Origin of the sequence: Ralstonia sp. RL (assembly GCF_001683835.1) — a bacterium.
In the GTDB taxonomy this organism is placed as follows: Bacteria; Pseudomonadota; Gammaproteobacteria; order Burkholderiales; family Burkholderiaceae; genus Ralstonia; species Ralstonia mannitolilytica.
The window spans coordinates 55,737-112,288 of the sequence record NZ_LWRX01000056.1 but is presented as its reverse complement, the minus strand read 5'-3'; the positions used below and the strand labels follow the sequence as shown (position 1 = coordinate 112,288).

Genomic DNA, 56,552 nt, shown 5'->3' with positions numbered 1-56,552 from the left:
TACCAGAGCGTGCGGCCGAAGAACGTCAGCGCGCGGTCCCAGGCGTGTTGCGCCCACACCGGGTCGTATTGCGTGATGGCGATGCGGTTTTCGCCCACGGCCGTTTCATTGGCGAATGCGTGATGCGCGAGATAACGATGGAAATCGACATCGACGCCGGCATCGACGAGCTTCTTTTCCAACGCATCGACGCCTTCGATCTTGAAGGCCGTGTCCTGCGTGCCCCAGTGGCCCTGCACCGGCACCTTGATCTTCGAGGCGTCGATGTATTCGAGCGGAGGATAGCCGTACCACACCACGCCGGCGTCGGCCTCGGGCACGTTGCTCAGCGTCAGGAGCGTCAGCGCGCCGCCCATGCAGTAGCCCGTCACGCCGACGCGTGCGCAGGTCTGCTTGAGGTATTGCACGGCGCCGCGCACATCCTGCGTGGCCGCGTCGCCAAAGTTGAGGTTGGTCATCAGGTGGTGGGCTTCTTCTTCCTCCACCGTCATCTTGCCGCGGTAGAGATCGGGCACCAGCGCCACGTAACCGGCACGCGCAAGGCGGTCGGCCACGCCGCGAATCTGGTCGTTCAGTCCCCACCACTCCTGGATGACGACGATGCCCGGGGCGCCCTCCGCCTTGGCCGGCTTGGCCAGGTAGCCCTGGACATCCTGCCCGTCCGGGCGCTTGAACGAAATCATGGATCCTTGCGATGCTGTCATGCGATGGCTCCTCTGCCTGGAACGAAAGCGCACAGGATAGTCCTCGCCGATGAAATTTGCAGCCGACGCCTCGCGGGCAAAGGGGATTGCGCGCCGCTGCCGCGCTGATACCCCACCATCCGGGTGCAGGCACGCGGCACAAAATCTCTATCATGGCGGCACGTTCACTTTTGATGACCGCCATGATCAAAACCCTCGCCCTGCTCGTCTATCTGCTCGTGCTGCTGATCCACGTCTACATCGTCGTACTGGAGATGGTGCTGTGGAAGACGCGCGGCCCCAAGGTCTTCCGCATCACGCCCGAGAAAGCCGCTGAGACTGCGGCCATGGCGTCCAACCAAGGTTTGTACAACGGTTTTCTGGTGGCGGCGCTGGTCATTGGGCTGGTCGCGCCGGACCCGACCATCAACGCTGCGTTTGCGCTGTTCGGGTTGATCTGCGTGGCGGTGGCCGGCATCTGGGGGGCCATCACGGTCAACAAACGGATTCTCTTCGTGCAGACGGTGCCCGCGGTGGCGGCATTGGCGCTGGGGTGGTTCGCCTAAAGAACTGGGCGATCCGCCTACGGTTTAAGCGGTGATGCGGGCGTTTTTGCGCTGCCCGGCACCACTGCGCCGCGGCGAAACAACGCATACGGCACACCGCGCTCCGGATGTGCCGTTGTCTCGTCGATGAAGCGTTCCACATCGGGCACCTCGCGCAGCGCGGTCATGAACGGCCCCAACGTGTAACTCGGCGCCACGCAGCCCTGCACGAGCATCCAGCGCTGCCATATCGTCACCCACAGCGTGGTGTTCTGCTTCCATCCCGGCACGTGGATGGACATCCATTGCAGGCGCCGCTTGGCCGTCTCGGCAATCTCGTCGTCGTAAGAAAACGCGTTGGGCAAGCGGCAGCGGCCCTCGACCCAGCAATGGTTGCCGTGCTCGATGCGATGGTGCGAATCGCGCTTCCATTCGGCTTCGCTGATGCGCGGACCGGCAGGCTCAGGGCAGTTGGCTACACCGGAGGAAATCTGGAAGAACGGGTCGTGACCGCGGTTCAGGAGGTCGCCGTCTGCGTGGGCGGCGGGCGCCGCCAGCAGCAGGGCCACAACAAGACAGCGCTGAGCAATCATTACGGCAGCCTCCTCGCCCGCACACGGCGTCGGCTTGAGCAATGCTGCCAAGCATAGGCGGTGGGCGGCTCAGCGGCTAGCGATCAGCTCAGCGGAATCTCGAAAATCCACTTCAGCGTCCAGCGGTCTGAGGCGCGTGTCAGGCCGCGGCCGATGCCAAAGTTGAAGACGAAAGGCTTGCGATCCACATCGAACGCCAGAAACAGCGTGTGCTGCTGCTCATGCAATGGCGCGATGTGGTTGATGGGGCCCAGCCCGGCGTAATACTCCGTGCCGGCGCGCACGCCTGCCGCAACCGTACGCGCAATCTTGAAACTGGGCGCGGCCTCCGGCACACCGCTGCGGCCATCCCCCGAAAGGTTCCAATCCAGCGCCGGGTTGACCGCCCAAAGCCAGCGGTCGTTCTGATACCCATAGATCGGTCGCAGTTCTGCCGCGTTTTGTGATGCCTCAAAGCGGCCGGCCACGTGGGCGAGTTCGACGTTGATGCCTGCAAAGTTGCCCACGCCGTCAACGGGCCGCACGGGCATCCATTTCATCCGCACCTTCGGGCCTGTCACGTAGAACGTGTTTTCGCGCGTGAGCGTGGTCGGCACGTAAAGCCCAAGCTCCAGCGAAGGCGTCAGGCCATAGGAGAATTCCGCCGTGGCGCGCCAGCCGTGCGGTGTCGTGACTTCACCCGGATAGCCGGGCGCGCCGATGCCGCTGGGCGTGGTATTGACATGCAGCTCCAGCCCCAACTCGCCCGGCGCGTTGATGTCCCCGGTGTAGACCTGAATCTCGTCGGGCAACACCGCGTGCGCCGGCAGCGCACACGCCGACAACACAACCGCTGCTCCAATCGCGCGCGCGACGTGTGCACCCACCATGATGACCTCCCCCGAGCAATCCCGAGATCATAGTGAGGCGGACGCGTACTGTGCGGAATAACCGGGGGCCGCAGATAAAAATCCGCATAAGAGGCATTCGCATTTGCAGGCGTGGGCTCCCGCCCCGCTACCGCGATTTCACATGCGCGGCGAGCATCGAGGCACACGCGTCGGGCAACTCGGTCTTGCCGAAGCGCTGCTCTGAAACACCTTTCTCGACATCGATCTGTCCGACATTCACCGCGTCGTACAACTCGGTGATGAGCTGCACATGGTTCGGGCTCAGCCCCGCGCGTTGCAGCATCGGTGCCCACGCGGTGCGAGGCACGGCTTCGGCAACAATCTCGCGGCCGACAACGGCGCTGAACGCGCGTGCCTCATCGATCAGGCTGACGCGGCGCGGGCCTTCCACGCTGACGATACGGGGCGTCTTTGTCGATGGCGCCTCCAGCAACAACTCGGCCGCCAGCGCACCGACGTCCTGCGTGGCGACGGTCGCGAAGGCGCGATCAAGCGGTTGATGCAGGCTTGGCAGCCGCCCGGTTGCCAGCATGACGGGCAGCATCGCCGCCCAGTTCTGCATGTGCTCGGCTGAACGCAGTAGCGTCAGGTGCGTCGCCAGCGGCTTGAGCCGCGCTTCCAGCAGATGAAACAGCCGCGTCAGACCCGTGCCCTCGTCCAGCTCCGCGCCGTAATCCGACAAGGCCAGCACCGCGGGCGGCGGGTCGGCACGCAGCGCATGGGCGGCCACGTCGATCATGCGTTCCATGGTCGAGGCCGGATCGACATCGCCCACCGGCACAGGACACAGCATCTGCACGGCCACGGCACCCTTGATGGCCGAAGCAACCGAGGCCAAATCCGTCAGATCGGCAGTCGCAATTTCGCAGCCGATCTTGGCCAGCGCCTCGCCTTGCCGCGCGCGGCGCACGACCGCCCGCACAGGCCGCCCTGCATTGCGCAGCGCAACGGCGGTCGCGTGCCCAACCTTGCCCGATGCCCCAAAGATGACAAACATGTTCGTGCTCCTCTCAAGTGGGAGGCACGAGCTTAGGGCGCCACCGCAAACCCGACTTGCAGGAACGGAGGAATTTGGCACATTCGGTGGATGGACTACGCGGCGGGCGTGTCGGCAGCGGCGGCCGACGCCTTGCCGGCTCGGATGACCTCACGTGGCGTCACGCCAAGCAGCCGCTGCATCCACTGCGTCAGATGGCTCTGGTGCGCAAAGCCGACTTCAAGCGCGATCTGCGACGCACTGCGGTGGCCTTCCAGCAGCAGTGCTTTCGCGCGCTCCACCCGGCGCTGCACGACGTAGCGATGCGCCGGCACGCCCAGCGTTGCACGAAACAGCGCGTTGAAATGCGGCACGCTCAAGCCGGCTTGCGCGGCCAGCTCGGTCAGCGTCAGACGTGTGTGCAGATGGGCTTCGATGTAGTCGATCACGCGCGTGGCCACGCGGGGCGCCAACGTGCCGGCGCTGTTCGCCATCCCGCTGGCCACGTCCCGGCTGCTGCTGAGCAGACGAACGACCAATGCCGTGCACAAGCTCTCTGCATACAACGCGTCGGAGGTGTCTTCCGCCTCCAGCTCGGCCCCGAGCGCAGCCGCAAGATGATGCACGCGCGCATCGCGCCAGTGCAGACGTGGCGTGATGTCGGCTCGCACGCCAACCTGTTCGCCGATGCTGCGTACAAACGTGTCGCTGAGGGCGATGCGCAGAAACCGACAGTCGGCGTCGTCTGTCCACATGCCGGGCACGCCGGCGGGAATGACGTCCGCATCGCCATGCGCCTGGATGCGCGAAGTGCGGCGGCCATCGCATACGCAATTCGCCCGCACGGGTGGGCCGACGTGCACGCTGATCCGGTGATGCGCCATGGCGGGCACCCGGTACGTCCCGGGACGGATGCTGAGCAGCGTGGCGGCAAAGCCGTCCCAGCCGAGCCCCTCGCTGGAGCGCAGGCTGACGGGGGCGGGTTCAAGCAAGGCGGCAGGCGTGATGGCGTTCATGGCAGGCGTGGGCAGTCTTCGCTTCGACATTCTGCGCCAACGCCGTCGCATCGGCTGGCGACGGCTCGCCAGCCGCGGCACACCTCAGGCCGGTTGGGCAATCAAGCGCGCGCGGGATACTGCGCGAGCACCTTGTCGCGGATCGACGGCTTGATGTTCGCCAGCGACATGTTGCCGTTGTAGTGCGCCACCACGCGCGGGTTCATCACCCGGAACCACAGCGGCGGCACATAGGCGATCAGGATCATCGCGGCATAGCCGGCTGGCAGCTGCGGCGAATGCTCGAAGTGCCGCAGCGCCTGGAATGAGCGCGTCGGGTTGGCGTGGTGATCGGCATGCCGCTGCAGTTGATACAGGAACAGGTTCGTCACGACATGGTTGCTGTTCCAGGAATGCTGCGGCGTGCACCGCTCGTAGCGGCCGCTGGGCAACTGCTGGCGGCACAGGCCGTAGTGCTCCAGGTAGTTCACCACCTCCAGCAACGACGCCCCGTAAATCGCCTGGATGATCAGGAACGGCACCACCTTGACGCCCACGAACGCGATGCACACGCCCCACAGCAGCGCCGTCATCGCCCAGGCGTTGAGCACATCGTTACGCCACGACCACACCGAGTGGCCATGCTGCTCCAGCCGACGTTTCTCCAGTGCCCATGCCGATTTGACGCTGCCCACCACCGTACGCGGCAGAAATTCCCAGAACGATTCGCCATAGCGCGCGCTTGCCGGATCGGCCGGCGTCGCCACGCGCACGTGGTGCCCGCGGTTGTGCTCGACATAGAAGTGCCCGTAGGCCACGGGCGCGAGCGTGATCTTCGCCAGCCAGCGCTCGAAGCGGTCGGTCTTGTGACCCAGCTCGTGCGCGGTATTGATCGAGATGCCCGTCACCACACCCACCGAAAACGCGAACGCGATGTAGTCGTACCAGGTGAGCTCGTACGTGCGCAGCACCCACATCGCCACGGCAAAGCTCACGTAGAGCACGGTCGTGGCCAGGTAGACGATGCGGCGGTAGTAGCGCTGCTGCTCCAGCGCGGGGACGACGTCTTCCGGCGGGTTGTCCGGGTCGTCACCGATCAGGAAATCGAGCAGCGGGATGATCGTGAAGACGATGAACGGGCCGGCCCACCACAGCGGATGCCATCCCGTTGCCAGCGCCGAGACGGCCGCAACGATGGGCAGCGTGATGGTCAGTGCGCCGAGCATCCACAGATAGCGCTTGCCGTCGGTCCATTCGAGGGACGCGGCCATGCCGGGTGTTGCCATTGTCTTCCTCCTGGTTGCCCCGCTTGATGGCTTGGCTTGTGTGCACACATGCGTGCGCCGCCGGGGTCGTGCCCGACGCCTGTTTTATAGGCGCGCAAGAAGAACGTTCCAACGTCCGGATCTAGGCACAGCCTTCCAAACGAAAAGGCCGCCGGCCGGCCGCATGCCGGCTGGGGAAGCGGTGGTGCTTGAAACTGCGGGTTTTCTGACGGTCGTTCGTTTTTGGTGCGCCGCAGGAGAGCAACCGCGCAGGAAATGGCGTGCGTTACACGCGCTCGGCGAGAAAGCTGCTGACGGCTTCCAGCACCGCTGCTTCCTGCTCGCGATGCGGCACATGACCGCAACGCGGCAGCAGTTTCAGTGTGGCGGGCGCGCCGGCCAGCGTGACGATGCGCTCGGGCTGAGCGGTGGAGCCGTACTCGTCTTCCGTGCCATGCAGCGCCAGCACGGGGCAGCGCACCCCGAGCAGCGCATCGTCCAGGCACCACGACGCAAACGCCGGCGACAGCCACGTGCTGACCCACGCGTGCAGCACCCATTCGGCCTTGTCGCCGTGATACTTCTCCAGGCGCGCCATCTGGCCCGGGGCCGCAAATTGCGCCTGTGCCACGCGGATGCCTTCGCGCGTGCGTTCTTCGACAAAGGCCTGCGCCGATTCGGTGACCAGCCCCACGCAACGATCGGGATAGGCCGCAGCGACCGACACCGCCATGCCGCCGCCCACGCTGTGGCCAAAGACGATGAAACGCTGCACGCCAAGCTGGTCGATGAGCGCGGCAAAACCGCCGCGCGCTTCGTCGGCGATGAAGCCGGCGCCAAGCCGGCCGGCAAACGCATCGGAACGGCCGAAGCCGAGCCGGTCATACGCAATCACCGCATGTCCGGTGGCCAGCGCCAGGCGCTGCGGAAAATCGCGCCACAGTTCGACACAGCCGAGCGAATCGTGCAGCAGCACGATGGGCGGCGGGGCTGCGTCGTCAGTGACGTCGCCCCACTGCTTGGCATACAGGCGGCCGTCGGGTGTGTCGACCCACACCTCAGCGGCATCGAGAGACAGCGACTCCGTCATCGTTGCGCAGCGCCATCCCGTTCAGAACAGACGATCCATCCAGCCATGCGGGTCCGGCGCGCGGCCATTCTGCAGGTCGACCAGCGCGGCCTTCAGCTTGCTCGTCAACTCGCCGGCCCCGCCGTTGCCGATCGTGAAGTTGTGCTTGCGGCCCTTGACCTTGCCGATGGGCGTGACCACCGCCGCGGTGCCGCAGGCGAAGGCTTCGCGCAGGCGGCCGCTCTGGGCGTCGGCCTGCCATTGGTCGATGGAGTACGGCGCTTCGCGCACGGTCAGGCCCATGCCGCGCGCCAGCGTGATCAGCGAATCGCGCGTGATGCCCGGCAGGATCGTGCCGGTGAGCGGCGGCGTCTGCAGCGAACCATCGTCAAACACGAAGAACACGTTCATGCCGCCGAGTTCCTCGATCCACTTGCGTTCCACGGCATCGAGGAAGACCACCTGGTCGCAGCCTTCGCGCGCGGCTTCGGCCTGCGCGACGAGGCTCGCTGCATAGTTGCCGCCGCACTTCGCATCGCCCGTGCCGCCGGGCGCGGCACGCGTGTAGTTGTCCGACACCCAGATCGTGACCGCACCCGATGCGCCGCCCTTGAAGTACGCGCCGACCGGGCATGCGATCACGCAGAACAGGTATTCCGCCGACGGCTTCACGCCCAGCACGACTTCGGTCGCGATCATGAACGGCCGCAGGTACAGCGCCGAGCCCTCGCCCGACGGAATCCAGTCGCGATCGAGCTTCACCAGTTCGCGCACGGCTTGCAGGAACAGGTCTTCGGGCAGCGAAGGCATCGCCAGGCGCTTGGCCGAGTTCTGGAAACGCCGAGCGTTGGCTTCCGGGCGGAACAGCGCGCCGCCGCCATCCGGCAGCCGGTAGGCCTTCATGCCTTCGAAGATTTCCTGCGCGTAGTGCAGGACCAGCGTGGACGGATCGCACGGGATCGGGCCGCGCGCGCCGATCTTGGCATCGTGCCAGCCCTTGCCCTCGGTGTAGCGGATGGTGGCCATGTGGTCTGTGAACACGCGGCCAAAGGCCGGATTCTCCAGCAGGCTCGCGCGCGCATCCGGCGAAACACAGTTCGGGTTTTTCTCGATCGAAAGGGCCGATTCGGCAACGTTGTTCATACCGTCTCCAAGGTGTGCAAGGGGGCGCAGCCGCGCCCAAACCGCTATTTTGCGCCAACGGCGGCGCAATTGGGTTGCGTATTCGGCACCGGGGTCGCACCTCGGGTGCCTGACGCGGCTGCGTGACGCCCGCATGACATGACGGCGGAGGGCAGCGCAACGCGAAGTCCTATGGTAGGTTTGGCGGGATGATGCCCAGAGATCGATCCCCACTGATGCACTGTCGAGGCACGCGACGGACATGAGTGATACCAAGCACAACCCGTGGCGCACGGTGCGCATCGACAAGGCCGCGGCCAGCCGCGCCCTGCGCCTGAGCGTGCCGGCAGAAGCGCGCCCTGCGCCCGTGAGCCGGCAGGAATGGCTGCGGCAGAAGAAGGCGCAACTGCAGGCAGCCCGCGCGGCTGCCAAGCAACGGCGCGATGAACTGAGGGCCGAGATCCTGTCTGCCGCGCAAGACGTGGCCCGCGAAGAACGCGTGGCTGCGAGGCTGGAGGCCGATCGCCTGAAGGCCGAAACCAAGGCGGCCAGCATCCACGCGCAGGAAGACGCACGCGCCGCAGCGCAATTCGAACGCAAGAAGCCGGTCCGGCCCAAGCGCAAGGCACTGAGCCCCGGCAAGCGCAAGCTGATCTCGTACGCCGATCTGCTGCGCATGCGCGGGTAGTGGCGAGGCCACGGGGCAGCCTGCCCGGATGTGGACAGCAAGGCAGCGACCACCCGGTTGGCCGATTCACACGCTGAATCGGGTACGGGCGGTGCAGGCGCTCACACCACCACCTCCGTCCGGCTCACCACCTCCCGCAACCCCATAAACGACCGCACCTGGCGCACACCCGGCAAATACAGCAGCTGCTCCGCGTGCAGCCGCGTAAAACTCTCGGAATCGCGCGTGCGGATCAGCAGGAAGTAGTCGAACTCCCCCGTCACCAGGTGGCACTCCATGCAGCCGGAGATGGTCTGCGCGGCCTTTTCAAAAGCAGCGAAGGACTCCGGCGTGGAGCGGTCAAGCACCACGCCGATCAGTACCACCGTGCCTGCCCCCAGCGCCTTCGGATCGAGCAGCGCCACCATCCCACGGATGACGCCCGCGGCCTTGAGCCGCTCCACGCGGCGCAGGCACGCAGCGGGGCTCAGGTTCACGCGCCTGGCCAGCATGACGTTGCTGATGGACGCGTCTTTCTGCAAGGCGCGCAGGATGGCCTTGTCCGTGCGATCCAGCTCGGGCGCTACTGCGGCGGCGGACTTGGCGGAACCCGATGCCGCTTTCGGTCCTGCACGCAATTTTGTTGCCATAAAGATCGCCTGAACACAATTTCAGATACCAGCGTACCCAATTCTGCGTGCCATGATGCGCCATGGCGTGAATCTTCACAACCCTGTTTCTCGCGTTCTTCCCTAGCATGGGGGCATCCATTCCACCGGAGTCCGCGCATGAATCTGCAACGCTTTCCCCGCCATCCACTCACGTTCGGCCCGACGCCCATCCAGGCGTTGCCGCGCCTGTCAGCCCAGCTGGGCGGCAAGGTGGAGATCTACGCCAAGCGGGAAGACTGCAACAGCGGCCTCGCCTTCGGCGGCAACAAGACGCGCAAGCTGGAATACCTGATCCCCGAGGCGCTGGCACAGGGTTGCGACACGCTGGTCACCATCGGCGGCATCCAGTCGAACCACACGCGGCAGGTGGCGGCGGTGGCCGCGCACCTCGGCCTGCGCTGCGTGACGGTGCAAGAGAACTGGGTGAACTGGTTCGACAGCGTGTATGACCGCGTGGGCAACATCCAGATGTCGCGCATCATGGGGGCGGATGTGCGCCTCGTCGATGCGGGCTTCGGCATCGAGTTCAAACAGAGCTGGGAGCAGGCGCTCGAAGACGTGCGCCGCGCGGGCGGCAAGCCGTATGCGATCCCGGCCGGCGCATCAGATCATCCGCTCGGCGGGCTCGGCTTTGTTGGCTTTGCGGAGGAAGTGCGCGAGCAGGAGAAGGCGCTTGGCTTCCGGTTCGACTACATCATCGTGTGCTCGGTCACGGGCAGCACGCAGGCCGGCATGGTGGTGGGCTTCGCGGCGGATGGGCGCGCCGACCGCGTGATCGGCATCGATGCCTCGGCCAAGCCGGAGCAGACGCGCGAGCAGATCCTGCGCATTGCGCGCAACACTGCCGACAAGGTCGACCTCGGCCGCGACATGACAGACGCCGACGTGGTGCTCGACACACGCTACGCGTATCCGGAATACGGCGTGCCGTCGCAGGAGACGCTCGACGCCATCCGCCTGTGCGCCCGCGCGGAAGGCATGCTGACGGACCCGGTGTACGAGGGCAAATCGATGCAGGGCATGATCGACCTGATCCGCCGTGGCGAGATCCCGGCGGGCTCGCGCGTCTTGTATGCGCACCTGGGGGGCGTGCCGGCGCTTAACGGTTACAGCTTCCTGTTCCGCAACGGCTAGGCGGCAGCTCAGGCCCATTCCGGAATGCCGGGCACGCGCATGTGCTCGACTTCCGGAAGATCGATGCCGAAATACTCCACCAGCAGGCCACGCAGCGCGCGGCGGTCTTCCAGCTCGAACCGGTGCGGCGTGTCTGCGCGCCAGATGGTGGCGTCGCGGTTCATCACCGTCACGCGGCCTTCATCGGTCAGCGAGCGCATCAGGATGCGGTTCTTGAACGGCGAGGCCGGATACGTGGACGTGTAATGGTTCGCCATCTCGAAGTCGATGGGGTAGTCCTCTTCGAGCGTGATCACCCAGGCATCGACCGGCGTATCGCTGCGCACCTGCGCGCGAAGTATCCAGCGGCCTTCGTCGCGCACCATCCAGTGCCGCTCGCCGTCGATGCTGGCTTCCTGGCCGTCGACGAGCGGTACCGGCACGCGCGGCGCCAGCGCCCCAAAGCCGGGGTCGACGACAAAGGTGCCTTCGGGCAGCGGAACCGTCAGGAACATGTGCGTGCGCGGCGCCTCCGCGCGCGGCGACAACAGGATCACGCGCGACGAATGGCGCACCGGTTGGAAACCGAGGCGCTCGAGCACGGCCGCAAACAGCGTCGCATGTTCGAAGCAGTAGCCGCCGCGACGCGCGCGCACGAGCTTGTCCTGCACGCTTTCGAGGTCGATCCGGATGCCCCGCCCCAGCAGCACGTCGAGATTCTCGAACGGGATGTACCGCATGTGCGCGCGCACCAGTTGCGCGAGCGTCTCGTAGGTCGGGCGCGTGTGGCCGCCCCAGCGGATGCGGTGGAAGTAGGCGTCCAGATCGAGGTGAACGGTCACGTGGTGTCTCCTTGTGCGGACGTCGGGATGGCCGGCTGCATCCGGGCGCCTGAAGATAGCAGGATCGGTTGCGTCCAGACGCCTATGGAGCGGCCGGATGGCTTCGGACCCCAGATTGGGGCCAAAACCCATGCCGCGCAATGCCTCATCCATGATGGACCCACGCAGATGTGCAAGCGGCACGTGACCGGAGCCGTCAATGCCAGCGGCGCAGGGCACCATCTAGGTCTGCGGCGGCGATTGCGCGGCGTCCGCCGCGCTAGTTGAACGGGGGGATGGCGTGCGACTGCATCAGGACAGCAGGTGCGGGCGCGTCCTTGCGGGCCTCATCGGAGCGATGCGCCGGCCTGTGCGGGCCGGCGGGCGGCAGCGCGGTGCCCCGCTGCGCACGGCCCAGGAAGCGCTGCATCAGGCAGAACATGCACAGCAGCACGCCGATGGCAATGCGCGCCCACCACGAACTGAGCGTGCCGTCAAACGTAATCAGCGATTGGATGACCCCCAACAGCAGCACGCCGACGACGCTGCCGCTGATCAGCCCCACGCCGCCGGTCAGCAGCGTGCCACCCACCACCGTGGCCGCAATGGCATCCAGCTCCATGCCCTGCGCATGCAGCCCGTAGCCCGAGAGCATGTAGAACGTCACCAGCACCCCACCCAGTGCCGAACAGAACCCGCTGAGCCCATAGACGAGGATGCGCGTGCGCGCGACCGGCAGGCCCATCAGCAAGGCCGAGCGCTCGTTGCCGCCCAGCGCATACACCGTGCGGCCAAAGCGGCTGCAGTGCGCAAGCCACACGGCAGCCGCAAACACCGCCAGCGCAGTCACCACGCTGGGCGACACGTAGTTGCCGCCGCCCACGAGAATCTTGTGCTGCGAGAGCGCGGTGTAGGTGGGGTTCGTAATGCTGATCGAATCAATGCTGATGAGGTAGCACAGCCCGCGCGCCAGGAACATGCCGCCCAGCGTGACGATGAACGGCTGGATGCGGAACACCTGGATCAGCACGCCCATCATCAGGCCGAACAGCGTCCCTGCGACCAGCACCAGCGGCACCACGGCACCGATCGACCAGCCATGGTGCTCGACCAGCGCGGCGGAGATCATCGTGGTGAGCGCCACCACCGCCCCCACCGACAAGTCGATGCCGCCCGACAGGATGACGAACGTCATGCCGATGGCCACGACGATCAGGAAGGCGTTGTCGATGAACAGGTTCAGGAACACCTGCACGCTGAAGAACCCGGTGTACGTGACAGACCCGAAACCGAACAGCAGCGCGAACAGGAACAACGTCACATAGAACGGCAAGCGCCGTGGATTGATTCTCATGACTGCGCCCCCACGCGGCGTTGAAATACCATCGCCCGGAATGCCGCCGATTGCGCCAGGCACACGGCAAACACCACCACGGCCTTCACCACCAGGTTGACCTCCGGCGGCACGCCCATCGAGTAGATCGCATACGTGAGCGTTTGAATGATGAGCGCCCCGACCACGCTGCCCCACAGGCTGAACTTGCCGCCCGCGAGCGACGTGCCACCCAGCGTGACGGCCAGGATGGCGTCCAGCTCGAGCAGCAGGCCCGCGTTGTTGCCATCGGCGCTCTTCACGTTGGAACAGATGATGAGCCCTGCCACGCCGGCCATGGCACCGCAGAACCCGTAGATGCCGAACAGCAGCGCCTTGGTGTTCAGCCCCGCAAGCCGCGCCGCCACGGGGTTGATGCCAACCGCTTCGATGAACAGGCCCAACGCCGTGCGATGCATCAGCAGCAAAAGCAGGCACAGCACGGCGCCGGCGATGTACAGGCCGAACGGCAGCCCGAACAGGTAGCCATTGCCCACGAAGAAGAACGGCTCGTAGTAGACGGTGATGATCTGCCCGCCGGTGATGAGCTGCGCCACGCCCCGCCCGGCCACCATCAGGATCAGCGTGGCGATGATGGGCTGCATGCCGGCGCCGGCCACGAGCATGCCGTTCCACAGCCCGCACACCAGCGCGGCGCCCACCGCGGCCAGCAGCGCGAGCATCAGCGGCACCTTGGTCACATACACCGGCATGCCGTTCTGGACGACGAGCGTACCGCCGATGAGCGATGCCGCAATCGCGCCCGAGATGGCGACCACCGCACCGACCGAAATGTCGATGCCACCCACGGCAATCACCAGCGTCATGCCCAGCGACACGAGCATCAGCGGTGCCGCGCGGTTGAGGATGTCGATCACGCTGCCGTACAGGTGCCCGCCGCGGATCTCAAGGTGAAAGAAATGCGGGTTGAACCACGTGTTCAGCACGCACAGCAGGATCAGCGTCACGCAGGGCCAGAACAGCCGGTGGCCGGCGAGCGCGTGCATGCGGGAGCGTTGCGTCATGCTGCGCCTCCGGTGGTGGCAGACGCGCTGGGCGGTGCCTTGGCGGGCAGCTCACCGCCGGCAATCACGTGGCACAGGTTGTCTTCGGTCATGTCTTCGCCTGCCAGCTCGCCCACTTTCTTGCGGTCCCGCAGGATCGCCAGGCGGTGGCTCACGCGCAGCACCTCGGGCAGTTCGCTGGAGATGAACAGGATCGCCATGCCCTTGCGGCACTGCGCGGTCACGAGGTCCATGATGTCGAGCTTGGCGGCAATGTCGATGCCACGGGTCGGCTCGTCCAGGATCAGCATGGCCGGGTCGGTCGCCAGCCAGCGTGCGAGCACGGCTTTCTGCTGGTTGCCGCCCGAGAGCTGGCCGATGGGCTTCTCCGCATCCGGCGTCCTGATGCCGAGCTGGGCGATGTACTGGTCCGCAATCTCGCGCTGGCGCTTCCTGGGCAGATAGCGGAACAGGCCGCGCTTGGCCTGCAGCGCGAGGATGATGTTCTCGCGGATCGACAGCTCGGCAATGATGCCTTCGGTCTTGCGGTCTTCCGGGCAGAAGCCGATGCCCTGGCGGATCGCGTCACGCGGCGAGCTGAACTGGTGGGACTGCCCTTGCACGTTGATCGAGCCTGCATCGTTGCGGTCTACGCCGAACAGCAGGCGCGCGGTCTCGGTGCGGCCCGAGCCGAGCAGCCCGCCCAGACCCAGCACCTGGCCCGGGCGCACATCCAGGTCGAGCGGCTGCACGACGCCGCGGCGGCCCATGCCGCGCGCGCTCAGGAATGCGGGCGCCGTGTCGTCCACGGGCGGCACCTCGGTACGCGCGAAGCGGCTGGCGTCGATGTCGCGCCCGACCATCTTGTTGATCAGTTGCAGTTGCGGCAGGTCACGCGCGGCGTACTCGCCTTCCAGCCGGCCATTTCGCAGCACGGTAATGCGGTCCGAAATGGCGTACGTCTGCTCCAGGAAATGCGTGACGAACAGCACGGCCATGCCGCGTGCCTTGAGCGTGCGAATGGCGGCAAACAGGCGCGCGACTTCGTCGTCGTCCAGGCTGGAGGTCGGTTCGTCGAGGATGAGGATGCGCGCTTCGGTGGAGAGCGCCCGCGCAATCGCCACCATCTGCTGGATGGCCACCGGGTACAGCGACAGCGGCAGGGCGACGTCGATGTGGATGTTCAGGTCGGCCAGCAGCGCCTGGGCAGCGCGGTTCGTGGCGCGCCAGTCGATGCTGCCCAGGCGCATGGGAAAGCGGCCGATGTGGATGTTCTCCGCCACCGTGAGGTTCGGGCAGAGGTTTACCTCCTGGTACACCGTGCTGATGCCCAGCTTCTGCGCTTCCAGCGGCGAGCCCGGCGCGATGGGCTGACCGCCGAGCAGGATCTCGCCCGCATCCGGCGCCTCCACGCCGGTCAGCACCTTGATGAGCGTCGATTTGCCGGCGCCGTTCTGCCCCATCAGGGCATGCACCTCGCCGGGAAACAGGCGGAAATCGACCCCGGCCAGCGCCTGCACGCCGGGAAAGTTCTTGGAGATGCCGCGCATGTGCAGCAGCGCGCCGCGTGCATCGTGCGCGGCGGTTTGGTCAACGTGGTCCGGCATGGGTGTCACCTGTTAACGTGGCGCAACCGGCATGGCGGAAGGCCTCCACCGTGCCGGTTGCGCCTGTTCAGCAAAGGGCTTGCGAACCCGCGCAGCCTCAGTACTTGCGGTTCGGAAACTCCTTGGCCGCCACTTCCATCGGGAAGATGCCTTCCTTGGTGACGATGCGCTTGGGCACCGGCTTGCCCGCCAGCACGGCGCGCGCGGTTTCCATCAACTGCGGCCCGAGCAGCGGGCTGCATTCCACCGTCACGTTCAGCTTGCCGGCCATCATGGCTTCGAACGCGCCCTTCACGCCGTCGATGGAAATGATGGTGATGTCCTTGCCCGGCTTCAGGCCTGCCTCTTCAATCGCCTGGATGGCGCCGATCGCCATGTCGTCGTTGTGTGCAAACAGCACGTTGATCTTCTTGCCCTCGGCCTTGAGGAAGGCTTCCATCACCTCCTTGCCCTTCGCGCGGGTGAAATCACCGGTTTGCGAGCGGATGATCTTGTAGCGCGGGTCGGTCTTGATGATCTCTTCGAAGCCGCGCTTGCGGTCGATGGCCGGCGCCGAGCCGACGGTGCCCTGCAACTCGACGATGTTCACGTCGCCCTTGCCCTTGTAGTTCTCCAGCAGCCAGCGGCCGGCCTTACGGCCTTCCTCCACGAAATCCGAGCCGATGAACGTGGTGTAGAGCGACGGGTCTTTGCTGTCGATGCCGCGGTCGGTCAGGATGACCGGGATCTTGGCGGCCTTGGCTTCCTGCAGCACGGTGTCCCAGCCAGATTCCACGACCGGCGAGAACGCGATCACGTCCACCTTCTGCGCGATGTACGAGCGGATCGCCTTGATCTGGTTTTCCTGCTTCTGCTGCGCGTCAGAGAACTTCAGGGTCACGCCGTTCGCCTTGGCGGCGGATTTGATCGACTCCGAATTGGCGGTGCGCCATTCGCTCTCGGCACCCACCTGGGCAAAGCCCATGGTGAAGGCCTTGTCCGCCGCGTGGGCTGCAGACCCGGCGCCGGTTGCCAACAGCACGCCGGCCGTGGCGAGAAAGGTCAACACGGTACGTCGGGCGCGATCAGCGCGCGTTGTTGCCATTGCGTCTCTCCTCTTATGGTGGAAGCAGCCCGTCACTGCCTGCGGCTGCGCACGTTTGTTTTTTCAGCGGCAACCCTGCCTGCGTTGCTGCCGTTCGTGCTGAGCCATGTTATGGACAGCGAGACATAACCGTCTAATGCTTTTTTCTGGCACGACGGATATCGGTTTTGATATCGATTGCCCGACTGCAGCATCGTGCAACGCACAAAACCCGGCAGGGTTTCGCTCGCAAAAACCGCAGAACCATATCGAAAAAGCTTCGTTCCCCTGCCAACGCCGGCTTTTTAGACTGGGCGCACCCACTTGTCATAACGAGTTCGCCCCCGATGACGACATCCCCATCCTCCCCTCGCCCGCCGGCCCCGCCGCTCTATGAGCGGATCAAGGGCGCGCTGCGCGAGGGCATTGTCAGCGGCCTGTACGCGCCGGCATCCCTGCTGCCCTCAGAGGCGGCGCTGGGTGCGCAGTTTGGCGCCAGCCGCATCACCGTGCGGCAGGCCCTGGCCGACCTGCAGAACGAAGGACTGATCTACCGCCGCCATGGCAAGGGCACGTTCGTGAGCCAGCCCAAGGCGTTCCAGAACGTGACGGCGCTGCAGGGCTTTGCCGAGGCGATGTCCGCGCAGGGCCATGCGATCCGCAACCGCGTGCTGAAGCTGCAGACGGTGCCGGCCCCCGCCGACGTCGCGCAGGCGCTGCGCCTCGCACCCGGCGCGCCCGTCACCGAATTGCACCGCGTGCGGCTGCTGGATCAAGCGCCGGTGTCGCTCGAGGTGACGTGGCTGCCTGAAGCGCTCGGCCGCATCGTCGCCAGGGCCGACCTGGTGACGCGCGACGTGTTTCTCGTGCTGGAGCAGGACGCGGGCGTGGCGCTCGGGCATGCCACGCTGGCCATCGATGCGGCGCTCGCCGACCACGCGACCGCCTGCGCGCTCGACACGGGCGCCGGTGCGCCGCTGCTGCGCGTGGAGCGCCTGACGCACGACGCGCACGGCACGCCCATCGACTATGAACGCCTCAGCTTCCGTGGCGACGCCTTCCAGTACCGGCTTCGGCTGGACCGGCAGGTGGCCGCATCGGCGCAATCGGTCTTTTCTCTGCAAGGCACCGTATGAACACGTTGGAACTGGAGTACGACCTCGTCGTCGTGGGCGGCGGCACGGCCGGCCCGATGGCGGCCATCAAGGCAAAAGAACGCAACCCCGCGCTGCGTGTGCTGCTGATCGACAAGGCGCACGTGAAACGCAGCGGCGCGATCTCCATGGGCATGGACGGGCTGAACAACGCCGTCATTCCCGGGCATGCCACGCCGGAGCAATACACGCGCGAGATCACGCTGGCCAATGACGGCATCGTCGATCAGTCGGCCGTGTATGCCTATGCGCAGCACAGCTTCGCCACCATCGAGCAGCTTGACCGCTGGGGCGTGAAGTTCGAGAAGGACGAGACCGGCGACTACGCCGTCAAGAAGGTCCACCATATGGGCAGCTACGTGCTGCCGATGCCCGAGGGGCACGACATCAAGAAGGTGCTGTATCGGCAGCTCAAGCGTGCCCGGGTGGAGATCACGAACCGCATCGTCGTCACGCGCGTGCTGACGGATGCCGATGGGGCCGCCTGCGGCGTGCTCGGCTTCGATTGCCGCACGGCGGATTTTCTCGTGGTGCGCGCAAAGGCCGTGGTGCTGAGCTGCGGCGCCGCCGGGCGGCTTGGCCTGCCGGCTTCCGGCTACCTGATGGGCACATACGAAAACCCCACCAACGCGGGCGATGGCTACGCGATGGCGTATCACGCGGGCGCGGAGCTTTCCAACCTGGAATGCTTCCAGATCAACCCGCTCATCAAGGACTACAACGGCCCCGCGTGCGCCTACGTGACCGGCCCGCTGGGCGGCTACACCGCCAACGCGCGCGGCGAGCGCTTCATCCAGTGCGACTACTGGAGCGGCCAGATGATGTGGGAGTTCTACCAGGAGCTGCAAGGCGGCAAGGGGCCAGTATTCCTCAAGCTCGACCACCTGGCCGAAGAAACCATCCAGACCATCGAGACCATCCTGCACACCAACGAGCGCCCCAGCCGAGGACGCTTCCACGCCGGGCGCGGCACCGATTACCGCACGCAGATGGTGGAGATGCACATCTCGGAAATCGGCTTCTGCAGCGGGCACAGCGCGTCTGGCGTGTATGTGAATGCGCGCGCGGAAACCACCGTGCCGGGCCTTTACGCAGCGGGCGACATGGCCGCCGTGCCGCACAACTACATGCTCGGCGCATTCACGTACGGCTGGTTTGCGGGGCAGAACGCGGCGGACTACATCGCCGGCCGGCAAGGCGACGCCCGCGTCGACGACGCGCAGATCGAACGCGAGCGCACGCGCATCTTCGCGCCGCTGCAACGCGATCACGGCCTCGCCCCCGCGCAGGTGGAATACAAGCTGCGCCGCATGGTGAACGATTACCTGCAGCCGCCCAAGGTCACGCGCAAGATGGAAATCGGCCTGCGGCGCTTCGCCGAGATTGCCGAAGACATCACGCACCTGCACGCACGCAATCCGCACGAGCTGATGCGCGCGATGGAAGTCAGCTTCATCCGGGACTGCGCCGAGATGGCCGCGCGCGCGTCGCTCTTTCGTACCGAAAGCCGCTGGGGCCTGTACCACCATCGCGTGGACCACCCCGAGCGCGACGACGCCAACTGGTTCTGCCACACGCGCCTCTACAAGGATGCGCGCGGCCACATGGCCAGCCGCAAGCAGGCCATCGAGCCCTACGTCATCCCGGTCGACGTGCACGGCACCGATTCGTACGCGCACCTGCGCATTCCGCAAGCCGCCTGAGCCATCGCCATGCCCCACACCCCACACGACATCGCCTCGCGCAGCAGCGCGCCGGTCACCATTGACGAAGCCCGGTGCATTGCCGACAAGGGCTGCACCGTCTGCGTCGACGTCTGCCCGCTCGACCTGCTCGCCATCGACCTGACCAAGGGCAAGGCCTTCATGCAGTTCGACGAGTGCTGGTACTGCATGCCCTGCGAGCAGGACTGCCCGACCGGCGCGGTCAAGGTCGACATCCCCTACTTGCTGCGTTGAGGCGCCGATGACGACAACGATCCTGGCGCGCCTGCACGATGCGGATGCCGCCACACGCCGCATCGCCCTGCTGCAACTGGCCGACGAGGAAGACGCCGACGCGCTGCCCGAGGTGACGGCGCTGCTTGCACACGACCCCGCGCCCGAAGTCCGGCTGGAAGCCGCGCGCATCATCGCCACGTGGGAACGGCCGGACACCGTCGCCGCGCTCGCCCGCGCGCTGGAAGACGCCGATGCCGCCGTGCGCGAGGCCGCGGCGCTCGGCCTCGGTGAACTGAAATCGGCGGACTCGGCCCCCGCGCTGCTGCCTTACGTGGACCACGCAAGCGCGTTCGTGCGCGCCGCCGCCCTGCGCGGGCTTCGTGAACTGCGCGTGCCCGAGAGCGACGCGCCGGCACTGCAAGCCTTGCAGGACGCGGATGCCGCCGTGCGCCGCGAAGCGGTGGCCGTGCTCGGCTGGCGCAAGCATGTGGCGGCGCTGCCGGCCTTGGCCGAGCGCGCCCGCCAGGACGACGACGCCGAGGTACGGCGTGCCGCAGTCGGCGCCCTCGGCCTTGCGGCGGACGCATCGGTCCTCCCCGCGCTGCTCGACGCATTGCGCGACACCGCGTGGCGCGTGCGCGAGGAAAGCGCCGGCACGCTCGGCAAGCTGCGTGCGCTGGCACCGAACGCACACGTCACGCAGACGCTGGTGGAGGCCTTGACCGATGACTACTGGCAAGTCCGCCTGCAAGCTGCACGCGCGCTCGGCCGCTGGCGCGCCGCGCATGCCGTGGAGGCGCTCGCTGCGCTGCTCGTCCACCCGATCAGCAATCTGCGCAAGGAGGCCGCGCTTGCGCTCGGGGAAACGGGCTCAGCCGCGGCCGTGCCCGCCCTGCGCCGTGCGGAAGGCGACGGCGATCCGGAAGTGGTGAAAGCCGTGCGCATCGCGCTGGCACAGCTCGAGGGCACCCGTGCAAGCCCCTGAACGCATCGACAACGACGTTGCCACACACACGCTGCGCGTGCACTGGCCCGGGGCGTCCGTCGCGCTCGACCACACTGCGCTGCGCCGGGCCTGCCGATGCGCCGAGTGCCAGTTCAAGCGCCACCAGGGCATGCCGATCCGCGCGCCGGCCGACGTGCGCATCACCCGCATTGAGCCCGTGGGCTACGGCGTGCAACTGGTGTTCAGCGATGGACATGCGCGCGGCGTCTATCCATGGGCCTATCTGGCGGAGCTTGCCGCTACCGCCGTGAAACGCTGACCCTGCCGGCGTCTATGCACATGCAATCTTGTTCGTTCCTTCGCACGCGCGCGGTCCGTAGCATCGGCCGCACGCCACCCAACTCGCTGGAGGAACCATGCAAACCCAATCGCACCACACCGCTGCATCGCCTGCGCGACGACGCTGGCTCGCCGCACTGCTGGGCGCCGGCCTCGCGCTGAACGCCGGCTTCGCACATGCCGCAGACCCGGCTGGAACGGTCCGCATCGGCTTTCAGAAGGCAGGCCTGCTCGCCGTGCTCAAGGCGCAGGGCTCGCTCGACAAACCGTTGGCCGAACTCGGCTACAAGGTCGAGTGGAAAGAATTTCCCGCCGGGCCGCAACTGTTGGAGGCACTCAACACGGGAAGCATCGACTTCGGCTATACCGGCGCTCCACCGGCCGTGTTTGCGCAGGCGGCAGGTGCGCGCCTCGTCTACGTGGGGGCCGAGCCCGGCGGCAAGACGAACGAGGCGCTGTTCGTGCTCGACGGCTCACCCGCGCGCAGCGTGGCGGACCTGAAGGGCAAGCGCATTGCGCTGCAGAAGGGCTCAAGCTCGCACTACCTGCTCGTGCAGTTGCTCAAGCGCGCGAACCTGACGGTACAGGACGTGCAGCCGATCTATCTGCCGCCGGCCGAGGCACGTGCCGCCTTCGAAAGCGGCGCCGTCGACGCGTGGGTGGTGTGGGATCCGTATTACGCGCTGGCGCAAAAGGCATTGAAGACGCGCACGCTGGGCGATTTCAGCGAGTTGCCGGTGTTCAACTTCTACGAGGCCACCCCGGACTTCGTGAAGACGCATCCGCGCGCCGTGAATGCCATCCTGGCGCAGTTGCGCACCTCGGGCCTGTGGGTGAACCAGCACACCCAGGAAGCGGCAGCGCTGCTCTCGCCGAAGCTGGGCATCGAGCAACCCGTGGTGGAAACGTGGCTGCGGCGCGTGCCCTATGGCGTAACGCCGGTCACCCCGCAGATCGTGGCGTCACAGCAGCAGATCGCCGACCTGTTCCTGCAGCAGAAGCTGATCCCGAAAGCGGTGAACGTACAGGGCGCGGTCTGGCAGGCGAGCTTCCCGGTGGCGGGCTTGTAAGCGCGGCCGCCACGCAGCAGCGACGTCGGTCAGGAAGTCGTCAAGGCGCAGCCGAGCGGGCCGGCACAGGTCGAGCATCCGTGCCGGACGCCATCAAGGCTCGCCGGCGCAGGCCCGCTCTGCAGGCGGCACCGGACAGGGCTGTCTCAGAAGGGCCGGCCGCCGCGCCGGCATTCGCGTCCGGAGGATGGGCAGCAAGGCGATCATGACGCGGGTGTCGGCACGGGCGTTCCGCAAAGATCCCGTGCGACAATACCGCGCCCCCGGGGCGCCACCTTTGCCTCACGCTTTGGCCCACCTGACCATAGGAGATCCGGACGCATGTTCGGCGATATCACGCGTTTTCTGCTCGACACGATCTTCACGCTCTTTGGCGCGGCGCTGCTGCTGCGCGCCTGGACGCAGGCGGTGCGGCTGTCGCCGCGCAATCCGCTGTCGCAAGCCATCTTCCAGTTGACGGGGTGGCTCGTGCATCCGCTGCGCCGGGTGATTCCCGCCACTGGCTACATCGACTGGTCGTGCCTGGTGGCCGCCTATGCCACGGCGCTGGTGTATCTGCTTCTGCTGCTGGCCTCGGTGGGCCTGAGCCCGATGGCGTTTCTGCCGATGGGCTTTGTGGCGGCGCTCTTCACGGTGCTCAAGTGGGCCTTCAACGTGCTGGTGTGGGTGACGATCGCTTCGGCCGTGCTGTCCTGGGTTGGGCCGCACTCTCCCATGGGCGCCGTCCTCAACACGCTGGTCGATCCGCTGCTGCGCCCGATCCGCCGCGTGGTGCCGCCGCTGGGCGGGCTCGATCTCTCGCCGCTGATCCTGCTGGTGATTGCGCAGGTGATCGTGATCGCCCTGTCGCACCTGTCGCTGTCGCCGCTGTTCATGTGAGGGCGGCACGCGCTTTGCTCGCCTGCGGATATGCCGGCTGCTGCATCTGGCCGGCTTCTCCGGAGGGCATCATGAAGACATGGAAAACAGCACTGGTGTGCGCCCTGGCCGTGCTCGCGCCCACGCTGACCGGCTGTACGGCGGGCGGTGCGGTGGCAGGCGGCGTGGCCGGCCATGAGCTGACGCACAGCCCGGCGGGCACGATCGGCGGTGCGGCCGCGGGTGCCGTCATCGGGCACGAACTCAGCAAGTAAGCCTCGGCCAACCAGCGCACACGCGGGCTGCTGAGGAACGACGTGGCGCAGCAGGCAGCGTAACGGGTGCAGCGGGCACCGAAAGCACTGCGGCGCCACCGTCTGCGGTAATGGGGTCCCGCCGCTGATTGCCTGCGTCGTGATCCCGGTCTACCATTCGTTGTTACCGGTACCAATCAAGCGGCGGACGCTGGTGTATCGCCACGCCAACACCCCCGCAGAGGGAAGCCCGGCCACACAACGACGGAGACACCATGCCCACCCAAGCTCCACGCAGACTGCGCAGCCAGCTGTGGTTCGACGACCCGAGCCACGCCGACATGACCGCCCTCTACGTCGAACGCTTCATGAACTACGGCCTGACGCGCGAAGAGTTGCAGTCAGGCCGGCCGATCATCGGGATCGCGCAGACGGGCAGCGATCTGGCGCCGTGCAACCGGCACCACATCGAGCTGGCGCAGCGTGTGAAGGCCGGCATACGCGACGCGGGCGGCATTCCGATGGAGTTTCCGGTTCACCCGCTGGCCGAGCAGAGTCGCCGCCCGACTGCTGCGCTCGATCGCAATCTCGCGTATCTCGGTCTGGTCGAGATCCTCCACGGCTTCCCGCTCGACGGTGTCGTGCTGACCACCGGGTGCGACAAGACCACGCCCGCCTGCCTGATGGCCGCCGCCACGGTGGACCTGCCGGCCATCGTCCTGTCTGGTGGGCCGATGCTGGACGGCTGGCACGAAGGCAAGCGGGTCGGCTCCGGCACCGTCATCTGGCATGCGCGCAACCGGCTGGCTGCCGGCGACATCGACTACGAAGGCTTCATGGAGCTGACCACCGCGTCGTCGCCGTCGATCGGCCACTGCAACACGATGGGCACCGCGCTGTCGATGAACAGCCTGGCCGAAGCGCTGGGCATGTCGCTGCCCGGGTGCGCCAGCATTCCGGCGGCGTACCGCGAGCGCGGGCAGATGGCCTATGCCACCGGCAAGCGCATCGTCGACCTCGTGCGTGAAGACATCCGCCCCTCGACGATCATGACGCGCGCGGCGTTCGAGAACGCCATCATGGTGGCTTCGGCGCTTGGCGCGTCGACCAACTGCCCGCCGCACCTCATCGCAATCGCGCGCCACATGGGCGTGGAACTCAGCCTCGAAGACTGGCAGCGCCACGGAGAGTCGGTGCCGCTGCTGGTGAACTGCATGCCGGCCGGCGAATATCTGGGGGAGAGCTTCCACCGCTCGGGCGGCGTGCCCGCCGTGCTGCGCCAGCTCGACGCGGGCGGGTTGCTGCGGCGCGATTGCCGCACCGTCTCTGGCCGCACGATCGGCGCGATTGCCGATGCCGCGCCCGACGCCGACCGCGATGTCATCTTCCCTGTGGACGCGCCGCTCAAGCATCGGGCGGGCTTCATCGTGCTGTCGGGCAATTTCTTTGACAGCGCGATCATGAAGATGTCGGTGGTGGGCGAGGCATTCCGGCAGACCTACCTGAGCGAACCCGGCGCCGAAAACGTGTTCGAGGCACGCGCCATCGTCTTCGATGGGCCGGAGGACTATCACGCTCGCATCAACGATCCGGCACTCGAGATTGACGAGCGCTGCATCCTCGTCATCCGCGGCTGCGGAACGGTCGGTTATCCGGGCAGCGCGGAGGTCGTCAACATGGCGCCGCCGGCGGCGCTGGTCAAGCAGGGGATCGAATCGCTGCCGTGCATGGGCGATGGCCGGCAGAGCGGCACATCGGCGAGTCCGTCCATTTTGAACATGTCGCCCGAGGCGGCGGCGGGTGGCGGCCTGGCGCTCCTGCGCACGGGCGATCGCATCCGCGTGGACCTCAACGCCCGCAAGGTCGATGTGCTCGTCGACGCGGAAGAACTTGAGCGCCGGCGTGAAACCGCAACGTTCAGCGTGCCGCTGTCGCAAACGCCTTGGCAGGAAATCTATCGGCAGTTTGTCGGGCAGCTTTCGACTGGCGGATGCCTGGAGCCGGCAACCCTGTATCTGAACGTGATCGAGACGCGCGGCAATCCGCGGCACTCGCATTGACGCCGCGCATGAGGCCGCGCGCTATGCGCTCTCGCGTTCGACCACGCTGAAGTCGATGCGCGAGAGCTTGGGTGCGCCCGTGGCCTCGCCAACGCCGAGCGCATCGAGCAAGACCTCGCCCGTGCGCAGGCCGATGCCATAGGCATCGACGGAAATCGTCGTGATGGTCGGATGGCAGCACCACGCGACTTCAAAGTTGCCGAAGCCCGCAAGGGCGATGTCGCCGGGCACGGACATGCCGCGCCGGTGGCATTCCATGATGGCGCCGAATGCGGACATGTCGCTCACGCACATCACGGCATCGGTATCGGGCCACGCTTGCAGCAAAGCGGCCATCGCGGGGCCGCCGTGGCTCATGGTGATGGGCGATTCGCCCAGGCGGATCACACGCGGCTCGCCCAGGCCAAGCGCCTTGATTCCGCTTAGGTATCCACGCATGCGGTCGGTGCCGCGCCGGTCCAGTTCGCTGGCGCCGCACAGGAAGCCGATGCGCCGGTAGCCCCGTTTGTGCAGGTGATGCACCATCGCGAGCGACGCCTTGGCGTTCGAGAACCCGACCGCCCTGTCGATCGGGCGCTGAGGCAGATCCCACATCTCGACGATCGGGATGCCGGCGCGCTCCAGCAACGCCCGCGTGCCGGCACTGTGGTGGCGACCGGTCAAGGCAATGCCACGCGGCTGATGGCGCAGCAGCGACTTCACCAGCGCCTCCTCCTGATCGAGGTGGTAGTCGGTATCACCCAGCAGCAGTTGCAGGCCATGCGGCGCAAGCGCATCGCTCAGCCCGCGCACGGTATCGGCAAAGTTGGAACTGGCCAGCGAAGGCACCAGGGCGGCGACGAATTCCGATCGGCCGCTGGACAGCATCCCGGCTGCGGCCGTGGCAACGTAGCCGAGCGCGTCGATGGCCTCCTGCACGCGCGCGCGGGTTTCGGGCGACACGCTGCCGCCTGCCAGCACCCTTGACACGGTCATCTTCGACACGCCGGCAACGCGCGCAACATCGGCCATGCGAGGGGGTGTGGTGCCGGTGGTCATGAGAAACGCCTACGCGCCAAAGGAAAAGAGGAAAGAAAAAAAGAGGAGTGGCGATCATAGCGGAACCGGCCACGCAGCAGCCCGCCGCTATGCCTGCGCGAGCGCGCGGCCGATGCGGTCCGCCATGCCTGCAACACCGACGACGAGGCGCTTCTCCCGGCGGGCGTCCAATCGGCTGACCGGCACGCTGGAACTCACCGCAACGCGCTTGCCGAGCGGCGTCACACCCACAAACGCCGCAAAGCAGGCCAGCCCCGCCACAACCTCCTCGCGCTCCGTCGCCAGGCCCCGCACGCGAACGCGCTCAAGCTCATCGAGCAAATCGGCGCGGCGCGTGGTGGTGTGCTCCGTCATGGCGGCAAGACGCGCCGGCAGCAGCGCACACACCGCTTCGTCATCGAGGCTCGCCAGCAGCGCCTTGCCGAGCGCGCAGCAATGGGCCGGCAGGCGCAGGCCGACATCCGATACCAGGCGAACCGGCCGCGGCGCGTCCTCCCGCGCGATGTAGACGACTTCCGTGCCGTCGAGCACGGCAAGCTGCACGACTTCGTTGTGCGTGGCAACGAAGGCGGCGGATTCGCGCCGGAACGCGGCCAGCAAGCTGTCGTGGCGGAAATAGGCGTTGCCCAGCTCAAACAGCGTCAAGCCGATCAGGTAGCCGTCGGCCCGCTTTTCAATCCAGCGGCGCTTTTCAAGCGACTCCAGCAGCAGGTACAACGTGCTTCTGGACATGCCCGTCGCCTGCGCCAACGCAGCCGGCCGCACAGGAGACGTCGCCGCGCAGAGTATCTCCAGCACGTCATGAATGCGCTTGAGCGCAGGCACCTCATAGTCTGTCTTCACTGGAAACCTGCCTTGTTCATGCGTGTCTAGATTGTCCAACAGGTTGGAAATTTCGTCACGGTGTTGGACACCCTGCATCGCCGTCTCTACGATCACGCGGGTTCCCTGCAACAGGGGTGTCCTACTCACGGAGCGCACATGACCGACATCGCCAACTACTTGCCGCACGATCTTGAGCATGCAACGCTCGTCGGTCGGGTGTGGCGCACAACGGCCAACGGCGATGGGCCATCCGTCGTGGTGGTACGCAACGGTGTCGTTTTCGACATCACGGAAGCGGTGCCGACCGTGTCGGATCTGTTCGAGCATCCTGACGCACTGGCCATCGCCCGGCAGGCACCCGGGGAAGACCTGGGCCGTGTCGAAGCGCTCGTCGAACGTTCCTTGGCCGCCGACCGTGCAAGCAACGCTCCCGCCCTGCTCGCCCCGAATGATCTGCAAGCGATCAAGGCCTGCGGCGTGACGTTCGCCGTCAGCCTGATCGAACGTGTGATCGAAGAACAGGCCGGCGGCGACCCGGCCAAGGCGCGCGACGTGCGCGAATCCATTGTCGGCGTGGTGGGCTCCGATCTCTCGAAGATCAAGCCCGGCTCCGATGCGGCCATGCGGCTCAAGGACGAACTGCAGCGCCGTGGCGCGTGGTCGCAATACATGGAAGTCGGTATCGGCCCCGATGCGGAAGTGTTTTCCAAATCGCAGCCGATGTCGGCAGTCGGGTTCGGCGCCGACGTCGGGCTGCATCCAGCCTCGCGGTGGAACAACCCGGAGCCGGAGATCGTGCTGGCGGTCAGCAGCGCCGGGCATGTCGTGGGAGCGGCGCTGGGTAACGACGTGAACCTGCGCGACATCGAGGGGCGCTCGGCGCTGCTGCTGGGCAAATGCAAGGACAACAACGGCTCCTGCGCCATCGGCCCGTTCGTGCGCCTGTTTGACGAGCACTTCACGATCGACACGATTCGCACGACGCAGGTATCGCTGCGCGTTGAGGGCGCCGACGACGGCTTCGTGCTCGACGGCGTGAGCCATATGAGCGAGATCAGCCGTGACCCGCTCGACCTCGTCGCGCAAACCTGTGGGCCGCACCATCAATACCCGGACGGCTTCATGCTGTTCCTCGGCACGATGTTCTCGCCGATCAAGGACCGCGACGCGCCGGGCGCCGGCTTTACGCACCACCTCGGCGACCGCGTGACGATCAGCGCCCCGCCCCTCGGCGCACTGGTCAACACGGTGCGTCTGTCCACGGAGATCGCACCGTGGACGTTCGGTGTCCGCGCCCTGTATCGCAACCTGGCGGCACGCGGGCTCGTCCGTCAGGATTGATCGGGCTTCGCTGCGGAAACGTCCACGGCACATTCCGTGGATGGCAGCCCCTTGACCGGCGCGCGAAACATAAACAAGCCGCCGGCAAGCGGCTCCTTCTGCAACGCCTCTTCCGTCAGGCCCTTTCGTGCGGTGGTTGCATAGACGGTCTGCAAATCATCGCCGCCGAACGCGAGCTTGGTGATGTTGGAACATGGAAAGGCGACGCGCCCGACGCATCGGCCGTCGGGTGAGAACCGCTCGATCCGGCCTCCGCCAAACAACGCGATCCACACGCACCCTTCTTCATCGACAGCCATGCCGTCGGGGTAGCCGGTGCCGTCGATGTTGGTGAAGACGCGCTTGCGTTCGAGGCTGCCGTCGTCACCGAGATCGAAGGCGTAGACCACACGCTGCAAGGTATCGGTGTGATACAGCGTGCGGCCGTCCGGGCTCGCGGTCGGGCCATTCGTGATGACGTAGCCCGAATCGCGCACGCTCAACCGGCCATCCCGACCGACGCGGTAGAGCTGTCCACTCGGCTCGCGCTCCCCATCGTCCATCGAGCCGAACCACAGCGCCCCGGTGCGATCGACATAGCCGTCGTTCAGGCGGTTTCCCGGCCGATCGGTCTCGACGGGCAGCATGCGGCTGAAGATGCCGCTTGCGAAATCGAACCGGTAGAGACCGCCCTGCACGCCGCAGACCCAACTGCCGTCAACGCCGGGCAGCGCAAAGCCGATCTGGCCGGGCGCGATCCAACTGCAGCGCACATCGGTATCCGGGTCATAGCGATAGAGCCGCCGGCCCTTGATATCGACAAAGACCACGCAGCGCGACGCGGCGTGCCACACCGCGCCTTCCCCCAGCGTGGCACCGACGCGCCAGACGCATTCCGGAATGATGGGCGCCATCATCCGCCGTACCACCCGGCATCGACAAAGTACTCGCGGGCCGTGCAGCGCGCGGCATCGTCCGATGCAAGAAACAGCGCCATGCGCGCCACGTGTTCCGGCTCGACGCGTTCATGCAGGCATTGCTCGCCCAGCAGCTTGGCCTCGCTTTCGGGGGATTGCCAAAGCGCCATCTGACGCGGCGTGCGCACCGCGCCGGGCACGATGCAATTGACGCGAATGCCGAACCCGCCAAGATCGCGCGCCAGGCCGCGCGTCAGGCCTTCAATGCCGGCCTTGGCCGTCATGTAGATGGCGAGGTCCGGCTGGGCGAGGTGCCACGAGATCGACCCGAGGTTCAGGATCACGCCGCGCCCCTGCTTCTTCATGCTGGGCAACACGGCTTGCGCGCAGAAAAACTGGTGGCGCAGGTTCACCTCGATGCGGTTGTCCCAATACGCCGGCGTCACGGTTCCGATCTGATGGCGGTCATCGTTCGCGGCGTTGTTGACCAGGACGTCGATGGGACCGGTGTCGGCCTCGATGTCCGCGAACGTGGCGTTCAGCGCGTCGATATCGCGCAAGTCGCAGTGGCGGAAGACCGGCGGATGTACGCATTCGCCCAGCGAGGTCGCCAGCGCTTCGGAGTCAGCCCGCGCGATATCCAGAAACGTCACGCGCGCCCCCTGTTTCGCGAAGCCTTCGACGATGGCCGCACCAATGCCGCTTCCCCCGCCGGTAATCACAACGTTCTTGTTAACGAGGCTCGGATAAATCGCATAAGACATAGGAGATTCCAGTGACTGCAAAGGAGATAAAACGTGTAGCGCAGCCTCAGCGGCGGCCGGAGCGCGAGATGACATCGACCCAGACGGCCAGCACGAGGATCCCGCCCTTGACGATCATCTGCCAGTAGGCGTCGACGTCGAGCATCGACATGCCGTTATCGAGGCTGGCCATCACGAGCGCACCGACCAGCGCGCCGTACACGGTGCCTGCGCCGCCGCGCATGGACGTGCCGCCGATGAAGCACGCCGCAATGGCATCCAGCTCGCCCATGGTCCCGGCAGAGGGCGAACCCGCCGCAAGACGTGCCGTGTTGACGATGCCGGCAAACGCGCACATCAGGCCCATGAGCCCGAAGATGGCAAGCTTCACGCGATCGGTGTTGATGCCGGACAGGCGCGTGGCCTCGAGGTTTGAACCCACGGAATAGATACGGCGACCGAAAACCGTCTGGCTGGCGATCCAAGAAAAAATACCGAGCAACGCCAGCACGAGCAGAACGGGCACCGGAATGCCGCCATAGCTGTTGAGCGTGGCGACAAACGCGACGATGACCGCGCCCGCCACGACAAGCTTGGCGACGTCCTGCCAGAGAGGTGCAACGTCGAGTTCATAACGGCGATGCTCACGCCGCTGCCGGATCACCACGAAGATCAACAGGCAGAAGATCAGCACCGCCATCAGGTCACCCACGTGGCGCGGCAGGTAGCCCTGGCCGATCAGCACGAAGCTGTCCGACACCGGTGCAACGGTTGAGCCATGCGTCAGGCCGAGCAGGATGCCGCGATACGCCAGCATGCCGCCCAGGCCGACAATGAAGGACGGCACGCCCCGGTAGGTCGACCACCATCCGTTGAACAGGCCCATGCCCACGCCGAGCAGCAGCACCACGGGCACCGTCGCCGTGATCGGCCAGCCCAATCCTTGATCCAGAATGGCCGCCACGCCGCCGAGCAAGCCAAGCAGCGATCCGACCGAAAGATCGATCTCGCCCGCGATGATGACGAACACCATCCCGCAGGCCAGCATCCCCGTGATCGACATCTGGCGCAGCAGGTTGGACAGATTGCGCGGCGAGGTAAAGGCGCCGTTGGTCAGCATCGAAAAAAACAGCCAGATCGCGGCCACGGCAATCAGCAACGCCAGGATCTTGTAGCGTGCGAACAGTTGCCTCAGGCGCTGGCTTGCCTTGAACGTATTGCGCGAATCGCCGACCCCGCCGGCGGCTTGTGGGCTGGTTTGAGAAGTCATGCGTGACCTGACTGATGGAGAGTGGGTGCGTGCCCGGGTGTGTGCCTGGGTGTGTGCCGGACTGGCTGAATGGCGGCGGTCAGAATGTGCTCCTGCGTCAGTCCGTCGTTCACGAAATCGCCGCGCAGTTCGCCCTCGCCGATCACGAGCACGCGGTCCGAAATGCCAAGCACTTCGGGCAACTCCGACGAAATCACGATGATGGCCGTGCCACGCTTAGCGAGATCGCCGATCAGCTTGTAGATCTCGTATTTGGCGCCGACGTCCACGCCGCGGGTCGGCTCATCCAGAATCAGGACGCGCGGCTCCGTGAGCAACATTCGGGTGAGGACCGCCTTCTGCTGATTGCCGCCCGACAGGCTGGCAATGGGAAGCATCGGATGCGCGGCACGCACGGCAAGCCGCCGCATCTCCTTGCGGATCGTGTCGAGTTCGGCCGCGCCGTCGATGCGACCGAGACGCGCGAACCGCTGAAGGACGGCCAGCGTGATGTTGTGCCCGACGCTCATCAGCGAGACGATGCCGTGACGTTTGCGGTCTTCCGGCACCATGGCGATGCCCGCACGAATGGCATCGAGCGGCGCGCGGATTTTCAACGGCTTTCCGTCCAGGACGAGGTCCGCCTCACTGGCACCTTCATACGCGCCAAACACGGCCTGCATCAGCTCGGTGCGCCCCGCACCGACCAGTCCCGCCACGCCAAGAATTTCGCCGCGCCGCACCGCGAAGGACACGCCGTCGACCCGCTTGCGCGCCGGGTTGTTGACGTCGTAGCACGTCACATTGCGCGCCTCGAACACCACCTCGCCGATGGGATGCGGTTCACGTGGGAACAGCTGCGTAATTTCGCGCCCGACCATCTGCGCGATGATGCGGTCGGTGGTGAGGGCGTCCATCGGCGCAGTCGACACATGGCGGCCGTCGCGGATGACGGTAACCGTGTCGCACACCGCCTCCACCTCGTCGAGCTTGTGCGAGATGTAGACACACGCAATGCCGCGCGCTTTCAGGTCGCGCACGATGTCGAGCAGGATGCGCGTCTCCGCCGCCGTCAGCGATGACGACGGCTCATCCAGGATCAGCAGCTTGGCGCGCTTGTTGAGCGCCTTGGCAATTTCAATCAGCTGCTGGTGGCCGCCGCCGTAGTGCATCACGGGCAGCGCCACGTTGATGCCCTGGATGTTCAGGTCGCGAAGCAGCTTGTCTGCGCCCTGGTACATGGCCGCGTAGTTCATGCGACCGCCTGGCAGCGTGATTTCGTTGCCGAGGTAGATGTTCTCGGCCACCGACAATTCCGGCACGAGCATCAGTTCCTGATGGATGATGACGATGCCGGCGCGCTCGGTGTCGCGAATACCGCTCGCGTGCAGCGGCCGCCCCTCCCAAAGGATTTCGCCATCCCAGGTGCCGCTCGGGTAGACGCCCGAAAGCACCTTCATGAGCGTCGACTTTCCGGCGCCGTTCTCGCCGCACAGGCCAACACACTCGCCCGGCTTCACGACCAGGTTGATACCGTCCAGCGCCTTCACACCGTCGAACGTCTTGACGATGCCGCGCATCTGCAACAGAGGTTCAGACATGCCCCGTCCTTGAGGTACGAACGCGGCCGGCGATGCAGCGTTGGCGCATCGCCGGCACAAAGCGGTCCTGACTGCGGGACCTTACTGGCCGCCGATCTGCGCCTGCGTGTAGAAGCCGTCTTTCACCACCAGGTTGACGTTGTCCTTCGTGAGCTGGGTGGGCTGCAGCAGCACCGTGTCGACCTTCTTCTTGCCGTTGTCGTACTGCGCGTTGTACTTCGGCTTGTCGCCCTTGGCGAGCGCCACCGAAAGCTGCGCGGCCTCGGTGGCAATCAGCTTGAGCGGCTTGTAGACCGTCATCGTCTGCGTGCCGGCAATCACGCGCTTGACGGCGGCAAGGTCGGCATCCTGCCCCGACACCGGCACCTTGCCGGCCAGCTTCTGCGCAGCCAGCGCCTGGATCGCGCCACCGGCCGTGCCGTCGTTGGAGGCGACCACGGCATCGATCTTGTTGTTGTTCGCGGTCAGCGCGTTCTCAACGATACCCAGCGCCGCAGAAGCGCTCCACTCCGGCACCCATTGCGAGCCGACGACCTTGATGTCGCCGCGGTCGATGGCCGGCTGCAGCACCTTCAACTGGCCCTGCCGCAGCATCTTCGCGTTGTTGTCCGTGGGCGCGCCGCCCAGCAGGAAGTAATTGCCCTTCGGGCGCACGTTGTAGACGCCCTGCGCTTGCAGCTCGCCCACCTTCTCGTTGTCGAACGAAATGTAGGCATCAACGTCGGCATCGAGAATCAGGCGGTCATACGACACCACCTTGATGCCGGCCTTCTTGGCTTCGGCCACCACGTTGGTCAGCGCCTTGGAGTTGAACGGCACGATGACGATCACGTCGACACCGCGCGAGATCAGGTTCTCGATCTGCGAGATCTGGCGTTGCTCGCTGGCGTCCGCCGACTGCACCGACACCTTGGCACCCAGCTTTTCCGCCGCTGCGACAAAGTAATCGCGATCACGCGACCACCGCTCCACGCGCAGGTCGTCGATACAGAAGCCAATTTCCGGATGCGCCTTGCTCGCGTGCGCCAGCGGCGCGGCCATCGACAGGCTGGCGAGCACTGCACCGCAAAAGGCGGCCCTCAGAACACAACGGCGTTGGTTCGATTTCATGTCTCACTCCATGTTCTTTTGTTGGTGGGTACCGACGTGGCGTCTGCTGCGCCGCAATAGATTTCGGCCGGCTCGACGGCAGTCGCATGGTGCATGCGCCGCCTTGGCACCGGCAATTACGAAATTGCCCAACCGCCCTAACATTTCTTGCCACCCGGCGGGCATCGTCTGACAGCGCCGCATGCAGCCCATAGAATGTGCGGGCGAGCGGCACGCCCCAGCACCGCCGCCGTATGGCAACCCCTGCCACCGCGAGCGCCCCAACAGTCCATGCATCGTCAATTGCCCGATCCATCGCAGCACGCGCGGATTCATCGCATTGCGCTGCTGTTCAACGCCAACAAGGTGTACGACCGCGAAATCATCGCGGGCATTGGCGACTACATGCGCTCCACCCGCGTGACGTGGGACCTGTTTCTGGAAGAGGACTTCCGCTGCCGCCTGCCCGGCATCGAGCGCTTTGACGGCGACGGCATCATTGCGGATTTCGACGACCCCGCCGTCGCCGAAGCGCTAGGCGGTTGCCCGCTACCGGTGGTGGCCGTCGGCTCTTCGTATGAGGACCCGGCGCACTACCCCGCAAAGGAGCCTTATGTCGCCACGGACAACGGCAAGCTGGTCGCGCTGGCCTACCGGCACCTGATCGAAGCCGGCCTGCAGCACTTTGCGCTGTACAGCCTGCCCCAGGCGCCGGAGAACCGCTGGGCACAGCAGCGCGAACTGGCCTTTACGCGCTTGCGCCGGCAGGACAATCCCGCCGCGCCCGTTGACCAGGAGATTTACCGGGGCTTATCGACCAGCGCACCGACCTGGCATCAGGCGATCAGCCAGTTGATCGAATGGCTGCGCGGCTTGCCCAAGCCCATCGGCATCATCGCCGTAACGGATGCGCGGGCGCGGCATCTGCTGCAAGCCTGCATGACGGCAGGGTTCGCCGTACCGGAAGAGATCGCCATCATCGGCATCGACAACGATCCGCTCACGCGCACGCTGAGCCGCATTCCGCTGTCGTCGGTCATTCAGGGCACCGTGGAGATGGGGCGCACCGCCGCACATCTGCTGCACCAGATGCTGGGCGGCGCGCGCCTGGCAGGTCGGCAGATTCTCGTGCCACCCGTGGGCATCAATGTGCTGGCGTCGTCCCGCCATCAGCCGCTTGCCAGCCCGTATGTCATGCGGGCGCGGCACTTCATTCGGCAATACGCCTGCCAAGGAATCAAGACCGAGCAGGTCGCGGACTACGTCGGTATCTCGCGGTCATCGCTCGAAGAACACTTTCGTCGTGAGTTGAATTGCACCGTGCACCAGGAAATCCTTCGCCACAAGCTCGACGCGGCCAAGCACATGCTGGCCAGCCGTGATGTCGCCACCGCCGAGGTGGCGGTGCGCTGCGGCTTTACCTCGCCGCAATACATGCATGCCGTATTCCGCCGCGAGCTGGATTGCACGCCGCGCGAATACCAGGAACGCGCCATCGCAGAGGGCCAATCATGAGCATCGCGCCCGCGCGCTCCGCGCATACGCCGCTCGACGGCGCTATCTCTTCGGAAACATGGGGACGACTGCCTGACGGCGAACCGGTTCGGCTGTTCACGTTGCGCAATACCTCGGGCATGCGCGTTTCGATCAGCGATCTGGGGGCGACGCTCGTCTCCTGGCAGGCGCCGGATCGCGGCGGGCGTCTGGGGGAGATTCTGCTCAACCATGCGACGCCTGCGGCCTACCTTGAATCGGGAGGCTATCTTGGCGGCTTGATCGGACGCTGGGCCAACCGGATTGCCGGCGCGCGCTTTACGCTCGACGGTATCGACTACGCGCTCGACCGCAATGAGGGTGGCAACCTGCTGCACGGCGGCGCGAGCGGTTTTCATCGGGCGCTATGGGACGCCGAGGACCAGGACGGCGCACTGGTCATGCGGCTCACATCTCCGGAAGGCGATGCCGGATTCCCCGGCAATGTCGCCGTGCAGGTCCGCTATGCGCTGGACGACGACGGCACGCTGTCGATCGACTACGAAGCCCGCACCGACGCGCCCACGCCAATCAACCTGACCAGCCACGGGTATTTCAACCTGAGCGGCAGACCCGGCACCGACATCCGGGGCCACATCCTGTCGATCGATGCCGATGCCTTCCTGGAAGTCGATGCCAAGCTGATCCCGACGCGAGCGATGAGTGTCGCGGGCACGGCATTCGACTTTCGGCAGGGGGCACCCATTGGCGCGCGGCTGGACTGGCCCAACGCGCAGTTGGCGCAGGTCGGCGGGTTCGACCACTGCTTCGTCCTGCGCAATACGGCACCGGACGATCGCCCGCATGTGCGTCCGGTCGCGCGGCTGTATGAACCCGGCAGCGGCCGCGAATTGACCGTGCTGACCGATCAGCGCGGGCTTCAGTTCTATTCGGGCCACATGCTGGCAGGCACGCACGCGCAACGCAGCGGCTTGTGTCTGGAAGCGAGCGCGTTTCCGAACCAGGTCAACATGCCCGATGCAGAAGCGGTCATGCTGCGCCCGGGCCAGATCTACCGGCAGCACACCGCATACCGCGTCTCGGTTGCCGGAGAAACCTGAACCGCGCTGAAGCGCGGCGTTGGATGTTCAATGCGCGGCTGCGGCCGCACCGTGCATGACTTCGTGCGAGCCGCGGATGCCGTTGAACCAGGCATTCAGCACCACGGCCACCAGCGTGCCCATCACGATGCCGCTGTGGGTGATGGGGCGCGTCCAGTCCGGGAAGTGATGGAAGAAGGCCGGCGCCAGCGTCGGCATCATGCCAAAGCCGACCGACACCGCGATGATCAGCAGGTTGTGGCGCTGCTGCTGGAAATCGACCATGCCCAGCATGCGGATGCCGGCCGCGGCCACCATGCCGAACATCACGATGCCCGCCCCGCCGAGCACGTATTGCGGCACCGATGCCACCACGTACGACAGCTTCGGAAACAGCCCCAGCACGATCAGCAGCACCCCGCCGGCCGCCGCCACATAGCGCGAGCGCACACCCGTGATCGACACCAGCCCGATGTTCTGCGAGAACGACGTATGCGGGAACGTGTTGAACACCCCCGCCACCACCGTCGCCAGACCATCGGCGCGCAGGCCGTTGGTCAGTTCATTGCGCGAGATGGGCTTGCCGACCACGTGCGCCAGCGCGAGGAACATGCCGGTCGACTCCACCAGCGTGATCACGATCACGATGCACATCGAGATGATGGCCGACAGCTCGAACTTCGGCATGCCGAAATGGAACGGCGTCACCAGCGTCATCAGCGGCGCCGCGCCGGCATCGGCCAGCGACACCTTGCCGAACGCCGCCGCCACCAGCGTGCCCGTCACGATGCCCAGCAGCACGGCGATGTTGCACAGCAATGCGTTGCCGAACTTGGTCAGCAGCAGGATCGTCACCAGCACAAGCGCGGCAATGGCCAGGCCGAACGGATCGCCAAACGCGGGGTTCGGCACCATGTGTTTCACGCCGTCCACCACCTGCGGAATCATCTGCTGGCCGCCTGCGGCCCAGTTGATCCCCACGCTCAGCAGCGAAAAGCCGATCAGCATGATGACGGTGCCCGTCACCACACGCGGGAAGAGGCCCAGCAGCCGCCCCATCAGCGGCGCAACGGCAATGCCGAACACGCCCGAGACGATCGACGCCCCGAAGATGCCTGGCAGCCCCATGCCCGGCTCCACGCCAATGGCGATCATCGGCGCCACCGCGGCAAACGTGACACCCATCATCACCGGCAGGCGGATCCCGAAAATCAGAAAGCCGAGCGACTGGATGAGCGTGCCGACACCGGCGGCAAACAGGTCGCAATTGACGAGATAGGACAGTTCATCCTTCGACAGGCCGAGCGCATTGCCGACAATCAGCGGCACCGCAATGGCGCCGGCGTACATCACCAGCAGGTGTTGCAGCCCGAGCGCGAACAGGCGCGGCAGTGGAAGGAACTCGTTGACGGGATCGACGCGGGTCGACGCGGAAGCCGAGGATTGGCCTGAGGATGGGCGCATTGTCTGTCTCCGGGGGCCGCTCCCGTGTTCGTGCCGGAAGCGTGCTTGGGGCAGGCGGCGGGGGCTCCGTCTGCCAGTATTCGAGCGGCGTGATGCCGCGTATTGGCCGGAATCTTGGGCCGCTGCTATTTTTATGTCAACAATTACCGCTGTTTTTTGTGTACATATTTTGCGTTCCGAAATGCGGGTGCACGCCACGCATCACGCGCTGGCCCGCCAGGGGCATCGACGTCAGGAAGGAGGAACGTGAGGGCGCGGCCGACGACCCGCTAGCGCGACTTGCTACGTGCGCCCTTTCTCGCCCCAGGCGTCCGGCCTGCGTCGCCCGGCGTGGTGGCCGTGTCGCCGCCCATCTGCTCGAGCCACGACAGTGCATCGATGTAGCCGAGAAACTGCCGCAGGTACTCGGGCGAAACGGTGCGCATCAACGACAGCGAACGGTGCACCAGGCTCAGCGAATTCAACGGGCCGGCATTCACGGGCACCTTGTCCAGCGACTCGCGCACCTGTTTTTCGGCGCTGAGGCGCGACCAGAGCGCGCGGACCTCTTCGAGCATGTCGAGCGGCGGGTGGCCGCTGCGGCCGCCGCGATGGTGCTCGATGTCGCCCAGCAGCGCCGCCAGCGGGCTGGGCCCTGCGCCAGAGGGCGGCGCTGGCTGCGGGGGCTCGGCATCGACCGGGCAGGCGGCCTGCAGCTCGGCCAGGCGTTCATCGAGCAAGCGGCGCACTTCGCCCGTCTGCCCTGCCGCGCGCCGCCGCAACGCCTCGATGCATTGCATCTGCATCGCGTTCGGCCCGACGAGGTGTTCAGTGTTGCGCATGCGGTGCGCCATTGGATGCGGCCGAACGCGGTACGGGAGCAATCTCTACGCGCCGGTTCTTTGCGCGCCCCGCGTCGTCGGCGTTCGAGCTCACGGGATGCTGCGAGCCGAACGCGGCGGCAAAGACCGATGACGCGGCGATGCCCTCGTCAATGAGGGCGCGCGTGACCGTCAGCGCGCGCTTGGCCGACAGCTCCCAATTGTCCGCAAAGAGGCGGTTGCCTGCGCGCACCTGCTGGTCGTCGGCAAAGCCGCTCACCATCAGGATTTCGTCGCGCGACTCAAGGTACGCCGCCAGCGGCCCCGCCAGGCTCTTGAGCAAGGCCCGGCCCTCGGGCTGCAACTGGTCGGAGTTCAGGGCGAACAGCACGCTGCCGTTGATGCCGATGCGCCCATTGACCAGCGTCACCCGCCCCGCCGCCAGCGGGCCAGCCAATGCCTGCTCCAGGGTCTTTCGGCGCTGTGCCTCGGCCTCGCGCTGCCTGACCTCACGCTCCAGCTTCGACGACAACTCGAGCTGCACCCCGATCACGCCCACCAGAATCAGCACAAAGGCGCCCAGCAATACCGACATCAGGTCGCCGAACGCGGCCCAGACGGGCGCGGTCGCTTCCACGCCGCCGTCGATCTCGTCGCTCATGCCGCCTCGGCTCCGGCACACGCGCGCTGGCTGCCCAGGCGCTGCAGGTCTTCCATGATCTGCTTTTGCGACAGCATGCTCAGGTCGATCACCTCCCTGGCCTGCGCCACGTAGTATGCGAGTTGCTCATCGCTGCGGGTGAGCGACTTCTCCAGCGCGGCTTCGATACGCTGCAGGTGCGCGACCAGCGTGTCGTTCGACTCGCCGAAGCGCTGCACGGCCGCCCCGAAGGCGTCGCCCAGGCTGGCCACCTCGATGGCGCTGCCCGTTACCTGTGCGGCCACGGCACCGAGCTTGCCGGTCTCGGCTTCCACGCGGTCCGTGAACTGCGTGCCCACGCGCTCGAGCAGCCCGGCCGATGTCGCGACCAGCGCATCGACGGCCGAGCGCTGCTGCGTCGATGCATGGTTGACGGCATCGAGCAGCGTTTCCAGCGTCGACAGCAGGCGCGTGCGCTCTTCGAGCATCGCGGTGTCGCGCGCCATGCTCTCCGAGAGCTTCTGGCGCAATTCGGCCACCACCTCGGCAGCGGCCTTGGGCGCCTCCGACGCGGCCTGCACGAGCCGGGAGATTTCGGCGATCGTCTCGCGCGCATGGGCCTGCGTTTGCGCGGAGATGTCGCGTGCGGTCTGCTCCAGCGCGTCGCAGATGGCCTGCTGGCGACGTGCGGTGTCGGCCCCCGCCTGCTCCCACGCCTCGCGCAGTGTCGCGGCGGTCGAGCCCAGCGTGTCGGCCCACGTGGCAAGCCGCTCTTGGTCGCGCGCCTCGAGTTGCGTCTGCCATGTCGCGTGCGAGCGGTCCACCGCCTGCAGCAGCGCTGCCGCGTGCTGCTCGAACGTGGCAGCCGCCTGCTCGAGGGCATGCTGGTGCCGGCTGGCCTGCTCGGCCTGCGTGCGCGCCTGCTGCGCCAGAGCATCGTTCCACGTGCCGGACAGCTGTGCCGCCGTGGTCTCCAGGCGGGCCGAGACGCTGTCGACCCACGCGCCCGAGCGCTGCTCGAACGTCTCGACCAGCCGATCCACGGATGCGCCCATGTGACCGGCCAGCGCTTCGCTGGCGCGCTGATGGTCGCGCAAGGCATTGGCCCAGAGCGTGGAGACGGCCTCCGTCGTCGCCTCGAAACGGTGCGACGCCTCGTCCAGCTGGCGCTGGAGTGCCTGCGTCACGGCCCCGTGCAACGATGCGGTTTCGCGTGCGAGCCCCGCCATGGTCGATTCGACCACCGGCTGCAGCACCGAGCCTGCCGCGCGGGCGCTCTCGGCGGCGCTGTCCTTCAACGATTGCCCCACCGACGAGGCGAGGTCGCGATAGGCCGCCTCGGCCCGCTCGAGAAATGCCTGCTGATTGGCGATCTGCCGCTCGCTGCTGGCGGCGCCCTGCTGTTCGAGCGCTGCCATCATCGCCTGCAGCCGGTCGACCAGCGCGGGCATCACGTCGGCTTGCCGTTGCAGCAGCTTGAACGTTTCTTCCCGCTGATGGGCATGCGAATACATGCGCAGCGTCGTCGCGATCCGCGCGTCGAGCGCCTGCACGGCCTGCTGCCGCTCGCGCCGGCACAGCGCAGCGAGCAGGCCCAGCATGGCCGATGTGGCCACGCCGGCAATCGACGTCCCGAACGAGAAGCCGAGCCCCTTGATCGGCGCAGCGAGCGATGCGCGAATGGCCTGCAGATCCGTCGCGCTCTCGAGCGCGGCGCCGGTGCCCTTGAGCGTCACGACCATGCCGAGCAGGGTGCCGAGCATGCCGAGCAGCACCAGCAGCCCGACCAGGTACGGCGTAAGCGCGGGCGCCGGCAGCGCAGCGCGTTCGCCCTCAACGCGCAGGCGCACGGCGTTGCGCAGGCTTTGCGGCAGCTGTTCGAGCCAGCCGCCGAGCGTGGCCGGCGGCGCCGACAAGCCGTCCACGGCCGTCGCCAGCGTTGCGGTGGCCTGCTGGTAACGACGCAACTCGAGCGCCCCCGCCACGTAGACGCCGCCGATGATGAGCGTGACGATCAATGCCAGCGGATTCGCGCCGACAATGTAGCCGACGGCAATCCACCCCAAGGCGGCGAGCCCGGCGATAAAGACGAAGAGATTCAGGTGTTGTCTGGACATGGTGTCCGCTTAGCAGGATCGAAGGGCCGCGAGCAGCCCGTCGACCGGTTGAAAACGCACATCGAGCTCGGCCAGGAGCACGCTCTGCATGTCTTTGCGGAACGCCTCCAGCCACGCGCGCGATGGTGTCGGTGGGGCGGCAGAGGCCCCGTCTGGCCGCTCAGCCGCTTCTGCCGCTCCGCCCGCCTCCGCGGCAGCGCGCAGCCGCTCGAAGTGCGGGCCAAGCAACGTCGGCACGGTGCCCAGCAGTGTGCGTTCGCGTGCGCCCAGGGCCTGCTCCATGCTGGCGTCCAGCACTGCAAGACGGGCCAGGTCAGGCGTCGAGGCGGCCAGCACGCGGCGCAGGCGGCCACGCAGGCCGCCGATCTCCAGCTCCATGCGGTCCTGCATCAGGACGTAGCGCTGGCGGAAGTCCGCATAGTCGGCGGCGGCCACGGCGGTGCCCAGCACCGGCTGGCGCCCCAGTGCGCCGGTGCGTGGCTCGGGGGCACACGTGGAAGCGATGGCCTTGGCGAGCGCCGCGCGCACGCGCGAGCACATGCCGTCCGCATCGGCCGGGCCAATGCGGCTGCCGCTGGAGGCGAGCGCCGGAGGGCTCGCCGTCAGCGCGGTCGAAAGCGTGATGGCATCGGTCCAGCTCAGCCATTGACTGAGCCGGTCGGAAAGCGGCTGCGCCGATTCGCGCACATCGACGTCCGTCAGCCGGGCAAGTAAGCGGATCAGCGCAGGGCCGCTGAGCGCGGTGCGATGCTGGGCGTGCGCCATGCTGCGAGGGCCAAAAAAAGGCAGCAGTTTACACTGCCGCCCGCACCGCTCCAGCCGGTCGTCGGGATAACGCGGCCCGGGCGGCGAATCAGCCGCGCCGGCGTGCCTGCACGGCTGCGGCAAGCGTGTCCAGCAGCGGCTCGGTCTGCGCCCAGCCGAGGCACGCGTCGGTAATCGACACACCGCGCTGCAGCGGCACGCCGGGCTTCAGATCCTGGCGGCCTTCCTCGAGGTGGCTTTCGATCATGACGCCGAGGATGCGGCGCTCGCCGGCCGCCAACTGCCGCGCGACGTCCTGCCCCACGTCGATCTGGCGCACGTGCGATTTGCCCGAGTTCGCGTGCGAGCAGTCGACCATCACGTGCTCGCGCAGCCCTGCCTGGCGCAGGATCGCGCAGGCGTCTTCGATGGCGGCCGCGTCGTAGTTCGGCCCCTTCTTGCCGCCGCGCAGGATCACGTGCGCATCGCGGTTGCCGCGCGTCTCGAAAATGGCGGCCATGCCCATCTTCGTCATGCCCATGAACGAATGCGACGAGCGCGCCGCCAGGATCGCATCGGCCGCGATCTGCACGCCGCCGTCGGTGCCGTTCTTGAAGCCGATCGGGCAGCTCAGACCCGAGGCCAGCTGGCGGTGGCTCTGGCTTTCGGTGGTCCGCGCGCCGATCGCGCCCCAGGCGACCAGGTCGGCGATGTACTGCGGGCTCAGCAGGTCGAGGAATTCCGTGGCGACCGGCAGCCCCAGCGCGTTGACCTCGAGCAGCAGCTCCCGCGCACGGCGCAGCCCCTCGTTGATGCGGAAGCTGCCGTCGAGCCTCGGATCATTGATGTAGCCCTTCCAGCCGACGGTGGTGCGCGGCTTTTCAAAGTACACGCGCATGACGATGAGCAGATCGTCTTGCAGGCGTTGCGCAGCGGCGTGCAGCCGATGGGCATATTCCATCGCCTGATCGTGATCGTGGATCGAGCACGGGCCGACCACCGCGATGAGCCGGTCGTCCTGCCCGTTCAGTGCGGCGGTGATGGCCGTCCGGCTCGCCTCGACGTGGGCCTGCACTTCGGGCGACACGGGCAGCTCGTCGAGCAGCAGTGCCGGCGAGATCAGCGGGCGCACGGCGCCAATGCGCACGTCGTCGATACGGGTCGTATCCTGCGTTGCGTCGGCCACGCCGACTTCCTGGTCATGTTGGGGGTTATCGATACGCATCATGGCAAGCAAGGGTGGAAGCTCTCAGCAGCCCGCATGTTGCTACAACTGCGCTGAAAAAGGGGGACAAAGCGCAATCCGGCAGACCGGAGTACCCTTGCGAAGCCGCCAAACGTCCTGATCTGGGCGGAATCCGCGTTCTCCCGCAAGCTAGAGCCGCAGCATCGCGCCCCGACCGGTGCCCGGCGTCATGGTGAAATGAAGAACCCCTATTACGATCCCGCCAAACCCCATCACACGCCGGACGGCTTTCGCAACCGCTACGCACACCCTCGCCCGGGCGGCGATTTCTGGCAATGGCAGCGCGAGCGCCGCCGCCTCGGCCTGCCCAAGCCCCCCACGCGCGACCTGTCCTGCGTTGCACCGAACCTGGCGGCCATCCACCAGCCGCCGGCCGTACCGCAGCTCACGTGGATCGGCCATGAAACGCTGCTGCTGCAGATCGGGGGCCTCAACGTGCTGACCGATCCGGTGTTCTCCAACCGGGCGTCGCCGCTGCCGTTTGCCGGACCGCGCCGGCACCAGCCGCCGGGCCTGTCGCTCAGTCAGTTGCCGCATATCGACCTGGTGCTGATCTCGCACAACCACTACGACCACCTCGACAAGGCCAGCGTGCGAGCCTTGATGCGGCAGCCGGGCGGCGCGCCGATGTTCTTCGTGCCGCTGGGGGTCGAGCGCTGGTTTGCACGCAACGTGCGCGGCACGCGCCTTGCCGGAAAGGGCGCGGACCACGGCGCCAACGTGCGCGCCTTCGACTGGGACGACGAAGCGCGCTTCGGCCCCTTCACCGCGCAGTTCTGCGCCGTGCAGCATTGGTCCGCACGCGGCCTGTACGACCGCAACCAGACGCTCTGGGGCAGCTGGGCGCTGCTGCATCCGCAACTGCGCTTCTGGTTTTCGGGCGACCTCGGATACTCGCAGGACACGCGCGACATCGGCGCCCGCTTCGGCCACTTCGACGTGGCGGCGATTGCCGTGGGCGCCTACGAGCCGCGGTGGTTCATGAAGGCCCAGCACATCGACCCGAGCGAAGCCGTGCAGGTCATGCACGATGTCGGGGCGCGGCAGGCCGTGGGCATCCACTGGGGCACGTTCGAGCTGACGGACGAACCGCTGGACCAGCCCATCACCGACCTGGCAAACGCCCTGAAGGCCGCGGACGTGCCGGCCGAGCGCTTCCTGCTCTTCCGCCATGGCGAGACCCGCGTGTGGGACGCCGCCGCCGAACGCCTCGTCGCCGAGCTGCCGCAAATGAAAACGCGGCCGCGAAATGACTCGCTGGCCGCGCAATAGAACGCTGTCCGGTGCCGATCAGGTCGGGGTCGGCAGCCACGCGCGATCGCGCAGCCGCGCACGGATCCGGGCAATCGCCTGGCTGTGGATCTGGCACACGCGCGACTCCGACACGCCCATCACGGCGCCGATTTCGCGCAGGTTCAGGTCCTGCTCGTAATACAGGCTCATCATCAGCTTCTCGCGCTCGGGCAGCGCCTCGATGGCGGCCACCACCGACTCGCGCAAGTCGTGGTCCAGCAACTGGTCCAGCGGCGTGGCGTCGTTTTCGGCGGCGCGGTTCTCGATGAAGGCGTCGGCGTCTTCGCGGTCGAAGTCTTCGTAATACAGCAGCTGGCTGCCCTGCAGGTCGACAAGCTGCTTCTGGTAGTCGGCCAGCGACATGCCGAGCGCCGTGGCGATCTCGGTTTCGGTGGGCGCGCGGCCCTTCTGCTGCTGCAGTTTCTGAATGGCCTGTTCGATCGTGCGCGCGTTGCGGCGCAACCCGCGCGGCAGCCAGTCTGAGCCGCGCAGCTCATCGAGGATGGCGCCGCGAATGCGCTGGGCCGCGTAGAACTCGAACTGCACGCCCTGCGTTTCTTCATAGCGCGACAGCGCATCGAGCAAACCCATCATGCCGGCCTGGATGAGGTCGTCGAGCTCGACGCTGGCGGGCAGCTTCACCATCATCTGGTTGGCAATGCGACGTACCAGCGGTGCGTACGTGGCCATCTCGTCGGACTTGGTCTTGCGACCGGTTGCGGTGTACATATCCATGCCTGCCTTTGGCGCTTCGTTCATGGTGCGCCTCAATAAACCAGCTCGGCCGCGCGCGTTGCGGCGCGTGGCGTTGCCGTCGGTGCCGAACTCGACATCGTCTGTGCCTGCGCCGACACCATCACCTGCGACGGCGACCCTGCCGCGCCGGCTTGGGGCTGGGCCTCGGCGCTGGCCCAGCTCAGCATCTCCTCGGCCAGCTGGCGGAAGGCCATGGCCGAGGGGGATGCGGGAAACGCGCTCGCCACGGGCTTGCCGAGCGAGAGCGCCAGTTCGATATGCCGGTCTTCCGGCAGATAACCGGCGAAATCAATGCGGGTGTTCAGGTACTGGCCCACGGTGTTGGCGAGGTTGCGGAACACGCGCACCGCAGAATCGACCGAATGCGCGCCGCACACCAGGGTGCGGATGCCCGCGCTGCCCTGCAGCACCGCGGTTTTCTTGAGCAGCGTGTAGGCGCTCTTGATGCCTTCCGCGCCGTCGGAGAACGCCAGCAGCACGTCGTCGCACGCCTCGGCCACGGTGGCCAGCGCGCGCGTACCGAAATGCGCGGCCACGAGCGTCACGTCTGCCGTGTCGTCGTGCTCCTCGAGCACACCGGCCACGGCCACGACGGTCTGGGCACTGACCACCGCAGCGTCGCGACCCAGGGCCGACAACGCAATGCGCAGGTTGTCGACGATGTCATCGACCTGCTCCTGCGCGCCGATCAGCAGCACGCGCCGGCTGGCAGCCTGCCCCAGCATGCGGCGCAGCCCGGCGGCCTGGTCCTTGACGAATGGGGTCGTCATCGTGCCCCCTTGCTCATGCGAAGTCGAACGCGGCCAGACCGGGCTCGCGGCCGAGCTGGCCACGCGCGGCGGCCTGCGCCACCAGCAGCGATTCGTCCGAATCGAGCGCAAACGACGACTGCTCCGCCCCCGCGCGGAAACTGCGATGGATCAGCAGCTTCTTGTTGGGCGCGGCAATGTCTTCCGGCACGCGCTGGCCGTACGACACGTAGTGCAGCGGCAGGCGGCGGCGGATCATCACGTCCATCGCGTGGCCGACCGAAGCGGCCTCGTCGATCTTCGTCAGGATGCAGCCGGCCAGGTTGGCGTCGCCGGTGTGGGCGTTGCGGTAGGCGCTGACGACCTCGTCGAGCGTCTTGCCGTTGCTCGTGGCGTTCAGCAGCAGCAGCCGCTTGATCGACGGGCCCACGGCATGCAGCATCGCCATCTGTTCCGACACGGCGCGGTCGCGCTGGCTCATACCTATGGTGTCGATCAGCACGACGTGCTTCTCGCGCAGGTCGTTCAGCGCAAGGCTCAGGTCCTGCGCGTCCTTCACGGCATGCACCGTGACGCCCAGGATCTTGCCGTAGATGCGCAGCTGCTCGTGGCCGCCGATCCGGTAGCTGTCGGTCGAGAGCAGGGCCACGCGCGACGCGCCATGGCGCAGCACGAAGCGCGCGGCCAGCTTGGCGGTGGTGGTGGTCTTGCCCACACCGGTCGGGCCCATCAGGGCAAACACGCCACCCTGGTCGAGCAGGCTGTTTTCGTCCTGCACCACGGCGAGGTTCTTTTCGATCGCGCGCTGCACGAAGTCCAGCGCACCTTCATAGGTGTCGTGCTGCGGCATGTTCTCGAGCACGTAGCGCGTGAGCTGCGCCGAGAACCCCGCGTTCAGCATGGTCTGGAACAGGCGCGTACGCACCGGGTCGCCCAGCTTCACACCCAGCGAGGCGAGGCTGGACATGGCGTCGTTCAGCGTGCTCTTGAGCGTGTCGATCTCGCTGACCATGCGGCGCGTCATGGCGTCGCTCTCCGCCTTCAGGTCGGCCTTCAGGTCGGCGCGCAGGTCGATCGCCGAGCGCTGCAGGCGCATGTCTTCGAGGGGCGCTTCGGGCTTGGCCATCGTGTCTTCCATGCGGACGAAGATGTCGTCGGTCGATTGCCGCGCGTGCACCTTCTGCTCGGCGCGCGTGGCACGGGCCTGCGCCTCGACGCGCTCGGCAAAGCTGCGCAGCGCGGGCTTGCGTTCTTCCTGCGCGCGCGGCAACTCGTCGTCTTCCGCGGCGGCGCGGCGGGCAATGAACTGCGCGGTGCTGGCCTGCGCGTGTGCGGCGCTTTCGTTGGCGCGGTCCAGCGACAGACCGGCGAGCATGCGTGTGGAAGCCACGAGCGGGTCTTCGGCCGAAGCCTGTGCGGGCGTCAGGGCGACGTCGTCATCGACGCGCGTCTGCAGCGTGCTGCCGGCGGCCTTGGCGGCGGCAGCCGGTACGGCATCGTCCTGCGCGGCACGGCGCGATGCGATGAAGCGGTTGCGCAGGCGGGCCAGTGCGCCCGGTGCGGGCGTGTCGGTCTGCGCGCTGTGTTCCGCGGGTGCGGCCACAGCGGCCACGGCGGCTTCAGCGGCAGGTGCCGGCTCCGGGATCGGCGCCGGGGCCACCGGACGGCGCTGGGCGGCCCTTGGCGCGGTCGAATGCGGATCGACCAGCGCATCGAGATGCGTGTCGGATGCGGCAATGACCTCGATACCGCCAGGCACGGCGCGGTTCGACAGGATCAGCGCATCGTCGCCCAATTGGTCTCGGACCTTGCGCAACACGTCGCGCGACGTCAGTCCGGTAAATCGATGCATTTTCATGCGCGGCCTCCAAGCATGGCGACAACCTTAATCGTGCGGTGATCGGGAATTTCGGCGTGCGAGAGCACGCGCAGCCCCGGCGCGGCCCGCTTGAAGAGGCGGGCAAGCATCGGGCGCAGCGCGGGCGGCACGAGCAGGACGCCCGTCTGGCCCATCTGTTCGTATTGGCGCGACGAATCGGCGGCCGCCTGCATGAGCGAGTCAGCCAGTTGCGGTTCGATCGGGCCGGCATTCGAGCCAACGACGCTTTGCAGCAAGATGTTCTCCAGATTCGGGTCGAGCGTGACGACCTGCATTTCGGTCTTGTTCGGAAAGAGCTGCTGGGCAATCGCCCGGCCAAGGGCCACGCGCACGGCGGCGGTGAGTTCGGCGGGGTCTTGCGTCCTGCCTCCGTGTTCCGCCAGCGTCTCGACGATGGTGCGGATGTCGCGGATGTGCAGGCCTTCGTCCAGCAGGTTCTGCAGCACCTTCTGCACGGTCGCGACGGGCAACAGCTTGGGCACAACGTCTTCGACCAGCTTCGGTGCTTCCTTGGCCAAATGATCGAGCAACTGCTGCACTTCCAAACGGCCGAGAAGCTCGGTGCTATGGGTGTAAATCAACTGATTGACGTGCGTGGCGATGACCGTGCTGCAATCGACCACCGTATAGCCCTCGGCCTGGGCGCGGTCGCGCACGTCGGCGGTGATCCACAGGGCCGGCAGGCCGAAGGTCGGGTCGACCGTGGGCGTTCCGGGCAGTTGCGTACCGAGGCGCCCGTCCTGGCCACCCGGGTTGATGGCGAGGAACTTGCCCTGCTGCACCTCGCCCTGGCCGATCTCGACGCCCTTGAGCGTGATGCGGTACGACGAGGGCCCCAGCTCCAGGTTGTCGCGAATGTGCACCACCGGCGCCAGGAAGCCCATGTCCTGCGTGAATTTCTTGCGGATGCCCTTGATCCGGCGCAGCAGCTCGCCGTCCTGGCTCTTGTCGACGAGCGGGATCAGGCGGTAGCCGATCTCGAGGCCCAGCACGTCGACCCACGAGACGTCGTCCCAGCTCGCTTCGGGCGTATCGACGGGGGCAATGGCCTGCAGCACCGGCTCGACTTCAGGCACCGCGCGCTTCTTCTTCAGGTACCAGCCGAGGTAGCCCAGCGCACCGCCGAACAGGATGAACGGGAAATGCGGCATGCCTGGCACCAGACCGAGCAGGCCGAGCACGCCGGCGGTCGTCATCAGCACCGTCGGCATGGCGAACAGCTCGCTGGACAGTTGCTGGCCGACGTCCTTGTCGGTCGACACGCGGCTGACCATGATGCCCGCCGCGGTGGAGATCACCAGCGCGGGAATCTGCGCGACCAGCCCGTCGCCGATGGTGAGCAGCGTGTAGTTGGTGGCGGCGTGGCCGATGTCCATGTTGTGCTGGAGCACGCCCACGGCCAGGCCACCGACGATGTTGATGAGCAGGATGGCGATGCCCGCCACCGAATCGCCGCGCACGAACTTGCTGGCACCGTCCATGGAGCCGAAGAATTCGGCTTCCTGGGCGATGGCCGTGCGGCGGCGGCGCGCCTCGTCTTCTCGGATGAGGCCGGCGTTCAGGTCGGCGTCGATGGCCATCTGCTTGCCCGGCATCGCGTCGAGCGTGAAGCGCGCGCTGACCTCGGCGATGCGGCCCGCGCCCTTGCTGATCACCATGAAGTTGATGATCACCAGGATGACGAACAGCACGATGCCGACGGTGTAGTTGCCACCCACCAGGAAGTGGCCGAACGCCTCGATCACCTTGCCGGCGGCGTCGGGGCCGGTGTGACCTTCCATCAGCACCACGCGGGTGGAGGCCACGTTCAGCGACAGCCGCATCAGCGTCGTGATCAGCAGGATGCTGGGGAACGACGAGAAATCCAGCGGCTTGAGCGTGTGCATGCTGATGAGCAGCACGATGATGGACAGCGCGATGTTGAACGTGAACAGCAGGTCCAGCACGAACGGCGGCAGCGGCAACACCATCATCGCCAGGATCAGGATGATCAGCACCGGGCCGGCGGCGGAGCGGTAGTCGCCCTGGCGCAGGAAGCTTTGGACTCGGAGCAAGGCGGCGTTCATCGTGGGGGGACAGGCAGCGGGGGGCTTTTGCGATGGCTGCCATCTTGCCGCCCGCACCGCCAAACCGAAGAAGCGAGAAAGCCGCCCAAAAGGCGGCTTTTCTCTGAAATACCCTCCCACCGGGGGGTGCGCTTTGCCCCCTTCACGCCGCCAGGGGGGCCTGGAGGTGCGTCGTACCAGACTTTCATACAGAATCGCGTACTCAACCAGGCTGTACCAATCCCGTCCCTCAACCGCACCCCCTTTCGATACCCTCGCGCTGCAGCAGCGGCCTGGTCGTATGCGCCATGCAGCCCGGGGCGCTGGGTATGGGACTTGCAAATCATCCTGAAACGCCGCCCACAAGACCCGGTTCCAGGCATCACCGCACGAAGGTGGTGCAGTGTCCGGTGCGTGGATGCACCAACCCGATCATAGGCAAGGTTCAATGAAGCACCCCACCTCTGGATTACCGGACATCCATGATTGTTTGCCGGACTGGCCGTTCATCCGATGAGCGGCGCCATGGACCATCAGCTTCATCACGCAAGCAGCGCCGTTGCAGCAAGCCCGCCCCATGCCGCCCAGCACACGATGCTCGAAGACGTCTACGGCATGGCCGTGGGCATGATGTTCATCGTGACGGGGGTGGTGCTGCTCAGCGCAGCCGGACTCGTGACCGGTGGCATTGCAGGGATCGCGTTGCTCGTGTCGTACGTGGCGCCGATGTCGGTCGGCACCATTTTCACGTTGGTCAACGTGCCGTTTTTCGTGTTCGCCTATTTCGTCATGGGCCCGCGTTTTGCCATCAAGTCGACGCTGGCCAGTTGCGGGATCACCCTCCTGCTTGCAGTGACGCGGCAGGCGTTACACATCGATTTTGAGAGCCCGCTGTTTGCGGCGGTGGTGGGCGGAACGCTCAACGGCATGGGGGTGTTGGCGCTGGCCCGGCATGGCTCCGGCGTGGGCGGCACGGGCGTTCTGACGCTCTGGCTGCAGCGCACGCGGGGAATCAATGCGGGGATCGTGCAGGTGGCCATCGACTCGATGATTCTGCTGACATCGCTCCTGGTCATTCCGACCGGCCGTGTGGGCTGGTCGGCCCTGAGCGCAGTTGCCATGAGCGCGATGGTGATCGCATGGCACCGCCCAGGCCGATATAACGTCGTGGTGCGGTAGCGGCAGGCGGGGCCTCACCGACGAAAGCGTCAGCATCAACGTTGGGATTGCCGATCCGTCAGGCGTTGCCGGTGACGTCGTCATCGGCGTCGTCCGGGCCGGGGTGCGGCCCCGGGTCCATATCGGCGGGCACCGGCAGATCGGTCGGGCGCACGGGCGCACGGCCACCGACCTGATGCATGCGGCGCAGCTGATAGACGTACGCCAGCACCTCGGCCACGGCCGCGTACAGCGCCTGCGGAATCTGCTGGCCGATCTCGGTATGCCGGTACAACGCCCGCGCCAGCGGCGGGGCTTCCAGAATCGGGATCTTGTGCTCGGTGCCGAGCTCGCGGATCTTGGCGGCCACCAGGTCGGCGCCCTTGGCCAGCACGCGCGGCGCGCCGCCCTCCTGCTCGGAATAGCGCAGCGCCACGGCGTAGTGCGTCGGGTTGGTGACGATCACGTCGGCCTTGGGCACGTCGGCCATCATGCGGCGCTGGGCGACCTGGCGCTGCATCGCGCGGATGCGGCCCTTGACATGCGGGTCGCCCTCCGACTCGCGGTGCTCCTTGCGCACCTCCTCCTTGGTCATGCGGTGCTTGCGGGCGTATTGCCACAGCGCCAGCGGCACATCGACGGCCGCCACCAGCAGCATCACGCCCGCCATGCAGAGGAACGCCACACCCGCCACATGCATCGTCTCCTGCATGGCGGTGCGCAGGTTCTGCTGCGGCAGCTCGATGAAGGCCCCGCGGTAATACGTGATGAGCCACCAGCCCACACCCGCCACGAGCGCCAGCTTGATCAGCAGCCGGGGCAGCTCCAGCAGCCCCTCCACCGAAAACATGCGCGTGAGGCCGTGCAGCTTGAACAGCCGCGTGATGTCCGGCGCCAGCGGCTTGAACGAGATTGCCCCGCGTGTGAGCGCCAGCGGCGTCAGAGCCGCCAGGACAAGCAGAAGCAGCAGCCCGCCCAGCACCACGGCCAGCGGCGTGAACTGCGCCGCCACGTACGTCCACTGGTCTTGGGTGCGGGTGTAGTCGTAACGATGGAACTCCAGGCACCGCGCCAGGAACGACGAGGCCGCCCGCACGATCGCGTCGCCCATGACCCACAGGCCGCCAGCGCCCACGGCCAGCAGGGCGAACGAACCCAGTTCCCGCGATCTGGGAACGTCGCCTTCCTCGCGCGCCTGCTCGAGGCGCCTCGGAGAGGCGGGTTCGGTTTTTTCGAGATCGCTTTCTTCGGACATGCCGGCGCGCGAGGGGTAAACGGAATGAAGTACACAGCACCGGCCTGATGACCGACCGCTGCATTATTCCGGCACCCGCGCCTGGCAGAAGCGTGGAAAAGAGAGCCCAGGAGCGTTTTTTTCGATGAAATGGCCCGGGCTGCAGCGCAAACGTCGTCCATTCAGAGCTGACGTGGGGTTCGCAATGGCGCGGCAACGGCCTGCCGACCGGCAAGACGCCTGTCCGTCATATCGACCTGCGGAAAACTTCGTCGCCTTATGCAGGGGGCGTCCATAGCATGACCCGTTCTCCAAACCAGAATGCAGAACGGACCCACCGTCATGTCGCCCGATCGAGCCAACTCCCCTGCCTTGCCCCTGCGCCAGCGCATGCTGGCGGCCCTGCTCGCCACCGCCCTTGCCACACTCAGTGCGTGCGGCAGCGATTCGCCGCCCGGCACGTCCACAGCCGGCACCGACAACAGCACACCGGACACGCCGGCCCGCAAGCCGAACATCCTGTACATCATGGCCGACGACCTCGGCTATTCCGACATCCATGCCATGGGCGGCGAGATCGACACGCCCAACCTCGACGCGCTGGTGCAGTCGGGCCGGCTGCTGACCAACCACCACGCGGGCACCGTCTGCGCCATCACGCGCGCGATGCTCATTTCGGGCACCGACCACCACCTGGTGGGCGAAGGCACCATGGGTGCACCCAACGATGAGCGCGCGGGGCTACCCGGCTACGAGGGCTATCTGAACGACCGCGCGCTGTCGGTCGCGCAACTGCTCAAGGACGGCGGTTATCACACCTACATGGCCGGCAAGTGGCACCTGGGCAACGGCATTGCGGGCAGCGCCGCCAACCTGGGCAAGACGCCAGACCAGTGGGGTTTCGAGCGTTCGTATGCGCTGCTGCCGGGTGCGGCCAGCAACCACTTCGGCCATGAAAACGCCAACGCCAGGAACTACACGGAAGACGGCGCCTATGTGCAACCGGGCCAGCCAGGGCAACCGGGCGGCGCGGGAGGCAGCCCCGCAGTGTTCTATTCGACGGATTTCTACACGCAGAAGCTGATCAGCTACATCGACTCGCACAAGGGCGACGGCAAGCCGTTCTTTGCCTATGCGGCCTACACCTCGCCGCACTGGCCGCTGCAGGTGCCGGACCCGTGGCTGCACAAATATGCCGGCCGCTATGACGCGGGCTACGACGTCATCCGCGATGCGCGCATCGCGCGGCAGAAGGCGCTGGGCATCATTCCGGCCGATTTCACGCCGTTTGCCGGGCTGCCCGGCACAACCACGCGTTCGGCCGCGTCGCCCAACAACGGCACCGCCAATGCGCGCTACATCAACGCCAACCACGGCCCCGCGCAGGGCTATACCGACTACGGCCCCGGCTATGTCAACAAGAAGTGGAGCGACCTCACCCCGCTGGAGCGCAAGGCGCAGGCGCGCTACATGGAGATCTACGCCGGCATGGTCGAGAACCTCGACTACAACATCGGCCTGCTGATCCAGCACCTGAAAGACATTGGCGAGTACGACAACACCTTCATCATGTTCCAGTCGGACAACGGCGCTGAAGGCTGGCCGATCGACTCCGGCGCCGACCCGAAGGCCACCGATGAAGCCAACGCCACCGAGCCGGTCTACTCCAGGCTCGGCACCGATAACGGCCTGGCCAACGCGCAGCGCCTGCAATACGGCCTGCGCTGGGCCGAAGTGAGCGCCACGCCGTTCAACCTGGTCAAGGGCCATGCGGCCGAAGGCGGTGTCTCCGTGCCGGCCATCGTGCGCCTGCCGGGCCAGACCCAGGCGCTGCCGCCCATCACGCGCTTCACGCATGTGACCGACAACACCGCCACCTTCCTGGCCGTGGCCGGTATTGCGCCGCCCAGTACACCCGCGCAGCCGGCCGTGGACGGCAACGGTGTGGACCAGAACAAGGGCAAGGTGCAATACGGCGGCCGCGCGGTGTATCCGGTGACGGGCGTGTCGCTGCTGGCGTCGATCCGGCAATCTGCCGATGCGGGGCCCATCCACACGCAGCCCTTTGGCGACGAGTCGTACGGCCGTGCCTATCTGCGCAGCGCCGACGGCCGCTGGAAGGCGCTGTGGACCGAACCGCCGCTGGGTGCGGCCGACGGCCACTGGCAGCTCTTCGACATTGCCAGCGACCGCGGCGAGACCAACGATGTCTCTGCGCAGCACCCTGACGTGGCCGCCACGCTGTACCAGCAATGGCAGGACTACATGCGCAGCGTTGGCGGTGTGGAGCCGCTGCGCCCACGCGGGTTTTACTGATGGGCGCCGTGGTAGAGAAGCGCAGGCGCAGGGGCTTGCGCTGGTTGTTGGCGGGTGCGCCGCTGGCCGCGGTGACCGCCGTTGCGTTGCACCCGGCCGGCGGCAACATGGCGGCCCGCGCCGCGAACGTGGTCACCGCGCACACCGCCCCACGCCTGCCGCTGGGCACCACCGACGCCTGTGCCCGCTACGCCGGGTTGCCGCCCGGCTGGCGGCACGACACGCGGGCCGGCATGGTGCACGTGAGCAGCGGCAGCTTCACCTTCGGCACCACGCTCGGCTATCCGGACGAACGCCCCGCGCAGCGTAATGGCACCGCCGCCCAGACGCGCGTGCGCGGCTTCTGGATCGACCAGACGGAGGTGACCAACGCCCAGTTCGCCGCCTTCGTGGCCGCCACCGGCTATGTGACCGACGCCGAGCGCCAGGGCGGCGCGGTGGTGTTTCACGTGCCCGATTCGGCAGAGATGCAGGCACGCCCTTATGCATGGTGGCGCTGGGTCAAGGGCGCGGACTGGCGCCACCCGACAGGGGCCGACAGCAGGCTTGCCGACGCCGACAACCAGCCCGTGACACGTGTCACCCAGGCCGATGCACTGGCCTACGCCCGCTGGCTGGGCCACGACCTGCCGACGGAAGCCGAGTGGGAATACGCCGGCAAGGCCGGCCGAGACGGCGCCGATCTTGAAAAAGCTCCGCGCGATGGCAACGGCAAACCCGGCGCCAATTACTGGCAGGGCATCTTTCCCGTGCTGGACACCGCGGAGGACGGCCGCGCAGGCATCGGCCCGGTCGGCTGCTATGCCGCCAACGGCTTCGCGCTGTACGACATGATCGGCAACGTATGGGAATGGACGCGCGACGCCTATACCGGCCCGCATCAGTCTCACGCCAATGGCGACACGCGCGCCGTGGCAGCGCTGGACCAGCCGCAACGCTTTGGGCAGGGCAACAGCCAGCCGAACCGGCCGGTGGTGATCAAGGGCGGCTCGTTCCTCTGCTCGCCGGACTTTTGCGTGCGCTACCGGGCCTCTGCACGCGAGGCGCAGGAAGCCGATCTGCCAGCCGCGCACATCGGGTTCCGGACCATCCTGCGGGATTGAAGGCAGCGGTATTTGCCGTATTGAACGAGGAAAACAAAAAACAAAACGGGCGTTGCGCACATCGTCGCAACGCCCGTTTTGTTGTGTCCGGCGCCAGGTTCAGAAGCCCAGGCTTTCCAGCAGATCGTCCACCTGCTCCTGGTTGGCAACCACATCCGGATGGTCCGGGTTGATCTGCGGACCGTTGAGCAGCGTCGGCGCCACTTCCACGCGCAGGTGTTCCGGCGCGTTGTCGAGCAGGATGCTGACGAGCTGGCTTTCAATGAGCTGCACCACGTCCAGCACCTTCTTGATGACCTGTCCGGTCAGGTCCTGGAAGTCCTGGGCCATCAGGATTTCCATGAGCTGGTGGTTGGTGTCGCGCGTCTTCTGCGGGACGCTGCGCAGGAAGCCGTTGGTCTGGCCGACGAGCTCGCGGATCTCATCATCGCCAAGCTGGCGGTCCATCCACGACTGCCAGCGGTTGACCAGCGCCTCGGCGTCGGACTCGAGTGCGTCCTGCACCGGGCGGGCCGCGTCGATGGCGTTGAGCACGCGGGTAGCCGCCTGCTCCGTCATGTTGGCAATGTAATTGAG

General features: G+C 66.6%; 52 protein-coding genes (2 of these 52 cut by a window edge). 19 read left to right on the top strand and 33 right to left on the bottom strand.

The genetic code is table 11. The annotated features are described in order from the left end of the window. Window positions 1–704, bottom strand: partial view of a dienelactone hydrolase family protein gene (locus A6M56_RS05770; protein ID WP_102079019.1) — the 5' portion only. 1 nt of this gene lie to the left of the window's left edge; the window shows 704 of its 705 coding nt (coding positions 1–704); the start codon lies at window positions 702–704; its stop codon straddles the left edge of the window (only 2 of its three bases are visible, at window positions 1–2). A 182-nt stretch (window positions 705–886) separates the two neighbouring features. On the opposite strand from A6M56_RS05770, the gene A6M56_RS05765 reads away from it, so the two are divergent. Then, the gene (locus A6M56_RS05765) at window positions 887–1,249 is read left to right on the top strand and encodes a DUF1304 domain-containing protein (protein ID WP_102079442.1); all 363 of its coding nucleotides are present in this window, start codon (window positions 887–889) and stop codon (window positions 1,247–1,249) included. Window positions 1,250–1,266: 17 nt separating this feature from the next. Here the strand turns inward: A6M56_RS05765 and A6M56_RS05760 are convergent, their stop codons facing one another. From A6M56_RS05760 to A6M56_RS05730, 7 genes are all read right to left on the bottom strand, one after another. After that, entirely contained in the window at window positions 1,267–1,821 is a 555-nt protein-coding gene (locus A6M56_RS05760) for a hypothetical protein (RefSeq protein ID WP_102079020.1), read from the bottom strand. 83 nt (window positions 1,822–1,904) lie between these two features. Continuing rightward, window positions 1,905–2,690, bottom strand: a complete 786-nt coding sequence (locus A6M56_RS05755; RefSeq protein WP_102079021.1) for a hypothetical protein — start codon at window positions 2,688–2,690, stop codon at window positions 1,905–1,907. Window positions 2,691–2,817: 127 nt separating this feature from the next. Further along, complete coding sequence (locus A6M56_RS05750; protein WP_102079022.1) at window positions 2,818–3,708, bottom strand: NmrA family NAD(P)-binding protein; 891 nt, start codon at window positions 3,706–3,708, stop codon at window positions 2,818–2,820. A gap of 95 nt (window positions 3,709–3,803) precedes the next feature. Further along, a complete protein-coding gene (locus A6M56_RS05745) occupies window positions 3,804–4,703 on the bottom strand; it encodes an AraC family transcriptional regulator (RefSeq protein ID WP_102079023.1) in 900 nt (299 codons plus the stop codon). 101 nt (window positions 4,704–4,804) lie between these two features. Next, window positions 4,805–5,968: an alkane 1-monooxygenase gene (locus A6M56_RS05740; protein ID WP_045219728.1), complete on the bottom strand. Its 1,164-nt coding sequence runs from the start codon at window positions 5,966–5,968 to the stop codon at window positions 4,805–4,807. A gap of 265 nt (window positions 5,969–6,233) precedes the next feature. Next, entirely contained in the window at window positions 6,234–7,037 is an 804-nt protein-coding gene (locus A6M56_RS05735) for an alpha/beta fold hydrolase (RefSeq protein ID WP_102079024.1), read from the bottom strand. A 21-nt stretch (window positions 7,038–7,058) separates the two neighbouring features. After that, entirely contained in the window at window positions 7,059–8,159 is a 1,101-nt protein-coding gene (locus A6M56_RS05730) for a branched-chain amino acid aminotransferase (RefSeq protein WP_045219726.1), read from the bottom strand. Window positions 8,160–8,400: 241 nt separating this feature from the next. On the opposite strand from A6M56_RS05730, the gene A6M56_RS05725 reads away from it, so the two are divergent. After that, complete coding sequence (locus tag A6M56_RS05725) at window positions 8,401–8,826, top strand: hypothetical protein (protein ID WP_045219725.1); 426 nt, start codon at window positions 8,401–8,403, stop codon at window positions 8,824–8,826. Window positions 8,827–8,927: 101 nt separating this feature from the next. On the opposite strand, the gene A6M56_RS05720 is transcribed toward A6M56_RS05725, so the two are convergent. After that, a complete protein-coding gene (locus tag A6M56_RS05720) occupies window positions 8,928–9,455 on the bottom strand; it encodes an Lrp/AsnC family transcriptional regulator (protein ID WP_062738897.1) in 528 nt (175 codons plus the stop codon). Window positions 9,456–9,593: 138 nt separating this feature from the next. Here A6M56_RS05720 and A6M56_RS05715 point away from each other — a divergent pair, with 138 nt between their 5' ends. After that, window positions 9,594–10,610: a 1-aminocyclopropane-1-carboxylate deaminase gene (locus tag A6M56_RS05715; RefSeq protein ID WP_045219723.1), complete on the top strand. Its 1,017-nt coding sequence runs from the start codon at window positions 9,594–9,596 to the stop codon at window positions 10,608–10,610. Between the two features lie 8 nt (window positions 10,611–10,618). Here A6M56_RS05715 and A6M56_RS05710 read toward each other — a convergent pair whose 3' ends face one another. From A6M56_RS05710 to A6M56_RS05690, 5 genes are all read right to left on the bottom strand, one after another. Next, entirely contained in the window at window positions 10,619–11,431 is an 813-nt protein-coding gene (locus A6M56_RS05710) for an arylamine N-acetyltransferase family protein (RefSeq protein ID WP_286757886.1), read from the bottom strand. Window positions 11,432–11,690: 259 nt separating this feature from the next. Then, on the bottom strand, window positions 11,691–12,764 hold the full coding sequence (gene yjfF / locus A6M56_RS05705; protein ID WP_102079025.1) for a galactofuranose ABC transporter, permease protein YjfF: 1,074 nt from the start codon (window positions 12,762–12,764) through the stop codon (window positions 11,691–11,693). Continuing rightward, window positions 12,761–13,807, bottom strand: a complete 1,047-nt coding sequence (locus tag A6M56_RS05700) for an ABC transporter permease (RefSeq protein ID WP_082062925.1) — start codon at window positions 13,805–13,807, stop codon at window positions 12,761–12,763. The genes yjfF and A6M56_RS05700 overlap by 4 nt, the downstream gene beginning before the upstream one ends. Then, complete coding sequence (locus A6M56_RS05695; RefSeq protein ID WP_102079026.1) at window positions 13,804–15,393, bottom strand: sugar ABC transporter ATP-binding protein; 1,590 nt, start codon at window positions 15,391–15,393, stop codon at window positions 13,804–13,806. Before A6M56_RS05695 ends, A6M56_RS05700 begins: the two co-directional genes overlap by 4 nt. 97 nt (window positions 15,394–15,490) lie before the next feature. After that, entirely contained in the window at window positions 15,491–16,477 is a 987-nt protein-coding gene (locus A6M56_RS05690) for an ABC transporter substrate-binding protein (RefSeq protein WP_045219719.1), read from the bottom strand. A gap of 326 nt (window positions 16,478–16,803) precedes the next feature. Here A6M56_RS05690 and A6M56_RS05685 point away from each other — a divergent pair, with 326 nt between their 5' ends. The 9 genes from A6M56_RS05685 to A6M56_RS05645 all read left to right on the top strand — a co-directional run bounded on the left by A6M56_RS05685 (window position 16,804) and on the right by A6M56_RS05645 (window position 25,077). Next, the gene (locus A6M56_RS05685; RefSeq protein ID WP_102079027.1) at window positions 16,804–17,592 is read left to right on the top strand and encodes a GntR family transcriptional regulator; all 789 of its coding nucleotides are present in this window, start codon (window positions 16,804–16,806) and stop codon (window positions 17,590–17,592) included. Further along, the gene (locus A6M56_RS05680; protein ID WP_102079028.1) at window positions 17,589–19,313 is read left to right on the top strand and encodes a fumarate reductase/succinate dehydrogenase flavoprotein subunit; all 1,725 of its coding nucleotides are present in this window, start codon (window positions 17,589–17,591) and stop codon (window positions 19,311–19,313) included. Before A6M56_RS05685 ends, A6M56_RS05680 begins: the two co-directional genes overlap by 4 nt. Window positions 19,314–19,322: 9 nt before the next feature. Continuing rightward, window positions 19,323–19,568 carry a 4Fe-4S dicluster domain-containing protein gene (locus A6M56_RS05675; RefSeq protein ID WP_045219716.1) on the top strand — a complete coding sequence of 82 codons (246 nt, stop codon included), beginning with the start codon at window positions 19,323–19,325 and terminating at the stop codon, window positions 19,566–19,568. A 7-nt stretch (window positions 19,569–19,575) separates the two neighbouring features. Beyond that, the gene (locus A6M56_RS05670) at window positions 19,576–20,535 is read left to right on the top strand and encodes a HEAT repeat domain-containing protein (protein ID WP_102079029.1); all 960 of its coding nucleotides are present in this window, start codon (window positions 19,576–19,578) and stop codon (window positions 20,533–20,535) included. Next, window positions 20,522–20,815, top strand: coding sequence for a DUF971 domain-containing protein (locus A6M56_RS05665; protein ID WP_102079030.1), 294 nt, complete (start codon window positions 20,522–20,524; stop codon window positions 20,813–20,815). The genes A6M56_RS05670 and A6M56_RS05665 overlap by 14 nt, the downstream gene beginning before the upstream one ends. A gap of 97 nt (window positions 20,816–20,912) precedes the next feature. Beyond that, on the top strand, window positions 20,913–21,905 hold the full coding sequence (locus A6M56_RS05660) for a sulfonate ABC transporter substrate-binding protein (protein WP_102079031.1): 993 nt from the start codon (window positions 20,913–20,915) through the stop codon (window positions 21,903–21,905). 321 nt (window positions 21,906–22,226) lie between these two features. After that, window positions 22,227–22,784 (top strand): YggT family protein, encoded by a 558-nt coding sequence (locus A6M56_RS05655; protein ID WP_045219712.1) that lies wholly within the window; start codon window positions 22,227–22,229, stop codon window positions 22,782–22,784. Window positions 22,785–22,855: 71 nt separating this feature from the next. Next, entirely contained in the window at window positions 22,856–23,038 is a 183-nt protein-coding gene (locus A6M56_RS05650) for a glycine zipper 2TM domain-containing protein (RefSeq protein ID WP_045219711.1), read from the top strand. Window positions 23,039–23,292: 254 nt separating this feature from the next. Further along, on the top strand, window positions 23,293–25,077 hold the full coding sequence (locus tag A6M56_RS05645; RefSeq protein ID WP_102079032.1) for an IlvD/Edd family dehydratase: 1,785 nt from the start codon (window positions 23,293–23,295) through the stop codon (window positions 25,075–25,077). A 21-nt stretch (window positions 25,078–25,098) separates the two neighbouring features. Here the strand turns inward: A6M56_RS05645 and A6M56_RS05640 are convergent, their stop codons facing one another. Further along, the gene (locus A6M56_RS05640; RefSeq protein ID WP_102079033.1) at window positions 25,099–26,115 is read right to left on the bottom strand and encodes a LacI family DNA-binding transcriptional regulator; all 1,017 of its coding nucleotides are present in this window, start codon (window positions 26,113–26,115) and stop codon (window positions 25,099–25,101) included. 87 nt (window positions 26,116–26,202) lie between these two features. Then, window positions 26,203–26,958 carry an IclR family transcriptional regulator gene (locus tag A6M56_RS05635; RefSeq protein ID WP_102079034.1) on the bottom strand — a complete coding sequence of 252 codons (756 nt, stop codon included), beginning with the start codon at window positions 26,956–26,958 and terminating at the stop codon, window positions 26,203–26,205. 138 nt (window positions 26,959–27,096) lie between these two features. Here A6M56_RS05635 and A6M56_RS05630 point away from each other — a divergent pair, with 138 nt between their 5' ends. Next, complete coding sequence (locus A6M56_RS05630; protein WP_102079035.1) at window positions 27,097–28,281, top strand: fumarylacetoacetate hydrolase family protein; 1,185 nt, start codon at window positions 27,097–27,099, stop codon at window positions 28,279–28,281. On the opposite strand, the gene A6M56_RS05625 is transcribed toward A6M56_RS05630, so the two are convergent. The 5 genes from A6M56_RS05625 to xylF all read right to left on the bottom strand — a co-directional run bounded on the left by A6M56_RS05625 (window position 28,272) and on the right by xylF (window position 33,880). Next, complete coding sequence (locus A6M56_RS05625; RefSeq protein WP_102079036.1) at window positions 28,272–29,177, bottom strand: SMP-30/gluconolactonase/LRE family protein; 906 nt, start codon at window positions 29,175–29,177, stop codon at window positions 28,272–28,274. The genes A6M56_RS05630 and A6M56_RS05625 overlap by 10 nt on opposite strands. After that, a complete protein-coding gene (xylB, locus tag A6M56_RS05620; RefSeq protein ID WP_102079037.1) occupies window positions 29,174–29,941 on the bottom strand; it encodes a D-xylose 1-dehydrogenase in 768 nt (255 codons plus the stop codon). The genes A6M56_RS05625 and xylB overlap by 4 nt, the downstream gene beginning before the upstream one ends. Before the next feature lie 46 nt (window positions 29,942–29,987). Beyond that, window positions 29,988–31,190 (bottom strand): sugar ABC transporter permease, encoded by a 1,203-nt coding sequence (locus tag A6M56_RS05615; protein ID WP_102079038.1) that lies wholly within the window; start codon window positions 31,188–31,190, stop codon window positions 29,988–29,990. Further along, window positions 31,187–32,770: a D-xylose ABC transporter ATP-binding protein gene (xylG, locus tag A6M56_RS05610; protein ID WP_102079039.1), complete on the bottom strand. Its 1,584-nt coding sequence runs from the start codon at window positions 32,768–32,770 to the stop codon at window positions 31,187–31,189. Before xylG ends, A6M56_RS05615 begins: the two co-directional genes overlap by 4 nt. 81 nt (window positions 32,771–32,851) lie before the next feature. Further along, window positions 32,852–33,880, bottom strand: coding sequence for a D-xylose ABC transporter substrate-binding protein (gene xylF, locus A6M56_RS05605; protein ID WP_027679277.1), 1,029 nt, complete (start codon window positions 33,878–33,880; stop codon window positions 32,852–32,854). A 270-nt stretch (window positions 33,881–34,150) separates the two neighbouring features. Here xylF and A6M56_RS05600 point away from each other — a divergent pair, with 270 nt between their 5' ends. Together A6M56_RS05600 and A6M56_RS05595 are read left to right on the top strand one after the other, a co-directional pair. Beyond that, window positions 34,151–35,374, top strand: coding sequence for a XylR family transcriptional regulator (locus A6M56_RS05600; protein WP_102079040.1), 1,224 nt, complete (start codon window positions 34,151–34,153; stop codon window positions 35,372–35,374). Then, window positions 35,371–36,453: an aldose epimerase family protein gene (locus A6M56_RS05595; protein ID WP_102079041.1), complete on the top strand. Its 1,083-nt coding sequence runs from the start codon at window positions 35,371–35,373 to the stop codon at window positions 36,451–36,453. Before A6M56_RS05600 ends, A6M56_RS05595 begins: the two co-directional genes overlap by 4 nt. Window positions 36,454–36,480: 27 nt before the next feature. Here A6M56_RS05595 and A6M56_RS05590 read toward each other — a convergent pair whose 3' ends face one another. From A6M56_RS05590 to A6M56_RS05565, 6 genes are all read right to left on the bottom strand, one after another. Further along, window positions 36,481–37,896, bottom strand: coding sequence for a nucleobase:cation symporter-2 family protein (locus A6M56_RS05590; RefSeq protein ID WP_102079042.1), 1,416 nt, complete (start codon window positions 37,894–37,896; stop codon window positions 36,481–36,483). Window positions 37,897–38,165: 269 nt separating this feature from the next. Then, complete coding sequence (locus tag A6M56_RS05585) at window positions 38,166–38,717, bottom strand: DUF2894 domain-containing protein (protein ID WP_257983906.1); 552 nt, start codon at window positions 38,715–38,717, stop codon at window positions 38,166–38,168. Then, window positions 38,704–39,357: an OmpA family protein gene (locus A6M56_RS05580; RefSeq protein WP_045219694.1), complete on the bottom strand. Its 654-nt coding sequence runs from the start codon at window positions 39,355–39,357 to the stop codon at window positions 38,704–38,706. The genes A6M56_RS05585 and A6M56_RS05580 overlap by 14 nt, the downstream gene beginning before the upstream one ends. Further along, on the bottom strand, window positions 39,354–41,453 hold the full coding sequence (locus A6M56_RS05575) for a DUF802 domain-containing protein (RefSeq protein WP_102079044.1): 2,100 nt from the start codon (window positions 41,451–41,453) through the stop codon (window positions 39,354–39,356). The genes A6M56_RS05580 and A6M56_RS05575 overlap by 4 nt, the downstream gene beginning before the upstream one ends. A 9-nt stretch (window positions 41,454–41,462) precedes the next feature. Next, on the bottom strand, window positions 41,463–42,218 hold the full coding sequence (locus A6M56_RS05570; protein ID WP_062738869.1) for a DUF3348 domain-containing protein: 756 nt from the start codon (window positions 42,216–42,218) through the stop codon (window positions 41,463–41,465). Window positions 42,219–42,306: 88 nt separating this feature from the next. After that, on the bottom strand, window positions 42,307–43,425 hold the full coding sequence (locus A6M56_RS05565) for a 3-deoxy-7-phosphoheptulonate synthase (RefSeq protein ID WP_045219687.1): 1,119 nt from the start codon (window positions 43,423–43,425) through the stop codon (window positions 42,307–42,309). A 195-nt stretch (window positions 43,426–43,620) separates the two neighbouring features. Between A6M56_RS05565 and A6M56_RS05560 the strand changes: the two genes are divergently transcribed. Next, on the top strand, window positions 43,621–44,715 hold the full coding sequence (locus A6M56_RS05560; RefSeq protein WP_062738868.1) for an MBL fold metallo-hydrolase: 1,095 nt from the start codon (window positions 43,621–43,623) through the stop codon (window positions 44,713–44,715). A gap of 18 nt (window positions 44,716–44,733) precedes the next feature. On the opposite strand, the gene A6M56_RS05555 is transcribed toward A6M56_RS05560, so the two are convergent. The 4 genes from A6M56_RS05555 to flhA are packed head-to-tail and all read right to left on the bottom strand — an operon-like array spanning window position 44,734 to window position 50,186. Next, window positions 44,734–45,495: an RNA polymerase sigma factor FliA gene (locus A6M56_RS05555; protein WP_045219683.1), complete on the bottom strand. Its 762-nt coding sequence runs from the start codon at window positions 45,493–45,495 to the stop codon at window positions 44,734–44,736. An 8-nt stretch (window positions 45,496–45,503) separates the two neighbouring features. Further along, entirely contained in the window at window positions 45,504–46,262 is a 759-nt protein-coding gene (locus A6M56_RS05550; RefSeq protein ID WP_045219681.1) for a MinD/ParA family ATP-binding protein, read from the bottom strand. Window positions 46,263–46,275: 13 nt separating this feature from the next. Then, a complete protein-coding gene (gene flhF, locus A6M56_RS05545) occupies window positions 46,276–48,099 on the bottom strand; it encodes a flagellar biosynthesis GTPase FlhF (protein WP_062738867.1) in 1,824 nt (607 codons plus the stop codon). After that, window positions 48,096–50,186 (bottom strand): flagellar biosynthesis protein FlhA, encoded by a 2,091-nt coding sequence (flhA, locus tag A6M56_RS05540; RefSeq protein WP_045219676.1) that lies wholly within the window; start codon window positions 50,184–50,186, stop codon window positions 48,096–48,098. The genes flhF and flhA overlap by 4 nt, the downstream gene beginning before the upstream one ends. 465 nt (window positions 50,187–50,651) lie before the next feature. Between flhA and A6M56_RS05535 the strand changes: the two genes are divergently transcribed. Continuing rightward, a complete protein-coding gene (locus A6M56_RS05535) occupies window positions 50,652–51,344 on the top strand; it encodes a YitT family protein (protein ID WP_238587576.1) in 693 nt (230 codons plus the stop codon). A gap of 58 nt (window positions 51,345–51,402) precedes the next feature. Here the strand turns inward: A6M56_RS05535 and flhB are convergent, their stop codons facing one another. Then, the gene (gene flhB, locus A6M56_RS05530; RefSeq protein WP_102079045.1) at window positions 51,403–52,578 is read right to left on the bottom strand and encodes a flagellar biosynthesis protein FlhB; all 1,176 of its coding nucleotides are present in this window, start codon (window positions 52,576–52,578) and stop codon (window positions 51,403–51,405) included. Between the two features lie 321 nt (window positions 52,579–52,899). Between flhB and A6M56_RS05525 the strand changes: the two genes are divergently transcribed. Both A6M56_RS05525 and A6M56_RS05520 read left to right on the top strand, forming a co-directional pair. Further along, the gene (locus A6M56_RS05525) at window positions 52,900–54,873 is read left to right on the top strand and encodes an arylsulfatase (RefSeq protein ID WP_102079046.1); all 1,974 of its coding nucleotides are present in this window, start codon (window positions 52,900–52,902) and stop codon (window positions 54,871–54,873) included. A 35-nt stretch (window positions 54,874–54,908) separates the two neighbouring features. Then, a complete protein-coding gene (locus A6M56_RS05520; RefSeq protein ID WP_257983909.1) occupies window positions 54,909–55,976 on the top strand; it encodes a formylglycine-generating enzyme family protein in 1,068 nt (355 codons plus the stop codon). Window positions 55,977–56,075: 99 nt separating this feature from the next. Here the strand turns inward: A6M56_RS05520 and cheZ are convergent, their stop codons facing one another. Next, a protein-coding gene (gene cheZ / locus A6M56_RS05515) for a protein phosphatase CheZ (protein ID WP_045219671.1) crosses the window boundary here: on the bottom strand, window positions 56,076–56,552 show its 3' portion. The gene runs 183 nt beyond the window's last position; 477 of the gene's 660 nt are visible here — the last part of the coding sequence; its start codon lies off the right edge, out of view; its stop codon occupies window positions 56,076–56,078.

What these genes read in the sequence shown, in the direction of transcription:
- A6M56_RS05765 (WP_102079442.1), top strand. Translation starts at nt 887, where the DNA reads ATGATCAAAACCCTCGCCCTGCTCGTCTATCTGCTCGTGCTGCTGATC.
- A6M56_RS05760 (WP_102079020.1), bottom strand. Translation starts at nt 1,821, where the DNA reads ATGATTGCTCAGCGCTGTCTTGTTGTGGCCCTGCTGCTGGCGGCGCCC.
- A6M56_RS05755 (WP_102079021.1), bottom strand. Translation starts at nt 2,690, where the DNA reads ATGGTGGGTGCACACGTCGCGCGCGCGATTGGAGCAGCGGTTGTGTTG.
- A6M56_RS05750 (WP_102079022.1), bottom strand. Translation starts at nt 3,708, where the DNA reads ATGTTTGTCATCTTTGGGGCATCGGGCAAGGTTGGGCACGCGACCGCC.
- A6M56_RS05745 (WP_102079023.1), bottom strand. Translation starts at nt 4,703, where the DNA reads ATGAACGCCATCACGCCTGCCGCCTTGCTTGAACCCGCCCCCGTCAGC.
- A6M56_RS05740 (WP_045219728.1), bottom strand. Translation starts at nt 5,968, where the DNA reads ATGGCAACACCCGGCATGGCCGCGTCCCTCGAATGGACCGACGGCAAG.
- A6M56_RS05735 (WP_102079024.1), bottom strand. Translation starts at nt 7,037, where the DNA reads ATGACGGAGTCGCTGTCTCTCGATGCCGCTGAGGTGTGGGTCGACACA.
- A6M56_RS05730 (WP_045219726.1), bottom strand. Translation starts at nt 8,159, where the DNA reads ATGAACAACGTTGCCGAATCGGCCCTTTCGATCGAGAAAAACCCGAAC.
- A6M56_RS05725 (WP_045219725.1), top strand. Translation starts at nt 8,401, where the DNA reads ATGAGTGATACCAAGCACAACCCGTGGCGCACGGTGCGCATCGACAAG.
- A6M56_RS05720 (WP_062738897.1), bottom strand. Translation starts at nt 9,455, where the DNA reads ATGGCAACAAAATTGCGTGCAGGACCGAAAGCGGCATCGGGTTCCGCC.
- A6M56_RS05715 (WP_045219723.1), top strand. Translation starts at nt 9,594, where the DNA reads ATGAATCTGCAACGCTTTCCCCGCCATCCACTCACGTTCGGCCCGACG.
- yjfF (WP_102079025.1), bottom strand. Translation starts at nt 12,764, where the DNA reads ATGAGAATCAATCCACGGCGCTTGCCGTTCTATGTGACGTTGTTCCTG.
- A6M56_RS05700 (WP_082062925.1), bottom strand. Translation starts at nt 13,807, where the DNA reads ATGACGCAACGCTCCCGCATGCACGCGCTCGCCGGCCACCGGCTGTTC.
- A6M56_RS05695 (WP_102079026.1), bottom strand. Translation starts at nt 15,393, where the DNA reads ATGCCGGACCACGTTGACCAAACCGCCGCGCACGATGCACGCGGCGCG.
- A6M56_RS05690 (WP_045219719.1), bottom strand. Translation starts at nt 16,477, where the DNA reads ATGGCAACAACGCGCGCTGATCGCGCCCGACGTACCGTGTTGACCTTT.
- A6M56_RS05685 (WP_102079027.1), top strand. Translation starts at nt 16,804, where the DNA reads ATGACGACATCCCCATCCTCCCCTCGCCCGCCGGCCCCGCCGCTCTAT.
- A6M56_RS05680 (WP_102079028.1), top strand. Translation starts at nt 17,589, where the DNA reads ATGAACACGTTGGAACTGGAGTACGACCTCGTCGTCGTGGGCGGCGGC.
- A6M56_RS05675 (WP_045219716.1), top strand. Translation starts at nt 19,323, where the DNA reads ATGCCCCACACCCCACACGACATCGCCTCGCGCAGCAGCGCGCCGGTC.
- A6M56_RS05670 (WP_102079029.1), top strand. Translation starts at nt 19,576, where the DNA reads ATGACGACAACGATCCTGGCGCGCCTGCACGATGCGGATGCCGCCACA.
- A6M56_RS05660 (WP_102079031.1), top strand. Translation starts at nt 20,913, where the DNA reads ATGCAAACCCAATCGCACCACACCGCTGCATCGCCTGCGCGACGACGC.
- A6M56_RS05655 (WP_045219712.1), top strand. Translation starts at nt 22,227, where the DNA reads ATGTTCGGCGATATCACGCGTTTTCTGCTCGACACGATCTTCACGCTC.
- A6M56_RS05650 (WP_045219711.1), top strand. Translation starts at nt 22,856, where the DNA reads ATGAAGACATGGAAAACAGCACTGGTGTGCGCCCTGGCCGTGCTCGCG.
- A6M56_RS05645 (WP_102079032.1), top strand. Translation starts at nt 23,293, where the DNA reads ATGCCCACCCAAGCTCCACGCAGACTGCGCAGCCAGCTGTGGTTCGAC.
- A6M56_RS05640 (WP_102079033.1), bottom strand. Translation starts at nt 26,115, where the DNA reads ATGACCACCGGCACCACACCCCCTCGCATGGCCGATGTTGCGCGCGTT.
- A6M56_RS05630 (WP_102079035.1), top strand. Translation starts at nt 27,097, where the DNA reads ATGACCGACATCGCCAACTACTTGCCGCACGATCTTGAGCATGCAACG.
- A6M56_RS05625 (WP_102079036.1), bottom strand. Translation starts at nt 29,177, where the DNA reads ATGATGGCGCCCATCATTCCGGAATGCGTCTGGCGCGTCGGTGCCACG.
- xylB (WP_102079037.1), bottom strand. Translation starts at nt 29,941, where the DNA reads ATGTCTTATGCGATTTATCCGAGCCTCGTTAACAAGAACGTTGTGATT.
- A6M56_RS05615 (WP_102079038.1), bottom strand. Translation starts at nt 31,190, where the DNA reads ATGACTTCTCAAACCAGCCCACAAGCCGCCGGCGGGGTCGGCGATTCG.
- xylG (WP_102079039.1), bottom strand. Translation starts at nt 32,770, where the DNA reads ATGTCTGAACCTCTGTTGCAGATGCGCGGCATCGTCAAGACGTTCGAC.
- xylF (WP_027679277.1), bottom strand. Translation starts at nt 33,880, where the DNA reads ATGAAATCGAACCAACGCCGTTGTGTTCTGAGGGCCGCCTTTTGCGGT.
- A6M56_RS05600 (WP_102079040.1), top strand. Translation starts at nt 34,151, where the DNA reads ATGCATCGTCAATTGCCCGATCCATCGCAGCACGCGCGGATTCATCGC.
- A6M56_RS05595 (WP_102079041.1), top strand. Translation starts at nt 35,371, where the DNA reads ATGAGCATCGCGCCCGCGCGCTCCGCGCATACGCCGCTCGACGGCGCT.
- A6M56_RS05590 (WP_102079042.1), bottom strand. Translation starts at nt 37,896, where the DNA reads ATGCGCCCATCCTCAGGCCAATCCTCGGCTTCCGCGTCGACCCGCGTC.
- A6M56_RS05585 (WP_257983906.1), bottom strand. Translation starts at nt 38,717, where the DNA reads ATGCGCAACACTGAACACCTCGTCGGGCCGAACGCGATGCAGATGCAA.
- A6M56_RS05580 (WP_045219694.1), bottom strand. Translation starts at nt 39,357, where the DNA reads ATGAGCGACGAGATCGACGGCGGCGTGGAAGCGACCGCGCCCGTCTGG.
- A6M56_RS05575 (WP_102079044.1), bottom strand. Translation starts at nt 41,453, where the DNA reads ATGTCCAGACAACACCTGAATCTCTTCGTCTTTATCGCCGGGCTCGCC.
- A6M56_RS05570 (WP_062738869.1), bottom strand. Translation starts at nt 42,218, where the DNA reads ATGGCGCACGCCCAGCATCGCACCGCGCTCAGCGGCCCTGCGCTGATC.
- A6M56_RS05565 (WP_045219687.1), bottom strand. Translation starts at nt 43,425, where the DNA reads ATGATGCGTATCGATAACCCCCAACATGACCAGGAAGTCGGCGTGGCC.
- A6M56_RS05560 (WP_062738868.1), top strand. Translation starts at nt 43,621, where the DNA reads ATGAAGAACCCCTATTACGATCCCGCCAAACCCCATCACACGCCGGAC.
- A6M56_RS05555 (WP_045219683.1), bottom strand. Translation starts at nt 45,495, where the DNA reads ATGAACGAAGCGCCAAAGGCAGGCATGGATATGTACACCGCAACCGGT.
- A6M56_RS05550 (WP_045219681.1), bottom strand. Translation starts at nt 46,262, where the DNA reads ATGACGACCCCATTCGTCAAGGACCAGGCCGCCGGGCTGCGCCGCATG.
- flhF (WP_062738867.1), bottom strand. Translation starts at nt 48,099, where the DNA reads ATGAAAATGCATCGATTTACCGGACTGACGTCGCGCGACGTGTTGCGC.
- flhA (WP_045219676.1), bottom strand. Translation starts at nt 50,186, where the DNA reads ATGAACGCCGCCTTGCTCCGAGTCCAAAGCTTCCTGCGCCAGGGCGAC.
- flhB (WP_102079045.1), bottom strand. Translation starts at nt 52,578, where the DNA reads ATGTCCGAAGAAAGCGATCTCGAAAAAACCGAACCCGCCTCTCCGAGG.
- A6M56_RS05525 (WP_102079046.1), top strand. Translation starts at nt 52,900, where the DNA reads ATGTCGCCCGATCGAGCCAACTCCCCTGCCTTGCCCCTGCGCCAGCGC.